Source organism: Streptomyces sp. CB02366, from assembly GCF_001905905.1.
In the GTDB taxonomy this organism is placed as follows: Bacteria; Actinomycetota; Actinomycetes; order Streptomycetales; family Streptomycetaceae; genus Streptomyces.
The window spans coordinates 57672-114465 of the sequence record NZ_LIVT01000014.1 but is presented as its reverse complement, the minus strand read 5'-3'; the positions used below and the strand labels follow the sequence as shown (position 1 = coordinate 114465).

General features: G+C 73.4%; 50 protein-coding genes and 2 pseudogenes (2 of these 52 only partly in view). 16 read left to right on the top strand and 36 right to left on the bottom strand.

Features of this window, described 5'->3' with window-relative positions; genetic code table 11:
• Positions 1-718 carry the 3' portion of a helix-turn-helix transcriptional regulator gene (locus AMK24_RS28155; protein WP_079190661.1) on the top strand. Its footprint begins 290 nt before the window's first position, so the window shows 718 of its 1008 coding nt (coding positions 291-1008); its start codon lies beyond the left edge, outside the window; its stop codon occupies positions 716-718.
• A gap of 44 nt (positions 719-762) precedes the next feature.
• Here AMK24_RS28155 and AMK24_RS28150 read toward each other — a convergent pair whose 3' ends face one another.
• Complete coding sequence (locus AMK24_RS28150; protein ID WP_073771708.1) at positions 763-1035, bottom strand: hypothetical protein; 273 nt, start codon at positions 1033-1035, stop codon at positions 763-765.
• Positions 1032-2453 (bottom strand): amidohydrolase, encoded by a 1422-nt coding sequence (locus AMK24_RS28145; protein ID WP_079190660.1) that lies wholly within the window; start codon positions 2451-2453, stop codon positions 1032-1034. Before AMK24_RS28145 ends, AMK24_RS28150 begins: the two co-directional genes overlap by 4 nt.
• A gap of 184 nt (positions 2454-2637) precedes the next feature.
• On the opposite strand from AMK24_RS28145, the gene AMK24_RS28140 reads away from it, so the two are divergent.
• Complete coding sequence (locus AMK24_RS28140) at positions 2638-2814, top strand: thiazolylpeptide-type bacteriocin (protein WP_018492818.1); 177 nt, start codon at positions 2638-2640, stop codon at positions 2812-2814.
• A 101-nt stretch (positions 2815-2915) separates the two neighbouring features.
• On the opposite strand, the gene AMK24_RS28135 is transcribed toward AMK24_RS28140, so the two are convergent.
• From AMK24_RS28135 to AMK24_RS33425, 12 genes are all read right to left on the bottom strand, one after another.
• On the bottom strand, positions 2916-4919 hold the full coding sequence (locus AMK24_RS28135) for a TOMM precursor leader peptide-binding protein (protein WP_073771707.1): 2004 nt from the start codon (positions 4917-4919) through the stop codon (positions 2916-2918).
• Positions 4916-5671, bottom strand: a complete 756-nt coding sequence (locus AMK24_RS28130; protein WP_073771706.1) for an ABC transporter permease — start codon at positions 5669-5671, stop codon at positions 4916-4918. The genes AMK24_RS28135 and AMK24_RS28130 overlap by 4 nt, the downstream gene beginning before the upstream one ends.
• A gap of 57 nt (positions 5672-5728) precedes the next feature.
• Complete coding sequence (locus tag AMK24_RS28125) at positions 5729-6685, bottom strand: ABC transporter ATP-binding protein (protein ID WP_073771705.1); 957 nt, start codon at positions 6683-6685, stop codon at positions 5729-5731.
• A gap of 43 nt (positions 6686-6728) precedes the next feature.
• Positions 6729-7904 carry a M50 family metallopeptidase gene (locus AMK24_RS28120; protein ID WP_073771704.1) on the bottom strand — a complete coding sequence of 392 codons (1176 nt, stop codon included), beginning with the start codon at positions 7902-7904 and terminating at the stop codon, positions 6729-6731.
• Positions 7901-8953, bottom strand: a complete 1053-nt coding sequence (locus tag AMK24_RS28115; protein WP_073771703.1) for a lantibiotic dehydratase C-terminal domain-containing protein — start codon at positions 8951-8953, stop codon at positions 7901-7903. The genes AMK24_RS28120 and AMK24_RS28115 overlap by 4 nt, the downstream gene beginning before the upstream one ends.
• Positions 8950-11748, bottom strand: coding sequence for a lantibiotic dehydratase (locus AMK24_RS28110; protein WP_073771702.1), 2799 nt, complete (start codon positions 11746-11748; stop codon positions 8950-8952). The genes AMK24_RS28115 and AMK24_RS28110 overlap by 4 nt, the downstream gene beginning before the upstream one ends.
• A 12-nt stretch (positions 11749-11760) precedes the next feature.
• Positions 11761-13350 carry a nitroreductase family protein gene (locus AMK24_RS28105; protein ID WP_073771701.1) on the bottom strand — a complete coding sequence of 530 codons (1590 nt, stop codon included), beginning with the start codon at positions 13348-13350 and terminating at the stop codon, positions 11761-11763.
• 111 nt (positions 13351-13461) lie between these two features.
• Positions 13462-15645 (bottom strand): TOMM precursor leader peptide-binding protein, encoded by a 2184-nt coding sequence (locus tag AMK24_RS28100; RefSeq protein WP_384578554.1) that lies wholly within the window; start codon positions 15643-15645, stop codon positions 13462-13464.
• Positions 15635-18013: a TOMM precursor leader peptide-binding protein gene (locus AMK24_RS28095; RefSeq protein ID WP_073771700.1), complete on the bottom strand. Its 2379-nt coding sequence runs from the start codon at positions 18011-18013 to the stop codon at positions 15635-15637. The genes AMK24_RS28100 and AMK24_RS28095 overlap by 11 nt, the downstream gene beginning before the upstream one ends.
• Positions 18014-18018: 5 nt before the next feature.
• The gene (locus tag AMK24_RS28090; RefSeq protein WP_073771699.1) at positions 18019-20100 is read right to left on the bottom strand and encodes an AfsR/SARP family transcriptional regulator; all 2082 of its coding nucleotides are present in this window, start codon (positions 20098-20100) and stop codon (positions 18019-18021) included.
• Positions 20101-20177: 77 nt separating this feature from the next.
• Positions 20178-20429 (bottom strand): hypothetical protein, encoded by a 252-nt coding sequence (locus tag AMK24_RS28085; protein ID WP_073771698.1) that lies wholly within the window; start codon positions 20427-20429, stop codon positions 20178-20180.
• A 306-nt stretch (positions 20430-20735) separates the two neighbouring features.
• Positions 20736-21032, bottom strand: coding sequence for a hypothetical protein (locus AMK24_RS33425; RefSeq protein ID WP_107427475.1), 297 nt, complete (start codon positions 21030-21032; stop codon positions 20736-20738).
• Between the two features lie 83 nt (positions 21033-21115).
• Between AMK24_RS33425 and AMK24_RS33420 the strand changes: the two are divergent.
• Positions 21116-21241: pseudogene (locus tag AMK24_RS33420) on the top strand (sensor histidine kinase); the annotation flags it as partial.
• A 503-nt stretch (positions 21242-21744) separates the two neighbouring features.
• Here the strand turns inward: AMK24_RS33420 and AMK24_RS34950 are convergent.
• From AMK24_RS34950 to AMK24_RS28040, 6 genes and pseudogenes are all read right to left on the bottom strand, one after another.
• Positions 21745-22330, bottom strand: a pseudogene (locus AMK24_RS34950) (transposase); the annotation flags it as partial.
• 50 nt (positions 22331-22380) lie between these two features.
• Entirely contained in the window at positions 22381-23424 is a 1044-nt protein-coding gene (locus AMK24_RS28060) for a hydroxyacid dehydrogenase (RefSeq protein WP_242435271.1), read from the bottom strand.
• A 38-nt stretch (positions 23425-23462) separates the two neighbouring features.
• Positions 23463-24314: a carbohydrate ABC transporter permease gene (locus AMK24_RS28055; protein WP_073771696.1), complete on the bottom strand. Its 852-nt coding sequence runs from the start codon at positions 24312-24314 to the stop codon at positions 23463-23465.
• Positions 24311-25255: a carbohydrate ABC transporter permease gene (locus AMK24_RS28050; protein WP_073771695.1), complete on the bottom strand. Its 945-nt coding sequence runs from the start codon at positions 25253-25255 to the stop codon at positions 24311-24313. Before AMK24_RS28050 ends, AMK24_RS28055 begins: the two co-directional genes overlap by 4 nt.
• The gene (locus tag AMK24_RS28045) at positions 25252-26592 is read right to left on the bottom strand and encodes an ABC transporter substrate-binding protein (protein WP_073771694.1); all 1341 of its coding nucleotides are present in this window, start codon (positions 26590-26592) and stop codon (positions 25252-25254) included. The genes AMK24_RS28050 and AMK24_RS28045 overlap by 4 nt, the downstream gene beginning before the upstream one ends.
• A gap of 465 nt (positions 26593-27057) precedes the next feature.
• Positions 27058-28128 carry a substrate-binding domain-containing protein gene (locus AMK24_RS28040; RefSeq protein WP_242435270.1) on the bottom strand — a complete coding sequence of 357 codons (1071 nt, stop codon included), beginning with the start codon at positions 28126-28128 and terminating at the stop codon, positions 27058-27060.
• A 282-nt stretch (positions 28129-28410) separates the two neighbouring features.
• On the opposite strand from AMK24_RS28040, the gene AMK24_RS28035 reads away from it, so the two are divergent.
• Entirely contained in the window at positions 28411-29466 is a 1056-nt protein-coding gene (locus AMK24_RS28035) for a substrate-binding domain-containing protein (RefSeq protein ID WP_073771692.1), read from the top strand.
• 325 nt (positions 29467-29791) lie between these two features.
• Entirely contained in the window at positions 29792-31297 is a 1506-nt protein-coding gene (locus tag AMK24_RS28030; protein ID WP_242435269.1) for a right-handed parallel beta-helix repeat-containing protein, read from the top strand.
• A 189-nt stretch (positions 31298-31486) separates the two neighbouring features.
• On the opposite strand, the gene AMK24_RS28025 is transcribed toward AMK24_RS28030, so the two are convergent.
• The gene (locus AMK24_RS28025) at positions 31487-32590 is read right to left on the bottom strand and encodes a M23 family metallopeptidase (RefSeq protein ID WP_073771691.1); all 1104 of its coding nucleotides are present in this window, start codon (positions 32588-32590) and stop codon (positions 31487-31489) included.
• A gap of 303 nt (positions 32591-32893) precedes the next feature.
• Here AMK24_RS28025 and AMK24_RS28020 point away from each other — a divergent pair, with 303 nt between their 5' ends.
• From AMK24_RS28020 to AMK24_RS28015, 3 genes are all read left to right on the top strand, one after another.
• The gene (locus AMK24_RS28020) at positions 32894-33433 is read left to right on the top strand and encodes a GNAT family N-acetyltransferase (RefSeq protein WP_073771690.1); all 540 of its coding nucleotides are present in this window, start codon (positions 32894-32896) and stop codon (positions 33431-33433) included.
• A gap of 116 nt (positions 33434-33549) precedes the next feature.
• On the top strand, positions 33550-33738 hold the full coding sequence (locus AMK24_RS33760; protein WP_143203735.1) for a hypothetical protein: 189 nt from the start codon (positions 33550-33552) through the stop codon (positions 33736-33738).
• 100 nt (positions 33739-33838) lie between these two features.
• Positions 33839-34060 carry a hypothetical protein gene (locus AMK24_RS28015; RefSeq protein ID WP_143203734.1) on the top strand — a complete coding sequence of 74 codons (222 nt, stop codon included), beginning with the start codon at positions 33839-33841 and terminating at the stop codon, positions 34058-34060.
• A gap of 35 nt (positions 34061-34095) precedes the next feature.
• On the opposite strand, the gene AMK24_RS28010 is transcribed toward AMK24_RS28015, so the two are convergent.
• The 3 genes from AMK24_RS28010 to AMK24_RS28000 all read right to left on the bottom strand — a co-directional run bounded on the left by AMK24_RS28010 (position 34096) and on the right by AMK24_RS28000 (position 37131).
• Positions 34096-35568: an FGGY-family carbohydrate kinase gene (locus AMK24_RS28010; RefSeq protein WP_073771688.1), complete on the bottom strand. Its 1473-nt coding sequence runs from the start codon at positions 35566-35568 to the stop codon at positions 34096-34098.
• Between the two features lie 130 nt (positions 35569-35698).
• Complete coding sequence (locus AMK24_RS28005) at positions 35699-36472, bottom strand: DeoR/GlpR family DNA-binding transcription regulator (RefSeq protein WP_073771687.1); 774 nt, start codon at positions 36470-36472, stop codon at positions 35699-35701.
• Positions 36469-37131, bottom strand: coding sequence for a histidine phosphatase family protein (locus AMK24_RS28000; protein ID WP_073771686.1), 663 nt, complete (start codon positions 37129-37131; stop codon positions 36469-36471). The genes AMK24_RS28005 and AMK24_RS28000 overlap by 4 nt, the downstream gene beginning before the upstream one ends.
• Before the next feature lie 187 nt (positions 37132-37318).
• On the opposite strand from AMK24_RS28000, the gene AMK24_RS27995 reads away from it, so the two are divergent.
• Positions 37319-38374 (top strand): 2-hydroxyacid dehydrogenase, encoded by a 1056-nt coding sequence (locus tag AMK24_RS27995; RefSeq protein WP_073771685.1) that lies wholly within the window; start codon positions 37319-37321, stop codon positions 38372-38374.
• Positions 38375-38426: 52 nt separating this feature from the next.
• Entirely contained in the window at positions 38427-39884 is a 1458-nt protein-coding gene (locus tag AMK24_RS27990; protein ID WP_073771684.1) for an FGGY-family carbohydrate kinase, read from the top strand.
• 153 nt (positions 39885-40037) lie between these two features.
• Here the strand turns inward: AMK24_RS27990 and AMK24_RS27985 are convergent, their stop codons facing one another.
• The 6 genes from AMK24_RS27985 to AMK24_RS27960 are packed head-to-tail and all read right to left on the bottom strand — an operon-like array spanning position 40038 to position 44560.
• Positions 40038-40805, bottom strand: a complete 768-nt coding sequence (locus tag AMK24_RS27985; protein ID WP_073771683.1) for an urease accessory protein UreD — start codon at positions 40803-40805, stop codon at positions 40038-40040.
• Positions 40802-41554: an urease accessory protein UreG gene (gene ureG, locus AMK24_RS27980; RefSeq protein WP_073771682.1), complete on the bottom strand. Its 753-nt coding sequence runs from the start codon at positions 41552-41554 to the stop codon at positions 40802-40804. Before ureG ends, AMK24_RS27985 begins: the two co-directional genes overlap by 4 nt.
• A complete protein-coding gene (locus AMK24_RS27975) occupies positions 41547-42212 on the bottom strand; it encodes an urease accessory protein UreF (protein ID WP_073771681.1) in 666 nt (221 codons plus the stop codon). The genes ureG and AMK24_RS27975 overlap by 8 nt, the downstream gene beginning before the upstream one ends.
• The gene (locus AMK24_RS27970; protein ID WP_073771680.1) at positions 42212-43915 is read right to left on the bottom strand and encodes an urease subunit alpha; all 1704 of its coding nucleotides are present in this window, start codon (positions 43913-43915) and stop codon (positions 42212-42214) included. The genes AMK24_RS27975 and AMK24_RS27970 overlap by 1 nt, the downstream gene beginning before the upstream one ends.
• Position 43916: 1 nt before the next feature.
• On the bottom strand, positions 43917-44261 hold the full coding sequence (locus AMK24_RS27965) for an urease subunit beta (RefSeq protein WP_073771679.1): 345 nt from the start codon (positions 44259-44261) through the stop codon (positions 43917-43919).
• Positions 44258-44560: an urease subunit gamma gene (locus AMK24_RS27960; RefSeq protein ID WP_073771678.1), complete on the bottom strand. Its 303-nt coding sequence runs from the start codon at positions 44558-44560 to the stop codon at positions 44258-44260. The genes AMK24_RS27965 and AMK24_RS27960 overlap by 4 nt, the downstream gene beginning before the upstream one ends.
• Before the next feature lie 464 nt (positions 44561-45024).
• On the opposite strand from AMK24_RS27960, the gene AMK24_RS27955 reads away from it, so the two are divergent.
• Positions 45025-48387, top strand: a complete 3363-nt coding sequence (locus AMK24_RS27955) for a S8 family peptidase (protein ID WP_073771677.1) — start codon at positions 45025-45027, stop codon at positions 48385-48387.
• A gap of 137 nt (positions 48388-48524) precedes the next feature.
• Here the strand turns inward: AMK24_RS27955 and AMK24_RS27950 are convergent, their stop codons facing one another.
• The 4 genes from AMK24_RS27950 to AMK24_RS27935 form a co-directional block, all read right to left on the bottom strand.
• On the bottom strand, positions 48525-49106 hold the full coding sequence (locus AMK24_RS27950; protein ID WP_073771676.1) for a hypothetical protein: 582 nt from the start codon (positions 49104-49106) through the stop codon (positions 48525-48527).
• Positions 49103-50593 (bottom strand): sensor histidine kinase, encoded by a 1491-nt coding sequence (locus AMK24_RS27945; RefSeq protein ID WP_073771675.1) that lies wholly within the window; start codon positions 50591-50593, stop codon positions 49103-49105. The genes AMK24_RS27950 and AMK24_RS27945 overlap by 4 nt, the downstream gene beginning before the upstream one ends.
• The gene (locus tag AMK24_RS27940) at positions 50590-51273 is read right to left on the bottom strand and encodes a response regulator transcription factor (protein WP_073771674.1); all 684 of its coding nucleotides are present in this window, start codon (positions 51271-51273) and stop codon (positions 50590-50592) included. Before AMK24_RS27940 ends, AMK24_RS27945 begins: the two co-directional genes overlap by 4 nt.
• A 118-nt stretch (positions 51274-51391) precedes the next feature.
• The gene (locus AMK24_RS27935) at positions 51392-52018 is read right to left on the bottom strand and encodes a class I SAM-dependent methyltransferase (protein WP_073771673.1); all 627 of its coding nucleotides are present in this window, start codon (positions 52016-52018) and stop codon (positions 51392-51394) included.
• 173 nt (positions 52019-52191) lie between these two features.
• On the opposite strand from AMK24_RS27935, the gene AMK24_RS27930 reads away from it, so the two are divergent.
• Positions 52192-52737: an MOSC domain-containing protein gene (locus tag AMK24_RS27930; RefSeq protein ID WP_073771672.1), complete on the top strand. Its 546-nt coding sequence runs from the start codon at positions 52192-52194 to the stop codon at positions 52735-52737.
• A 148-nt stretch (positions 52738-52885) separates the two neighbouring features.
• Here AMK24_RS27930 and AMK24_RS27925 read toward each other — a convergent pair whose 3' ends face one another.
• A complete protein-coding gene (locus AMK24_RS27925; RefSeq protein WP_073771671.1) occupies positions 52886-53398 on the bottom strand; it encodes a hypothetical protein in 513 nt (170 codons plus the stop codon).
• 241 nt (positions 53399-53639) lie between these two features.
• Between AMK24_RS27925 and AMK24_RS27920 the strand changes: the two genes are divergently transcribed.
• The 3 genes from AMK24_RS27920 to AMK24_RS27910 all read left to right on the top strand — a co-directional run bounded on the left by AMK24_RS27920 (position 53640) and on the right by AMK24_RS27910 (position 55750).
• Complete coding sequence (locus AMK24_RS27920) at positions 53640-53996, top strand: hypothetical protein (protein WP_073771670.1); 357 nt, start codon at positions 53640-53642, stop codon at positions 53994-53996.
• 401 nt (positions 53997-54397) lie between these two features.
• Positions 54398-55054, top strand: coding sequence for a DedA family protein (locus tag AMK24_RS27915; RefSeq protein WP_073771669.1), 657 nt, complete (start codon positions 54398-54400; stop codon positions 55052-55054).
• Between the two features lie 144 nt (positions 55055-55198).
• Positions 55199-55750 carry a tellurite resistance TerB family protein gene (locus AMK24_RS27910; RefSeq protein ID WP_199876518.1) on the top strand — a complete coding sequence of 184 codons (552 nt, stop codon included), beginning with the start codon at positions 55199-55201 and terminating at the stop codon, positions 55748-55750.
• Between the two features lie 281 nt (positions 55751-56031).
• Here AMK24_RS27910 and AMK24_RS27905 read toward each other — a convergent pair whose 3' ends face one another.
• Positions 56032-56523: an FBP domain-containing protein gene (locus tag AMK24_RS27905; protein ID WP_073771667.1), complete on the bottom strand. Its 492-nt coding sequence runs from the start codon at positions 56521-56523 to the stop codon at positions 56032-56034.
• Between the two features lie 81 nt (positions 56524-56604).
• Here AMK24_RS27905 and AMK24_RS27900 point away from each other — a divergent pair, with 81 nt between their 5' ends.
• Positions 56605-56794: the start of a TetR/AcrR family transcriptional regulator gene (locus AMK24_RS27900; RefSeq protein WP_073771666.1), read on the top strand. 383 nt of this gene lie beyond the right edge of the window; only the first 190 of its 573 coding nucleotides appear in the window; it begins with the start codon at positions 56605-56607; its stop codon lies off the right edge, out of view.

The window sequence follows — 56794 nt, the reverse complement described above, 5'->3', positions numbered from 1 at the left end:
GCACGTCATTGATGGTCTACGCGCGGAGCAGGGGGCCGGTACGCCGCCGCCGCAGGGCATCGAGCAGTTGGAGGGGCTCGCCCAGATCCGCGACCGGATCGACGACCTCGCCTTCTTCGCCCGGGACGAGATCCTCTCCGTGGAGCCGTACACCCGGCTGTCGGCCGAGAACATCGCCCGGTCCCGCCCGCTGGACCTGCGCTGTCTGCGGCGCGGGGTGCGGATCCGCAACGTCGTCTCCAGCGTGGCGCTCCAGGACCCGCCGACCGCCGCCTATCTGCGGGAGCTGGCCGAGCACGGGGCGGCGATCCGGGTGACGGCGGACACCACGGAGCGGCTGCTCGTCTACGACCGCCGGACGGCGCTCGTCCCGCTGGACCCGCGCGACACCTCGCGGGGCGCGCTCCTCGCCCACCGCAGCGGCCTGGTCTCCAACATCGTCTCGCTGTTCGAACGAATCTGGGACCAGGCGGACGATCTCGCGCGGGCGGGCGGCCCGGCCAGGGGCGGCGAGGAATCCGCGGCCCCCGCGCCCTCCGGGATCGAGCGGCGGGTGCTCGTGTCGATGTGCACGGCGGGCAAGGACGAGGCGGGCGCGCGGGAGCTGGGGGTGTCGGTGCGGACCTACCGGCGGCACGTCGCCGACCTGATGCAGACGCTCGGGGCGGCCAGCCGGGCGCAGGCCGCCCTGCTGGCCCGCGAACGCGGCTGGATCTGAGGCCCCGGGGGGGGCGGGGCCGGCAGGGGCCCACCGGGCACTCCCTACGGGCTCTCCCGGCGCTCCTCAGTCCAGCCGTGCAGGGCCGTGTCCGCCAGGACGCGGGACACCGCCCGCCGGACCGACGGCGCGTCCGTCGCCCCGGTCAACTCGACCCGCAGCACCACCCGGTCCCGGCCCGCCTCGACGTGGCAGACCCATTCCCCGGGGAGGAGCCCCAGCAGCCGTACGACGGTGGTCCAGCCGGTGGGGGCGGCGTGGTCGCGGCGTACGACGACGACGTCGGTCACCGCGGGCACGGCCCGGCCGGGGGTCATGAGCCCGTCCCCCTGCCCCCCGCGGGCCGGGAGGCCAGCACCTGCCGGGCCGCCGCCGCCAGGGCTCCGATCCCGACGGGCAGGGCGGCCCTGACGTCGGGGGCGAAACCGGGGGCATGGTTGGGCGGCACGGGGTCTCCTCCGGCGCGGGCGGTCCGCCAGGGGCCCGCCCCGGTGGTGCCGAGCATCCAGTAGGCCACCGGGACCCCGCCCGCCGCGAAATGCGGGAAGTCCTCGGTGGCCGGCGAGCCGGAGAGGTCCAGCACCCGGCCGGGGCCGAGCAGTTGCTCGTGGGCCCCGCGCACGCGGGCGGTCAGCTCCGGGTCGGGGACCAGGGCGGGCGAGCGGGCGGTGACGGTGAACCCGGGCGCGCGGGGGGCCCCGGAGGCGGCGGCCTCGGCCCGGACGACCCGTTCGGCGGCGGCGGTCAGCCGGTCGAGCGCGCCCTCCGTGAACGCGCGGACGGTGAGGGAGAGTTCGGCGCGGTCCGGGGTGACGTTGCCGCGTTCGCCCGCCCGTACGGAGCCCACGGTGAGCACCGCCTGTTCGGCGGGGGCGGTCGCTTCGGCCGCCGCGGTCCGCAGGCGCAGCACGGTGGCGGCGGCCATCAGGACCGGGTCGACGTTGAGGTGCGGGGTGGCCGCGTGACCGCCCCGGCCGTGGAGGACCGCCTCGACGGCGACGCTCCCCGCCATCAGGGGCGGCCCGCCGGCCGGCGCATGGGCGAGGGCCCCGGCGGGGAGTGGGGCGGCGTGCTGCGCCAGGACCGCGTCGGGGACGCCGAACCGCTCGTACAGGCGGCCCTCCTCCAGCAGGGACCGGGCCCCGTTCAGGGTCTCCTCCTCCGGCTGGCCGACGACGAGGAGCGTGCCGCGCCAGGCGTCCCGGGAGGCGGCGAGGAGCGCGACCGCCCCGGTGAGGGCGGCGATGTGCAGATCGTGGCCGCAGGCGTGCATGACCCCGGGGGCGGTGCTGGCGTACGCGAGCCCGGTCGCCTCGGTCACCGGCAGGGCGTCCAGTTCGGTACGCAGCAGCACGACCGGCCCCGGGCCGTTGTCCAGCACCCCGACGACCCCGTGGCCGCCGCCCACGGAACGGGTGACCGTACATCCCAGCGCGGTGAGCCGGGCGGCGAGGCGGCCGGCGGTGCGGTGCTCGTGGCCGGAGAGTTCGGGGTGGGCGTGCAGGTCGAGGTAGAGCTCGAGGGCGGAGCGGAGGACGGGGCGCGGCAGGGGGCCGTCCGCCCGGCCCGCGCGGGCCGGAGTCGCGCCCGGCCGAGGTGAGTCCGCCGGGGGTGTGCCCTCACGCACCGCGTACGCCGCGGGCCCGTCCGCCCGCGCCGGTGCTCCGCCCTCCGTGTGCCCGTCGTCGTCCGCGTTCCGCGTCGCTCTCGCCGCTGTGACCACCACGCACCTCATCTCTGCTCGACGAGCCTGCTCCGTACGGCTGTCACCTGCCGCTCCGCCCCTCTGCCACCGGGTGTCAGCGAGGTGCCAGCGAAAGAGCGGCGGATCTGACAGCGGCCGCCCCTGCAATGGGTCCAGCACCCGGGCGACGGGCCGGAACCGCCGGCCGGACCCCCACGAGACCAGGGAGATCACCATGGCCCCCAAGACCGAACTCACCACCCTCGCCGACGAGATCCTGGAGCTGGAGTCGGAGACCTTCGAGATCTCGGACTACTCCGACGCGTCGGAGGTCGTCCTCGCCGGCTCGACGTCCTGCTCCTCGACGTCGACCTGCTCCAGCACCACCAGCACCACCTCCTGCAGCGCCTGAGACCGCTGCCCGGCCCGCCCGTGCGCCGGTCCCCTCCGCAGGCCGGAGGGGACCGGCGCACGCGCGGTGCGGCCCCTTGACGGGAAGGAGGACGGGTCCGGTCACGGGAAGGGGTGCGGGGCGGCCCTGGTCTCCGCCTCCGGAAGGTCGTCGGGCCGCCGGCCGGCCGTCCGCAGCGCGGTCCGCATCCGGGGCATGCGCAGGGCCCGCTGCCTGCTCCAGCCGAAGTCCAGCGGCAGCAGTCCGGGGACGACGGCGGAGACGGTGTGCAGGCCCATCCGGTGCTGCTCCGGGGTCGTCTGGTCGACGGCGATGACGTCGTACCCCGCCCCCGTCAGCCGGTCCCGCAGAAAGCGCAGATCGTCCAGCAGGTCGCCCGTGCGGGGGCGCAGCGGCTGCCAGTCGGCGAACACCTCGTCCAGCGGGAGGACGGCGGCCGGCTCCAGGTAGGTCGCGGCGTGCCGGGTCATGGACGGCAGCCCGTAGAGCTGGGCGTGGTCCTTGAGGTGCAGGACCTTGGTGAAGTCCCGCTCCATCGCCTCCAGTTCGGTCCGGCGCTCGGCGACCTGGTAGGGCAAGTGCGGAATGTAGGTGAGGACTTCGGACAGGGCCGACTCCACGGTCTCCACCGGGTCGAATCCGGCCGCCGCGCTGAAGGAGAGGGCGCCGGGGCCGCCGTCCCGGCGGACCGCGAGGGCGGTGACAACGGGAACCGCCAGATCCATGCGCGTGTCGAAGGCGTGCACGTCGTAGCCGTGCAGGGCGGCCCGGTCGAGCATCGAGCGGACGGCGGGGGTGGTGGCCGTGGTGAGGTCGATCGCGGTGAGGCGGGCCCGGCCGTACCAGGCGAGGAGGAAGGCGTCCCGCTCGACGAGTTCGAGCAGTCCGAAGAGGATTGCCTCCTCCGGACTGCCGCCCGTGGCACAGCCGTTGGAGCACTCGAAGACGAAGTTGTCGGCGTCGACGCCGGCGCTGTAGTGGGCGAGCCGGGCCGGGACCAGGACCGGGGCGTCGTCGCGCAGGGAGTGGGCCCAGACCCAGGGGATCGGCCGGTCGGGGTCGAAGGGGCTGACCAGGGGGTCGGTCGCGTACGTCTCGGGGGCGTAGAAACCGCAGTCCGCGGGGTCGAGCGCCTGCCCGGAGAGGTTGGCGTAGGAGTCGACGACCGGGGTGGTGCCGCGTCTCCGGTGGGTGCCCGCGTACCGCTCCAGGCCCTCCAGGTGGGCGAGGGTGCGGCTGGTGGCGTACCGGTTGGCCTGGCCGCTCCAGGTGACGTCGTTGAGGCCCGCGTAGCCGCGGACGAAGTGGGATCCGGCGGCCGGGGCGGTGGTGGTGGAGGCGGGGTTGATCCGGACGTCGGAGCCGAGCGCACCGCAGACCGGGTTGGCGAGGGCGGCGGTGGGCAGCGGGAAGGAGCCCGCGGTGCGGAGCCGGTAGACGCCGGGGGCCGGTTTGGGGGCGGGGCCGAGCGCCATCCGGGCCGCTTCCGCCGTGTCCGGGACCTCCTGGACGCAGGCGGGGCAGAGCGGTTCGGGCAGCAGCGGGAAGGTGGCCGTGGCGAGGGTGACCAGGTCGACCCGGGTGACCTGAGGCAGGGCCCGGTCGGCGGGGGTGGCGGCCGGCTCAGCGTCGGACGCGGGGGCCCTCGCTGCCCGGCCCCGGGCGTCGGCCGCCGGGCCGGGCCGGGTCGGCCCGGCGCCCAGCACCGCACGGTACGCGGCCCACACCGCGTCCACCGCGTACTCCGTGAGCACCGGCCAGTGCGCCGTCCCCTGCGGCGCGTGGCCCAGCTCCAGGGCTTCCCGCTCGGACCGGCTGCGCAGCCGCTGCCAGCGCATCGCGAGGCACTGGCCGCAGGCGGTGGCGCCGGGCCCACCGCCCCACGGGCCGATCAGCACGGCCCGGGAGGTCAGGTGCACGTTGGCGGCGGGCCGGGCGGGGGCGTACGCGTCCGGGCGGCCGAAGCCGAGGACGTCGGCGGCCCCGAGCGGGACGGTGTGCGGGGCGGGCAGGTCGCCGGGTTCCCAGGAGTGGCGGGCGGTCAGCGCGGACTTGAGCCGGGTGCGCGCCGCCTCCAGGGGGGTCGATGCGGTGGCCGTCGTCATGACTTGTCGCTCCAGCGGAAGGTCTTCAGCGCCACCGCTCCGAGGACGAGGGCGAATCCGGTGAGGACGGCGCAGGCGACGCCGATGTCCCGCAGGGGGCCGCCGCCGGTCAGCGCGCCGGAGACCCCGTCGTTGAGGTAGCGCAGGGGGAGGACGCGGGAGAGGGTCTGCATCCAGCCGGGCATGGCGTCCAGCGGGAAGAACGAGCCGGACAGGAACGCCATGGGGATCATCAGGCAGTTGGCGACGGCCGCGACCGCCTCCGGGGTCCTCGCGTAGCTGCCGACGATGACGCCGAGCGCGAGGAACGCGGTGATGCCGAGGACCAGCACCGGGATGACGAGCGGCCAGCGGCCGTCCACCTGGAGCCCGAAGGACGGGAGCATGGCCACGGCCACGAAGAGCGCCGCCTGAACGGCTCCGATGCCGAGGGCCAGGACGTAGCGCGAGGCGAGGACGGCGGAGACGGGGGTGGGCGTCATCCGGATCAGACGGAGGATGTCGTCGCGCCGCCACTGCATGAGGACGAACCCGACGCCGAACACGGCGGCGTTTCCGACGCCCCAGGACAGCACGCCGGGTGCGATGTAGTTGATGTAGGGCTTGCCGCTCTCCTCGACGGTCTGGCCGTGGAAGATCAGCCCGAACACCACCAGGAAGATCAGCGGGAAGGCGAAGGTGAAGAAGAGGGTGGTGCGGTCGCGGGTGTAGGCCCGGTATCCGGCCTGGCTCAGCGCGGTGTAGGCGCTCATCGGGGGTCTCCGTATCGCTGGATCACTGCACGGTGCGGGTGGGGCGGGGCGGGAGGGTCACGGCTGGGAGATGCCGGTGCCGGTCAGGTCCAGGTACACGTCCTCCAGGCTCGCCGTCCTGGTCTGTACGCCCTGGAGGCTCGCGATCGCGTCGACGGCGGCCAGCACCCGGCCCGCCTCGGTCGTCTCCAGGACGAGGGAGCCGCCCTCCTCGGTGACACGGTCGACGCCCTGGACGGCGCGGGCCTGTTCGGGCGTGAGGCGGTCGGCCGGGATCACCAGCCGGGTGGTCGGGCCGGCGGCGGCGATCAGCCGGGCGGGGCTGTCGAGTGCGACGACCTTGCCCGCGACCATGATCGCGACCCGGTCGCAGAGCGCCTCGGCCTCGTCCAGGTGGTGGGTGGTGTAGACGATGGTGCGGCCCTGGCCCTTGAGGTCGCGCAGGACCTGCCAGAGGGAGCGGCGGGCCTGCGGGTCGAGGGCGGCGGTCGGCTCGTCCAGGAAGATCAGTTCGGGGTCGTGGACCAGGGCGGAGGCGATGGCGAGGCGCTGGCGCTGGCCGCCGGAGAGGTCGTCGACCCGGGTGCCGCCCTGCTCGGTGAGACCGACGGTGGCCAGGGCGCGTTCGGCGGCGGCCGCGTCGCACCGGTAGAGGGCGGCCATGGTGGTCAGGTGTTCGCGGGCGGTCAGCCGGACGAAGAACGCCGACGTCTGGGTCTGCACGCCGATCCGGGGCAGCAGGGCGGTGTCGCGCGGCCAAGGGCTCGTTCCCAGGACCGCCACCGTCCCGGAGTCGGCCCGCAGCTGGCCCTCCATGATCTCCACGAGCGTCGTCTTGCCCGCGCCGTTGGGCCCCAGGAGCCCGAAGAACTCGCCGCGTTCGACGGTCAGCGACACTCCGTCGACGGCGCGGGTCGCGCCATAGGTCTTGTGGACCTCCGTCAGGGCGAGGGCGGGACCGGCGGACGGCTGCGCCTGGGGGGCCTGCGGGGTGCGGGGGGCGGTGGACGTCATGGGACTCTCCTTGAGGGGGAACAGCGGGCCCGGGGCGGGCCCTTCAGGCCGTCAGCAGGTGGTGGACGCCCGCGACGGCTGCCGCGAGGGCGCCGGCGAGCACGAGCGCCGTGGCCCCCGCGTAGGCCGGGTAGGCGATGCGGGCGCGGCGCGGGTAGCCGGCCGCTTCCGGGGAGCGGCGCAGGGCGAGCCGCAGGTAGGCGCCGGCCGAGGCGGCGAGGCCGGTGGCCCCGGCGAGCTGGGAGGCGATCCGGTAGCCGTCGAGCGGCGGCAGCGGTACGAGCATCACGAGGGCCTGGACGCTCCCGAGGAGCAGCAGGGCGGCGAACGCCTCGCGCGTCGCGTCGTCGAGCGGCACGAACAGCCACAGGGCGCAGAACGGAAGCAGGAAGATCAGGTTCATCACCGCGCCGGCGGCGGCGGTCGCGATGCGGTGCCGCCGGGTGCCGAGGTAGAGGTAGTCGTCGACCGTGCAGTACATGATGACGGCGGGGAGCCGCCACCGCAGCCCGATCTCGGAAACCCGTCCGCCGTGGTGCCGCGCCACGACGCCGTGCGCCAGTTCGTGGAGGGCGGTGCTCACCCAGAGCAGGACGGCGGTGCCGGTCAGCAGGACGGGGTTCGCGAGCAATCCCCTTACGGCGAGCAGGAGTTCACCAGCGTGCACGAGGACCACCGTCTCCATCGCGAGGGTCAGCGCCAGGAGCGGCGCCAGCACGGCGGGGGCGAGGAGGAAGCCGACGACGCGGTGGAGGCGGGCGGTGGTGGCGTCGGCGTCGGCCACCAGCGGGAGGGATCCGCGCAGGAGGGTGCGCTTCTCCGGGGCGGGCGATGCGGGCGCCGGGGGCTCGGGGGTGGCGGCGGGCCCGGAGGCGGCGGCTCCGGGCGGGGCGGCGGCCGAGGACGCGGGAGAGGCGCCCGGCGCCCCGGCCAGCAGGCCCTTCGCCCCCAGCAGTCCCAGGAGCCGCTTCCAGTGGGCGTCGCCCAGCCGTCGCCCGTACTCCCCCGCGTACTCCTCGCCGATCTCCGCGAGGCTCCGCTCGCCGTCCATGCGGGCGATGAGGAAGTGCTCCTTGGCCCCGACCTTGAAGGAGCTTCCGCTCTCGGCGTCCTTGATCAGGTGGACCGTGGCGGCCCCGTCCAGCAGCGGGTCGCTGAGCAGGACGCGGGGCCGCAGCGCCGGCCGGCAGGAGGCGAGCGCCCCGGGGGCCGCGCTCACGGGGACTCCTTGAGGACCCGGCCCAGGACGTGGCTGAGGTATGCCTCGTCGCGGATGGTGACGTGCAGCCGGTTGTTGGTCATGTGCATGTACGGGGAGAGCAGCAGCGGCAGCGCGGTGGCGGGGTCGGTGACCCGCTCGTCCCGCTCGCCGTCCCAGGATCGGAAGACCAGGTCCCCGTCATCGGCCAGCCTCCGTGCCCGGTCGCGCAGTTCGGCGCAGTGCTCGGCCCAGCCCGCCAGCGACCCGGGCAGCGATCGGGCCCGGCCGGGCGGGGCGGTGGCGGCCCGGACCCGGGCGAACCGGTCCCGCAACCCGTCCGCCGTACGGGCGTAGTTGGTGTCGTACTCGGCGGAACCGATGAACCCCGTGCCGGGGAACGCCCGGTGCCAGAACGTGTAGTAGGCGTCGAGGTACTGCGTCAGCTCCGCCCGGTCCGGCAGGAAGGTGGACGCCATCACCATCATGAACTGGGCCGCGGTGCCCAGCAGTACGGTCCGCAGGTGGAGGTTCTTGGTGGCGAGGGCGTCGATCACCAGGTCGCTGGAGTGGCGGAAGTGCCACTCCGCCAGCTCGATCCCGGCGTGGCCGCCGTACTTCCCGAACTCCGGTTCGTAGGGCTCGCGGTGGCGGGAGTTGTTGGGGCGCAGGTTCATCCGGCCCCGGTCGTCCGTGTAGTGACCGCGCTCGCCGCCGGGGAACTCGATCTCGAAGAGGGTGTTGTAGAAGTCGTTGAGGAAACCGGAGTCGACCTCGTACAGGGCGGGCCGCTCGGTCAGGAACGCGTCCACGGCCTCCTCGGTGCGGCGGGCCACCTCGGGCTCGGCGGCGGGTGAGGACGGCTTCAGCCGCAGCCGTACGTGGGGGCCCTCCAGCCAGTAGTTGATGAAGAAGTAGCCGGCGAGCAGCCCGTCCGCCTCCAGCTCCGCGACCAGCGGGCGGACGCAGGTGAGCAGGAAGGGGCGGGGGTTGGCCGCATAGAAGACGTGGGTGGCCTGCCAGGGTCCGGCGGCGGTCGCAGCCGGGGCGGCGGGGACGGGGGATGTCATGGGGCGTTCCTCCTGCGGGCGGGTGCGGCCGTCTCCACGGCCAGTTCGGCGACGTGGCGGCGGTCGCCGCAGACGGTGGGCAGCGCGTCCTCGTCCGGCAGCATCTCCCGGAACACCACGCGGGCCTCCGGGGACTTGACCAGCGCCTCGAAGGCGGACAGGGAGAGCGGGCTGTCGAAGTCGAGGTACTGCGGTTTGGCCCCGGTCGCGCCCCGGGCTCCGGTGTCCGACACGGTCGCGAAGACCCGGTCGGGCAGGCCGTGGGTGCGCCGGAAGGCGTGCCAGTCCAGGAACCAGCCGTCCTCGGGCGCCCCCGGCCGGTGCGGCGGCAGGACGGTGGCCGGGGCGCTCCAGCTCCGCCGGCTCAGCACGAGCGAGCCGTGCCGCACCCGGGGCCGCCCGGTGACCCCGCCGCGCGGCTCGGCCTCGGGGACGCCCGCCCACACGTTGAGCGGGGCCATCGAGGTCGGGGAGAGGAGGAGCAGGGTGCGGGGCAGCTCGGGGAGGGCGAGCGGGACGAGGTAGCCGAGGTAAACGGGGATCACCTCGCGGTCCAGGCGGACCGAACGCAGGGCGAGCCGGTCGTCCCCGGGGTCGTGCACGAGGTACAGGTCGTCCAGGTCGATCCTGAACTCCGGCTCCAGCGTGCCGCGTTCACCGGGACAGACGATCTCGTACGGAGTGAGCCGGCCGTGCAGGTTGAGGTTGCTGGTGACCGGGCCTCCGGTGACCTCGGCGAGGACCGCCCCCTCGGGCGCCTGCTCCCCGGCGCCCGCGAGGAGCCGTTCACCGAGGCCCTCGAAGAGCTGGGTGAACCGGCTGAACGGGAACGACACCCCGCCGTAGGACCGGTTGAGGACGACGAGAGGGTCGCCAGGCCGGTCGGCGATCTGGACGTGATGGCTCATCGGGGCGAAGCCGCCCGGTGGTACGTCGAGTTCGCCGGCGACCGCGTCCAGGAAGGCGTCGTCGATCCGCACCTCGGCGGCCTCGGGCCCCGCCACCTCCCACAGCCCGGTCATCCGGGCGGTGAAGGCGCGCCGCGCGGTGTCCAGCGCTCGGAGCCGTTCCAGCCCGAGCCAGTTGACCTCGGGGACGTAGGTCCCGTCGGCTTCGTACGGGGTGCGCGAGGCGGTGAACGTCATGTACTGGTCGAAGAAGTCCTCGTGGAAGTCGTGGACCAGCTTCAGCAGGTCGTCGCAGCGCCCGCCGCGTCCGTAGCGCGCCAGGAAGAATCCCTGGAAGGTGATCCGCTGCGGGAGGGTGAGGTCGAAGGCGGGCAGCACCCGCTCCACGGCGGCCAGCGGCCCGGCGGCCAACTCCCGCCAGGCGTCCGGGTCCAGGGTGAGGGCCGCCCCGGAGCCCCGGCCCGGGGCGGCGTCGAGGCCGGGCGGCGCCTGCGCGCCGCCGGGCGCCGGGAACGCGCCCGCCGCCGCGTCCTCGTACAGCAGCGTCTGCGGGACCTTGGCGTGCTCGGCCCCCAGCTCCTCCTCCTGGATCGCCCGCAGCCCCGCCCGTACGGCCGCCAGCAGGGCCCGCCGCTCGTCCGGCGGGGCCTCGGCGAAGCGGGCGGCGTGGGCGGCCGGCTCCTCCAGCCGGTCCGCGAGCCGGTCGGCCCAGGGACGGTCGAGACCGCGCAGCGCGGCCTGGAACGCGCGCAGCGGGTCGGTGTCGTGGACCTCGGTCCGCAGACACGGCACCTGGACCATGCCGACGTCCAGGAGCGCCGCGAGGTACTGCTCGCACTCCTCGCGCGCGGCGCCGCGGTCCCGCTCCAGCCAGGCGGCCACCTCGCCGTAGCGCACGGCGCCGCGCTCCTCGAACAGGCCGAGCAGCCGTTCCAGGGTGCCGCTGCGGCGCAGGAAGAACAGGCGGTCCTTCACCGCGTCGAACGTGACGGCCGCGTCCTCGTCGCCGATGGTGACCCAGCGCCGGACGTACCGCACGCGGTCCTCGTCGCGGCCCCAGCCGGAGGCGGGGGCGAGCGGCAGATCGGCGCGGCGGGCCGGGTCGGCGAGCACCGCGTCGGCCAGCCGCCCCAGCGCCACGACGTTCAGCCTGACCTGCGTCCGCCACTCCTCGCCGACGTGCACGCGCAGTCCGTCCGAGCCGCCGAAGATGCCGGGGGCGACGCCGGTGAAGGTGGAGAACGGGCTGGTCTTGCACGCGGTCCGGTAGACGTAGGAGAGCAGCGACCGTTCGATCTTGCGCTGTTTTCGGTCCGGTCGTGCCCCGGGGCGGGACGCCTTCTCCCGGTAGGCGTCGAGCTGCCCGTCCAGGGTCGGCGAGGCGAGCAGCAGCCCCTTGCGCAGGCGTTCGTGTCCGGCGATCCGGGCCAGCTCGGCGCGGCTGCGGCCGGTCTCGTCGGCCAGCAGGGCGGCCCCGGCGCACCGCAGTTCGTCCAGTGCGCGCCGGCCGGTCAGCCAGTCGATGAGGATGCGGGCGGCGGCCGGGTCGAGGGCGCGGACGCGGGCGAGTGCCTCCTCGGCGGTGGAAGGGCTCGGCAGCCGGTTGTTGAAGACGTCGCGGCGCAGCGCCAGCAGGGCGCGGCGCGACGGTTCGTCGTCGCTGCCGCCGATCAGCCCGTGCAGGTGGTCCCCGGCCTTCCCGGCGAGCCGTGCGAGCTGCTCCGTGGCGTCGAGGACGCCGTCGGCCCAGCGGCGGCTGCCGGGGCAGCGCAGGGCCCGGACCGCGTCGGCCGGGAGCCCGGCCACGCGCAGCATGAACGCGGGCGCTGGGCGGTTGCCGGTCGCGGAGGGGGCGTCGGAGCGGGCATCGGAGGGGGTGGTGGTCATCGTCGGCCCCCGTCAGGCGATCTCGTAGCGGAAGTCGGCGGGGGCGGGGCGTTCGTTGCCGATCATCATGATCAGCAGGGGTGCCTCACCGGTCTCTTCGAGGCCAAGTTCCTCGATGTAGGAGATGTTGTCGAAGCCGAGGGCCACCCCGCAGCCGAGGCCCACGGCCGCCGCCGCCGTGTAGACGGACTGGGCGACGGCCCCGATCGTGGCGTTGACCAGCCGGTATCCCCGGTCGCCCACCGCGTCCAGGACGGCGGTGGTGCGGACCGTCGGCACGAGGACGGCCCCCGCCTGTTCCAGGTTGTAGTTGGCGAGGAAGTAGTTCTTCTGGAGGAACTCCCCCGGCCGCCCCTCCTTCACCCGTCGCAGGGTGTGCCGTTCGGGGTCGTAGGCGTACGAGCCGGGCTCGACGCCCTCGACGTGGTTGACGAAGGCGTACAGCCGCGCCAGCCGTACGTCACCGGTGTCGCCGCCGATCCGCGATCCGGCCGACGCGGCGGCCAGGCAGGCGGCCAACTGGTCCGCGGCGACGGGCTTCTGCGCGTCGAAACGGCCGAAGCTGCTACGGCGGGCACGGAGCGCGGAGCGCACGTCGGCGTCCAGCGGCCGGGGCGGCGGCAGAGCGGTCTCCGGCAGCCGCTCGTCGGCGGGGTGCGCGGCGGCCGGGGCCAGGGCGTCGGGGGCGGGCCGGGCGGCGGCCCCGGTCGCGGTGGCCGCCTGCATCCTGAGCAACGCGTCGAAGGTGAGGACCGTCCGCGAGCGCTCGACGTCGCCGCGCCGCACGGACACGGCGGAAGCGGCGGTCACTCGCCGCGGCGAACTCGGCTTCGCACCAGCCCACTGGAGGGGGACCACGGCGAAGATCCCTTCCCGTGCCGGGTCCACGCCCAGCAGCTCGGCGAGCCGCTCCTCGTCGAACCAGAGGGCCGGCTCGACGGCCAGGCCGCGGGCCGACGCCCACATCCGCCAGGTCTGGACGCAGGCACCGAGGTCCATGGAGACGGCATGGAAGGAGAAGCTGTTGTACTTGAACGAGTTCTGCCAGTACTTGATGCCGAGGACCAGGTACTGATCGGTCCAGGCGCCCGGCGCGCCCTCCCCCAGCGCGTCGCGCACCCGGCCGGAGGCGTCTCCCGTGAGCAGCCGCTGCATGGTGTGGTGCCGGGTGGAGTAGTAGTGCACTCCGGGCGGCACGGGGGCGCTCGGCCCTGACACCCAGTGGATGCTGACCGGGTAGAGTCCGCCGCCCGACGCGGTGCCGCGCGACCAGTTGGCCAGCGGGTAGTGGGGCAGCGCGTTCAGGTCCGTGTTGGCCTGGACCCCGAGGCGGCGGCCGGTCAAACCGTAGGAGTCGCGGAGCATGCCGGAGAGCGTGACGAGGTCGAACTCACCGTACGCGCGGCCCGTTTCGGGGTGCAGCCCCCGGTCGAGCGTCGCCCCGGCCGGATAGGGGGCGTCGGGCAGCGGGAAGCCGTCGGCGCCGGGGTGGTACTTCGCCTTGCGGGGGCCGTCCTGCCAGTTCGGTACGTAGTCGGCGGGTTCCATCGGGATTCGGCCGCGATGCATGATCGCGGCGGCGTATTCATGGGCGTATCCCATGGGGGCTCCTTGGTCGCGGCGGGAGGGGCGGACTCCCGGGAGAAGGCTCGGGGCGGGGCGCGGGGAGAGGCGGGGGGCGGGGCCGTGGGCGCCGGCCAGGTCCGCTCAGGGTCAGGGGAACGGGTGCGGGGCCGGGTTGAGATCGGCGTCGGTGAGGTCCGCCGTCCGCAGCCCCGCCTCGCGCAGGGCGGTGCGCAGCCGGGGCATGCCGAGGGCGCGCTGGCGGGTCCAGCCGAAGTCGATCGGCAGCAGTCCGGGCACGATCACGCTCACCGTCGTGAGCCCGAGGTCGCGCTGTTCGGGCATGGTCTGGTCGACGACCACCACGTCGAACCCGGCGGCGGCGACGGCGTCCACGCACCGCAGCAGGTCCTCGCGCAGATCGTCGGACGCGGGGAGGACCGGCCGGGCGCCGGGCCCTTCCCCGTACAGCTCCGCGAAGGAACGGGCCGGCGGGCGGACGGCGCCGGGTGGGCCGAGCAGGAAGTCCGCGTGGTCGCCCATCTCCGGTATCCCGTACGCCAGCGGGTGGTCGTGCAGCGCCTCGACCTTGGCGAAGTCGGTGGCCATGGCCCGCAGCCGCGCCTCGTCCCGCTCGGTGCGGCCCGGGAGGTTGACGGCGTCGGTGGCGATCTCGCAGAGCGCCCCGGCGAGCGCCGCCTCCGGGTCGAGCCCGGCGCCCGCGCCGAAGCACATCCGGCCGGGCCCGCCGTCGGGACGGACGGCGACGCCGGTGACGACGGGGATCGGGAAGGTGATCCGGGTGTCGAAGAACCGCGCCTCGTACCCGTACATCTCCAGCCGGTCCACCATGTGCCGGACGGCGGGGCGGCGGCTGGTGCGCGCGTCGATCTCGGGGAGCGCGGCCCGCCCGTACCAGGCGAGCAGGAACGCGTCCCGCTCGACGACCTCCATCAGCCCGAAGTAGACGGCCTCCTCCAGCGCGCCGCCGGAGGCGCAGCCGTTGGAGCTCTCCTGCACGAACCGGTTCTCCAGGCCGGGGGCGTGGTAGTACGTGAGCACTTCGGGGACCAGGACGGTGCGGGAGTCGCGGAGCGACCAGCCGCGCACCCAGGGGATCTCCCGGTCCGGGGTGAAGGGCCGCACCCGCGGATCGGCCCGGTGGAAGGCGTCGGAGTACAGGCCGCAGACGCGCGGGTCCACGACTGCCCGGCCCTCCGCGCGCAGGGCGTGCAGACTGGCCCTGACCTGGGCGTGCTTGGACCGGGGCCGCATGCCCGCGTACCGCTCCAGGCCCTCCAGGACCCCGATGCGCATGCTCTCGGCGAAGGTGTCGGCGTGCCCGCCCCAGAACGTCTCGCGCAGGTACGGTCCCGACCTCAGCGAAAAGCATCCGATGGTGGCGGAGGTGGACGTGGAGGAGACGTCCTGGACGACGGAGGGGCCAAGCGCCCCGCAGACGGGGTTGGCATACGGCTGGACGGGCAGTTCGTAGTCCGCGATGTCCCGGACCCGGAAGCCGCCGGGACGCAGCTTGGGCGCGGGCCGCAGGGTGAGCGCGGCGGCCTCGTCGCTGTCGGGCTCGGGCCGCGCGCAGCCGGGGCACTCCGGATCGGGGACGAGCGGGTAGTGGCGTACGGCCAGGGTCTGGAGGTCGACCAGGTGGACGGCCGGGAAGGCCCCGGTCTTCGGCCCGCCCCCGGCCAGCCGGGCGGCGATCACCCCGGCGACGGCTTCGGCCGCGAAGAGGGTCAGGTACGGGGGCGGCCCTGCGGCCCCGGTCCCGGAGCCCAGTTCCAGCGCCTCGCGCACGGCGACGGACCGGACCGCCTGCCAGCGGCGCTCCAGACAGCGGGCGCAGGGGCTGTGGTGGTGCGGGGCGAGCCGGTCGTACGGGACCTCGGGGCCGGGCCGGTCGTGCGGATCGGTACCGGTCCGTACCGGGAAGGGGCCCACGACGGCATGCCGCCCGTAGTGGCGAACAGGTACGGCATCGCCCTCGGACACGGGTTCCTCGGCCGTGAACGCGTCCTGTACGCCGAGGGGTTGAACGTCCAGCGGCACGGCGTTCGCCGTCCCCCCGTGCCGGGCCAGCGCCTTCCCCAGGAGCTCCGCGAACGACCGGGCGCCTTCCCCCAGTACGACGGGCCCGAGCGGGACGGCCGGCGTGGCCGCGTGCGGGGAATCCTGGGCCTGGGGCGCGTCCGGGGGGCCCTGGGGGCCCGGGGTGCGGGGTGCGTCCGGTTCCTGGCGTGCTTCCGGTACGCCAGGCGCTCGGGATGCGTGCGGCGCCGGGGGCGCGTCGGGTGCGTCCCGCGCGGTCTCAACGGGCATCGGTACCGCCCTCGCCGTCCACCGTGAGCAGGACCCGGGCCGTGGCGATGGGCACGGAGGCCAGGTCCGCCGGGGTCGTCGACACGTACAGGGCGTCGCGTCCCGCGGACCGCAGGGCCTCCAGCACCGCGTCGAACGTGGTCTCGGCGCCGTCCGCCGCGACGGACGCCCCGCCCACCGCGATCGCCCCGACTGCCAGGTCGGCCATGAGCGGATCCCCGGGATCGACCGCCGCCCCCGGGTCCTCGGCGGCGAGCTGCACCTGGCCGAGGAGGTCGCGCAGGGCGGCGGCGGTGGCCGCGCGCCGGGACAGTCCGGCACCGACCGCCCAACGCCCCGCCGAGGAAGGGCCGTCCGCCTCCCGGGCCAGCACCACGGACGCCGAGGAGCGGTCCGCCTCGCCCAGGTCGAGGAGGTCCACGGCGATGTCCAGGTTGGCCGCCGATTTCAGCAGGAACACCAGTTCCGGATCGTCGCCGCCGACCGCCACCGGACCGACCCGGGTGGTCCCCCGCACGGCACGGAGCAGGGCGTCGTGGGCGAGCGCGGAGAGCAGCCCGCGCCCTGCCGCCTCCGCCGCGCTGCCGCCCGCCCCGGATCCCGCCGTGGTCGCCAGGTGGGCCCGGTCGTGGTTGTGGGGCCCGAACGGGCGCAGGGCGGCGGCCGGAACGCGTACCGGGTCCTTGCCGATGAGGGAGGTCGCGACCGCCCACGCGGCGGGCACTGCCCCGGTGCCGCCGCCGGTCGTCAGGGCGTCGGGCCCCAGCCTCCGCAGGGCCCGGCCGTCCGCCCGGTCGCCATCCTCGACGTCCGCCGGGGGGACCACGTGCTCCACGTACGCCTCGGCCGCCGCGTACAGCGCCCGCGTCCGCGCGCCGGCCAGGTGGTGCACGTCGAACGCGGCGATGCGCCGGCGCTCGCCGCCCCCGAGCGCCACCTCGACGCGGCTGAGCTTCAACGGGGTCTGGGTCAGCTCCTCGTCGTCGTAGCGGCGGAAGATCCCGGTGTACGGGCGGACCAGCACGGCGCTGATCCGGTTCAGCTCATCGACCAGTTCCTCCGCGTCGCGGGCGGTCTCCACGGTCGCCGTGACGGGCAGCGCGAGCCCTTCGGGCAGGGCGGCGGGGCTCGCCGCGCCGCCTCCGGCCGGGAGCGCGGCGCACCGGGTGCACCGGGGGTGGGGCTGGACCGGCTCGGCCATCACGTCCAGCGATTCCAGGTCCTGGACGAGGACGTGGCCGGCCGTCTCGGCGGGCAGCGCCCCGGTGGCCAGGCGGAAGATCTCGTAGCCGACGAGGTTGCCGACCATGGCGGCGATCGGCCCGGACAGCGGGGCTCGCGTGGTCGGCGCGGCCCCGGCTGCCTCGCTCCACAGTTCGGCCGCCGTTGGGGCGTCGACGTTGCCGCCCAGGCGCAGCAGGGCGCAGTTCCAGCAGCCGGCGGAGCCGGCGGTGGCGAGCGGGCCGACGACCAGACGGCGGCCGAACAGCCAGGCGGGGATGAGCGTCACACCCTCGGGCGCCCCGGCGGCCAGCAGCCGGTGGGTGCGCGCCCCGGCGTCCACGCCGGTGACCACGACGACGTCGTAACCGGCGAGGTCGGCCCAACCCGCTCCCGTTCCGGCGGGGACGGCCTCCACCCGCGCTCCGTTGGCGGCGGCCTCGGCGGCGAGGTCGCCGGGGGTGGGGCCGGGGTCCGGGTCGGAGTCGGCGGCGGCGAGGCCGCGCGGGGCCGTCCTGGCGCCGGGGGCCGCTGACGCGGCGGTGCCGATGGCCGCGCATCCGTTGCGTACGAGACTGAGCGCGCACCAGTGGGCCGTCTCGTCGTCGCCGAGGACGGCGACGCGGGTGGCGCGGTAGCGGGCGAACCGGGCGGGGGCGTCGTCGGTGTAGTGGTCGACGTAGGCGATCTGCGCGGCGAACCGTTCGGCGGTCTTCTCGTCCACGGTCTCCCCGGTGGCCTGCGCCTCGGGGATGTCGCGGGCGAAGCCGCGCGCGTACAGCGTCTTGACCAGTTCGGCGGCCATCGCCCGCTGCGCGGGCCCGAACCCGGCGCAGAGGTCAGCCAGTCGGTGCGCTCCGGTGAGGTGCGGGACGACGAGGGAGGCGAAGCGGTAGGCGGTCCGGCCGGTGAGGTGGAAGCCCCCGTCGGCGTTGTGGAACAGCACCCCGCCGGGGGTCTCGGTGAACAGCACATCGCGCCGGATACGCGGCCGGGTACCGGCGAGCGCATCGAATGTGGTCGTCCCGGGCGCCCCGGGCTCTTTGGCCGTCGCCGAAGGCGCGGCAGACGCCGGAGCCGATGCCGGGGCGGAGGCGGTGGGTGCGGCGGGCGGAGCGGGCGTTGTGGGTGCGGCGCTGTCGGCCATGGGGATCACACCTTCTCTGTGCGGCGGTCGCGGATCCGGGCGGTTCTTCGTACGTGGGCGCGGAGCAGGCCGTGGATGCGGTACGGGCCCGGCGGGCCGTCCTCCAGCAGTCCGGCGTCGGCGAGTTGCTCCCGTACGGCTTCGGGTACGGGTCCTTCGTGCGCGGGCCCCCCGTCGGCCAGGAGCTCCGGCGGCCCCTGGGCGAGGTGGGTGAACGCCTGTGACAACCGGGGGTCGAGCCGGTCGAGCGCCCGGTCGAAGAGGCCAGTGACCGAGTGGCCCGGGGAGTCGGTCAGGGTGAGCCGGGCGAGCGGGTCGTCGCCCAGCCAGTCGACGGCGTCGGCGAGCCGCAGCCCCGGCCGGGTCAGCAGCCGGGCGGTGAGGATGCGCAGCGCGGCGGGGAAGTAGCCGCACACGGCGGTGAGGCGGTGGGCCGCGTCCGGTTCGGCCTCCACCCTCTCGGCGCCCAGGGCGGCCAGCAGCAGTCCGTACGACTCGGACTCCGTGAAAGCGGTCAGGCGCTGCACCCAGCCGCCGTGGGTGGCGATGAGTCCGCCGAGCCCCATCCGGCTGGTGACCACGACGGCGAGGCCGGGCCCGGTCCCGGTCCCGGTCCCGGGTAGGCCATCGGGGGTGAGCAGCGGGCGCACCTGATCGGCGTCCACCACGTCGTCCAGGATGAGCAGCGCGCGCCCGCCGCCCGCCGCGCCGAGGGCGTCGGCGAGCGCGGCGGAGACCTCCCCGGCCGTGCGGGGTTCGCCGTCCGCGCGGGTCATCCGGACGAGTAGCCGGCCTGCGGGGAAGGCTTCCCCGACCTGCCGGGCCACGTGGTGGGCGAGCGCCGACTTACCGATGCCGGGCGCCCCGGAGACCACGACGGTGAGGGCCCGGAGGTCTCCGGGGCCGGTCGGAGGCGGCGCCGTGAGGCGGGCAGCCATCGCCTCGGCCTCGGCGGCGCGACCGGTGAAGTGCGGTACGCCGGGAACGGGCCCGATCCCGGCGTCGGCGGGCGGTGCACAGGTCCCGGCGGTGCTCGGGGCCCCCGTGACCGCGCCGGGCGGGGCGGTGACCGGTGCGGGGGCGAGTTCGGGGGTCTCGGCGTCCGGCTGCGGCACGGTCTCGCCCCGGACGACGCGGGACACCACCACCGCAACGGACGCGGCCGAACCGGAGCCCCCCACCTGCCCGGAGGCCCTCTGCCCGGGCCCCGCGTGACCCGAGCCCGCCGGTCCCGGGCCCGCCTGACCTGGAGCGGCCCCACCGAGGGCAGCCGTAGCGGAAGCCAGCACCGCGGGAACGGACGGACCGGGGGCCGTCGCGCCGGAAGCCGCCTGCCCCACCGGGCCCAGGTCCTCGCCGCGCAGGATGGACAGTTCGAGGCGGCGCAGGGAGGCCGAGGGATCGACGCCCAGCTCCTCCCGCAGGAAATCTTTCACCCTGCGGTACTCGCCGAGCGCCTGCGACTGACGCCCACTGCGGTACAGGGCCTCGATGAGCTGTTCGTGGAAGCGTTCGTGTCCCGGATATACGCGCGTAGCGGTCCACAGGTCGACGAGCGCCTCGCCGCAGCGGCCGAGCCCCAACAGCAGGTCGCAGACCCGCTCGACCACGCGCAGCCGTTCCTCCGCGAGCCGGGGCACCTCGTCGCGGTGCAGAACGGCGGACCGTACGTTGGCGAGCAGCGCGCCCTGCCAGAGCGAGAGGGCGTCCCGGAGCGTGTACAGCTCCGCCTCCGGGTCGTGGTCCATGGCCGTGGCACGGCGCACCTGGTCGCGGAAGGCGAGGAGGTCCAGGGTGGGCGGTCGGGCGACGATCCGGTAGCCGCCGGGGACCGCCTCGATGGCCGTGCCGGTGACTCCGTGCTTGGTGAACAGCCGGCGCAGCCGCAGGACACAGGTCTGGAGGGCGGCCTTGGCGGTGGCGGGCTGTTCCTCGCCCCACACCGCCCGCTGCAAGTACCCGGCGGAAACCGTGGAGTTGGCGTTCAGGAGCAGCGCGGCGAGTAGGTTCGCGGGTTTGGAGGGCTGGAGAACGACGGTGTCGGGGCCGTCCGCGAGGGCAAGCGGCCCGAGGAGCTGGAACCGCACCGCGGCCCGCGCCCCGGAAGGCCGTCCCGCCTCCCCCGTCGCGCCGCCTGTCCCCAGCGGGACCGGTCTCGACACCTCTAGTCCCAGCCGTTGACCAGCTTGCACACCTGTACGGGCGGGGAGTGCGGGGGCAGTTGGCCGAAAACGCCCTCCAACTCCATACAGATCAGCCGGGTGACGTCGTCGACGACGGCGGGCGGCGGGCCCGCCGGTGTGGTGGCCGACGCCGTGCCGGCGGTGAGGGCGAGGGCGGCGATGGCGATACCGGTGACGAGGGCGGCAGCTCTGGCGGTGCGGCGCTGTGTCCGCGCTAGCGGAGACCTGTTCACGTGTTCCCCTTCGGCCGTGGCGTCGGTGCCGGGGGTCCTCCCGACAGGCACGACGATGCCAGCGCGGAACGCGCCACGAGAGATGCCGCGGTGTCAGCATGCTGCACGGCGGCCCGCCGCGGTGTGCAGCAAGCTGACACGCTCCGCCGTGCACAACGGGCCCCAGCGGGGAACGAGTTCGGCTCCGAGACGTTTGGAGGAACGTCCCGGAGCCTGCTGGTCTTCCTACGGTGACACCCGAAGGGTCATCTATGCCGGGCGGCCTCCCGGCTCCCCCGGCGTCCGCCAAGCGGGGCCCCAGGACCCTCACCCGTCCGTCGCGATGGCGTTCAGGACGTTCATCCGGCCCGCCCGGAAGGCCGGGACGAGAGCGGCGGACAGTCCGACGAGCGCCGAGCAGACGAGCACCGTGAGGATCGTCGGCCCCGGGATGTCCAGGGCCAGCAGCTTCTGCGCTGCACTCGCCGCATCGAGCAGTCCCCTCCGCGAGGGGCCTGCACGGCGCGTGGGATGCCGCCACGGGCCGGAGGCTTCACGGGCGACGTCGACGCTGACTTCCAGCACCAGCCCGGGTTCCACCGGCGTCACGTCCAGCTGTGGCATTTCCGGGATCCGCGGTCCCCGAGCGCTTTCCCCGCCCGCCGTCGAGCGTTGCCGGCTCCCGCTCCCAGGACCCGGTGTTCCGCCGTCTGGAGCCGGAGCCCGGTCAACTGGGCGGCCGGGGCCTGATGCTGGTCCACTACGTGGCCGACCTCGTGCGGCTGCACACCGGCGACGACGGCACGACCGTGCGCTTCTACCTCAGCTTGTGACCACCCACGGACGACCACCTGTCAGGGTGGCCGCCCACCCGCCCGGCGCGTCCCGCCAACCTCGGCTGACGGGGGGAAGCGCGGGGTGGTGCGCCGAGTGCTTCGTGATCGGGCCCGCGCCGACCGGATCAGCCGGATGACGGCCTGCTCGTCGTCATCGGCCGGGTCGTCGAACGACATGGGCACAGCGGGTCATCGAGGAATGGCCTCGGCACCGCCACCGGACGACCGTGCTCCGCCAGAGTTTGTGGTTCGCGAGGCCGTGTTCGACGGTGATGTGGTCGCAGGAGTGCCCGTGGCGGTCGCGTTCCCCCTGTTCGACTCTGCCGGGCGATGCTCCGGGGCGGGGTTTTCCGGGCGGTGTGATCGCTTGCCCGCGGTGGTAGCGGCTCAGGCCCAGACAGCCGTCGTCCAGGAGGACCTCGATGTCGCCGCTCCAGGGCTTGTCCCGTAAAGGATCTTCCGGCTGGGGGGCGAGGCCGACTGGTGTTCGCTCCGCGCGCCTATCCCCTGAGGGAGAGATTGGGCAGGTGAGCGACCCCGTTCATCGGGTGGCGGACACCGTCTCCTTTCGATCGGCAGTCGTGAAGGATCTTCCAGGCTTTCATCTGGGCGCAGGCGTGCTCGACGCGGGCACAGACGTGATGGTGGAAGATGTTGTCCTCCGTCCTTTCCAGGCGGACAGTGCGCTCCACCCGCGCTCGCGACGGTGCGGGATGACCAGACCGGTGTCCCGGTAGCCGCCGTCAACAACCACAGGGGTGCGACCGACTACGGCTTCGGTGCCGGACAGCTCCCATGCCTTGCCGTCATTGCGGTTGCCGGGCAGGGGCTGGACGATCACCATGACGAGGCGGATGTCGGCATCGATGGCGACTTGGGAGTCGTGGAGTATCTCCAGTTCTTCGACTGTTCGGCCACCGCGTGGTCGTGTGTGGGGACCAGGGGTGCGTCCACGATCAGCACGGTGTTCTTGCGGAACCGCTTGCGCGTCCTGAGCGCGAGCAAGGGACCGACGTGCCCGATGACGCGATCGGCCGCGAACTTCGGCACCCCGAAGAGCGGAGCAAGTTGCCGCAGCGCCACGTCACCGCCATCCCTCCCGCCGCCCGCAGGTGAAAACGCGCACGGCGTGCGTCTCACGCCGTGCGGGAAATGTCTTCCTCCACCACCGGATGCGCGAAGGGCTCCCCCGCGGACCAGCGGGCGAGTTCGTCCACGGCAGCCGCAGCCAGCCGGTGCAACTCGCTCCCCAAAGAACCGGCGACATGCGGGGTCAGCACGACGTTCTGCAAGTCATAGAGCGGCGAACCCGCCGGCAAGACCTCCGGAACCGTGACGTCGATAACCGCGTTGAGCCGCCCCGAGACCAATTCCGCCGTCAAAGCGTCCTGATCGACAAGAGAGCCCCGCGACGTATTGATCAACGTACTGCCGTCCCGCATCAGCGCAAGCCTCCGGCCGTCGATGAGATGACGAGTCCCCGGAAGTTCAGGAGCGTGCACGCTCACGATGTCGCCGGTCTCGCACAGCTCGTCGAGCGCGACGGAGCGGGCTCCGAGACGCGCGGCTTCGGCCGGTTCCACGTAAGGGTCGTGGAGCAGGAGGTCCAGATCATAGGGACGGAGCAACTCCAGAACACGGCGACCGACAAGAGAAGCCCCCACCACCCCGACCGACCGCCGGTAGTTGCCCGCCTGCGGATAGGCGCCCTGCCAGTCGTACTCCGCACGACGGGCCCGGTAATCCTCCCGAATGCCCAACAAACCCTTATTCGCCAACAGAACGAACGCCACCGTGTACTCGGCCACCGGCAACGCGTTCGCCCAGGCGACGGACGCGACCTCGACGCCCCTCTCCCAACAGGCGTCGGTGATGTGGTGCTTCACCGACCCCGCCGCGTGCACGACCGCCCGCAGACGCGGCGCCGCGGCCAGAACGGCCTCGTCGATCGGTGGGCAGCCCCAGCCCGAGACGATCACCTCCACGTCCGCCAGCGCGGCTCGGGCCCGCGGAGTGGTGAAGTCGTCGAGAACCAGTCCGGGGTCGATATCGGCGAGGGCGACGAGCCGGGCCGTGGTGGGGGCGTCGAAGAGGCGGGCGACCAGGTCCTGGTGCATGGCGAGGACGGCGCGGGGGCGGGACTCGGTCCTGCCGTCGGCGGACGGCCGGGGGTCGGACATGGGCTTCTCCTCGTAGGAGTCGGCGTGGACGGGGGCGCTCACTTGACGCTTCCCGCGGTGAGACCGGCCTTCCAGTGCCGCTGGAGGAGGACGAAGGCGAGGATCAGCGGGACGACGGCGAGCAGCGCCCCGGTGACGACCAGCGGGTAGTACTCGGGGAACGACCTGGTCTGCACGTTCCAGGTGAACAGGCCCAGGCTGACGGGGAAGAGCTTGTTGTCGGAGAGCATCACCAGCGGCAGGAAGAAGTTGTTCCAGATGGCGGTGAACTGGAAGAGGAAGACGGTGACGAAGCCGGGCATGACCATGGGCAGACCGATCGACCAGAAAGTGCGCAGTTCCCCAGCTCCGTCCACGCGTGCGGCCTCCAGCACCTCGCCGGGCACGTAGCCGGCGCAGAACACCCGGGAGAAATAGACCCCGAACGGATTGACCAGCGAGGGCAGGAAGACGGCCCAGAAGCTGTTGACGAGGCCCACTTCGGAGGCGAGCAGGTACATCGGAAGCGCCAGCGCCGTGGTGGGGACCATGACCCCGACCAGGACCAGCCCGAACACCTTCTCCTTGCCGGGGAAGGCGTAGACGTGGAACACGTATCCGGCGGCCACGCAGATCAGGGCGCACAGTGCCGCGCCCAGCCCCGCGTAGAGCAGCGAGTTGGCGTACCAGCGGAAGTAGATGCCGTCGCCGGTGGAGGCCAGGTCGGCGAGGTTCTTGCCCAGGTTGAAATTGCCGGGCCGCAGGGTGTTCCCGCCGAGCAGGTCGGCGGTGTTCTTGGCGGCTGCGGTGAGCAACCAGCCCAGGGGCAGCAGGGTGTAGGCGGTGGCCAGGACCAGCACGCCGTTGACGACCGCCCTGGACAGACTCCAGTGCCGGGGGGAACTGCTCATGCCGCGGCCTCCTTCCGGCGGTCGGACCGGGGCCGGGTCAGCCGGGTGACGGCAAAGGACAGGATCGCGGCGGCGGCCGCGAGCAGTACCGAGGCGGCGGCGGCGAGACCGTAGTCGCTGCGTTCGAAGGCGGCGGTGTAGGCGTACATGTTGGGCGTCCAGGCGGAAGTGACACCGGGGGAGGTGCCGTGGAGGATCATCGGCTCGGTGAAGAGTTGCAGCGACCCGATGACGGTGAACAGCCCGACCATCGCGAGGGAGGCGCGGATCAGCGGGATCTTGATGCTGAACGCGGTGCGCACCGGGCCGGCGCCGTCGACGACCGCGGCTTCCAGCACCTCGCGCGGGATGGCTTGGAGTGCGGCGTAGAAGATGACCACGTTGTAGCCGGTCCACTGCCACAGAGCCATGTTGACCACGGCCGGCAAGGGGTTGCCGAGCGGGTCGGGCCGGGTGCCGAGGGCTTCCAGCACGTCGAGCACCGGGCTGATGCCGGGGGTGTACAGGTACATCCAGATCAACGCGGCGATGATGCCGGGCACCGCGTGCGGGATGAACAGGGCGAGCTGGAAGAACCGCTTGGCCCGTGCCAACGTGGAGTCCACGAGCAGGGCCAGTGCCAGAGCGAGGCCGATCATGACCGGGATGTACATCAGGCAGTACAGGGCGATGTTCGCGAACCCGTCGAGGAACGCCTCGTCCCTCAGTGCCCGGGCATAGTTGCCCCATCCGGTGAAGAGGGTTTCCGTGCCGCCGAACCCGAGGCCGCCGCGCCGCTCGGTGTAGAGGCTGAGGTGGACGGCGTAACCCACCGGTACGAGGGTGCAGGCGGTGAAGAGGAGCAGGAACGGGGCGAGCAGGACCGCGGGAGCGCCGTACCGCCCGCGCCGCCCGGAGGTGGCGGCGCGGCGGGGTTCGGCCCGGGTGGTGCGTGTGGTCACGGGGCGACCTTCAGCCCGCGGTTCTCGAACTCGTCCAGGGTGGCCTGCTGGGCGGTGGTGAGAGCGTCGCCGATGGTGCCGGTCCTGCCGGCGACCTTGCCGAAGGAGTCCTTCAGCGAACCGTTCGTCACGCCCATGGCGGGCCCCCAGGTCCAGCCGGGCTTGATCGACTTGGCGGCCTCCGCGTAGACGCCGTAGATGTCCTGCCCACCGTAGAACGCGGTGTCGAAGGCCTTCTTCGCGACGGGGAGCAGCGCGGTGGCGGCGGGGTAGGAGGACGAGGTGCCCGAGTCGATGCGGGCCTTCATGCCTTCCGGGGTGGTGGTGGCCCAGGTGGCGAACTCGACGGCGGCCTCGGCCTTCTTGCTGTCCTTGGAGACCGCGAAGGTGGTGCCGCCGAGCATCCCGCTGGCGGGTTCCCCGTTCCAGGTGGGCATCGGCGCCACCGCCCAGTTCCCGTCCATGCCGGGAGCCGATCCGAGGTTCGCCTTCAGGACGCCCCCGCCCCACGACGCTCCCAGGTAGCCGGCCGTCTCCCCCTTCTGGAGCGAGGCGGTCCACTGCTGGCTGAACGACGGCTGGACCTGGACGAGGTCGTCGTCGATCAGCTTCTGCCAGTAGTCGGCGGCCTTGCCGGTCTCCGGAGCCGTGAGGTCCACCTTCCAGGCGTCGTCCTCGGCGGTGAACCAGCGGGCGCCGTTCTGCCAGGCCATCGCCTCGAACGTGCTCGGGTCGTCCGGGAAGAACGTGGCGATCCGCGTCTTGGGCTGGGCGGCCTTGAGCTTCTGGGCGGCCTTGCGGAACTCGTCCCAGGTCCGGGGCACCGTTATGTCCGCCTTCCGGAAAAGGTCCTTACGGTAGAAGAAGGCCTGCGGAGCGATGTCCAGGGGCAGAGCCCAGGTCCTGCCGCCGAGCGAGGTCAGCTCGCTCGCCTGCGGCAGGTACGTGCCCCGGAGGCTGTCGTCGACAAGTCCGCTGATGTCCTGGACCGCCCCCTGGCTGACGAAGTCGGGCAGCTGCGGGTACTCGATGTTGAAGACGTCCGGAGCGTTTCCCGCCTTGACCGCGTTGGCGATCTTCGCGTACCCGCCGGCGTTGCCGGAGGGGATCTCTTCGAACTTGATCCGGATGTCCGGGTGACTCGCGTTGAAGTCGGCGACGACTTCCCGGGTGCCCTTGGCCCAGCCCCAGAAGGTCAGGGTGACCGGCTTGCCGTCGGCGCCCGAGGCGTCGTCCTGCTCGCCTCCGCAGGCGGCGAGCAGGGTGCCGCACAAGGCGGCCGCGGTGATCGCGGCGCCGGCGCGGACTCTGCGGCGGGAGAACATCGATGAACGCATGGCACGGCTCCTAAAAGGGAGGGCACGGGGCCCGGACGACCTTGTTCCAGGAAGGCGATCCGAGGGGCGATTGCCAGCCATCCTGAGGATGCGTGTGATCGAAGTCAAGATGTATGGATCGAATGATCGATACGATCAATTGGCGTACCAGGGCTCTTCACCCCGAAAACCCCCTCCGAACTGGCGCTGACACCGGAACCACCGGTCGGGGCCCGAAGATCACGATCATGTCAAGCAGTTCATTTGACCTGACCTTTTGACGAATGATCAGCCAGCTGCCGGGGTTCCGCTCGGAGAGCCCCGCCCCGGCGAGACCAGGAGGCAGGGGGTCAGAGGGGCAGGGGGATAGGGGGGCAGGGGGGCAGGGACCACTGAGGCACGGAGGCGACGGCCGTCGCCCGGACCGGTCCCCTCCCGCCGCCCGGGCGGTGGGAGCGATGGGATCCGCAGGCGTACGGAGGCGCGTCAGCCCCCGCAGGACGTGCGGACGCGAAGGGTGGGCAACAGCGACGTACGGCTCACCGGCAGGTCGCGGCCGCCGGTGAGCCGCCGCAGCAGCAGGGCGAACGCCGCTTCGCCGACCGCCCGCTTCGGCGGGGCGACCGCGGTCAGCGGCGGAGCGGCCAGCGCCGCGAACACGTCGTCATAGGCGATCAGGGCGAGGTCGTCCGGCACCGTGAGACCGAGCGCCCGGAGCAGGGGCGGGAGCTGGATGGCGTCCTGATCGTTGTGGACGAGCACCGCCCGGGCGCCGTTCGACGCCGCGTCGGCGATCCGGCGGGCGAGGCCCGTGGGGTCGGGGCCCGCTCCGGCGGGCCGGAGCGTGTCGAGCACCGGCGCCGGCTCCATCCCGAGCAGGCGCGCCCCCTGGACATAGCCCGCCCGTACCTCCTCGGCGGTCCACGAATCGCTCCGAGCGGCCAGCAGCACGCTGTCGTGGCCGAGACGGGCGAAGTGCCGCAGCGCTCTGAACACTCCGTCGCGGTGGTCGGATCCGACGGAATCCAGCTGCGAGCCGGGGCCGTCGAGGGTTGGGGAGCGCCGCTCCACGAGCACGGCGGGAACCGGCAGGGAATCCAGCCACGCGCAGCCTTCGCGGTCCAGGCCGGGGAGCAGCCCGGGGGCGAGCAGGAGCCCCTGCGCTCCCGATTCCAACAGCTGCTCGGCCTGGGTCAGGTCGTCGCCCGCCCCGTACGGCGCGATGCCGAGCACCAGGCGGATCCCGGCCTCCGCGGCAGCGGAACGGACGCCGTCGATGACCTCGTCGAAGTACGAGCCGACGGACGGGACCAGGAGTCCCACGGTCTGTTTCGCGGGGGCCCCGTACCTTCCTGCGGGGTTCTCCGGGGAGGCGTGTTCGAGGGAGACGTAGCCGTGGGAGCGCACGACGCGTCCCGCATCGGCCAGGGCGACCACGTCCCGCCGGACCGTGACGGCGGGGATGTCCAACCGCTCGGCCAGCTCCGACAACCGGACATGCCCGCCCAGTTCACTGATCATCGTCACGATGAGCCTGCGGCGCTCTTCTCCGGACATACGCATCCCGTCCTCCACCCCTCGCATCGCACCATGCCACCAACCCGCCAACGATCGAACCGTATCATTCGATCGACATTTTGATCAGAATGGCCGCTTCCATGGAAGGCTGGTGGCGGGGCGCACGCCACCGTGTTCACCGATGAACCCCCGGAGGGGCTGGGACGTGCGGCGGAAGACCGCCTGTCGGGTGGCGGGCAGGGGCGGCCGGGCGAATGGTAGATTCCCGAGCGACCGGGGCCGCCGTCAGCGCTTCGGCGGGTCACCGGCAGGGGGAATGCCATGTCGATCCCGGCCGACGAACGCCGTGCCCGGATTCTCGCAGAGGTGCAGAGGCTCGGCTCGGTGCGTCTGGTGTCCCTCGCGCAGCGACTCGGCATCCCGGCCGTCACCGTGCGGCGCGACGTGGCCGCCCTCGCCGACGCCGGCGCGGTCCGCAGAACCCACGGATCGGTGTCCGTCGCGGGTGGCGACGGACACCGACCGCCAAACGGTCCGCTTCTGGGCCTGCTCGTGCCGGCGGCCGGCCAGTACTTCGGGGACGTCATCGAGGGAGCCAGGGAGGCCGCCGGCGCCAGGGGCGCCCACCTGGTCCTCGGCATCTCCTCGTACGAGGCCAGCGCCGACAGGGACCAGGTCGAGCAGTTGCTCAGGTCCGGGGTCGACGGGCTCCTCCTCGCCCCCAACTGGACGCCGGCGGACCGGCCTGACACCCATACGTGGGCCGGTGAACTCGATCTGCCCACCGTGCTGGTGGAACGACGCCCCGCCCTGGACAGCCCGGCGGCCGAACTCGACTCGGTCTCCTCCGACCACCGCCACGGCGTCCTCACCGCGCTGCGCCACCTCTCCTCGCTCGAACGCCGACGTGTCGCCCTGGTGGCCCGAGGCGACACCTGGACGGCGCACCAGGTACGCGGCGGTTACCTCGACGGTTGCGAACTCCTCGGCTTGACCGCGGAACCCGTGATCGACAGCGTCGGCCCGCGGGCGGACCCCGAAGCGGTCGCCGACCGGATCCTCCGGGCGCGGGAGGGCGGAGTCGACGCGGTGCTGATCCACAACGACCAGGACGCCCTCCAGCTGCTCCCGATCCTGCGGAGCCGGGGCCTCAGGGTGCCCGAGGACCTGTCCGTGATCAGTTACGACGACGTCTTCGCGGCCCTGGGCGCTCCGCCGCTGACCGCGGTCGCCCCGCCGAAGAAGGGTGTCGGGGCCGAAGCGGTCGACCTGCTGCTGCGCAGGATGGCGGGCCGTGTCTCCGCACCGCCGGTGCGTCACGTGCAGTTGCTGCCCACGCTCACCGTCCGCGCGTCCTGCGGCGGCACGGCCGGCTGACACCGCCGCAACGCGCCGTCGCCGTGCCCCGCCCGCGTGGACGTGCGGGGCGGGCGCCCCGACCGACGGCCCGGCCCCCGGGGCCGGGCGCCGTTCCCGCGTTCGCCCGCCCCGATCGAACGTGCGAGGACGCTCGGCCGTCGCCGCCGCCACCGCCCGGCGGTGGATCCCGCAGGTCCGTGGCCGCCGGTCAGGAGAACGCCGAAGCGCTCATCTCCTTTCTTTGGAAGGTCATTTGATCAATGATCGATTGAATGATGGGAATCTCTTGACCTGATCAAGTGTGACCTCTACTTTCAGGCCACCCACCCCAGGAGGTACTCGCATGGAGATCAGGGTCATCCGAAGGAGCGCGGTCGGCCGGCTGCTCTTCGCCGCTTCCGTCGCCCTCGCCGGCACGGCCGCCCTGCCCGCCCAGCCGGCTCTGGCCGCCGGCTCCACCACCTTCGTCGACTGCTCCCGGCCCACCGCCGGGGCCGGCACCGAGTCCGACCCCTTCAACAGCATCGCCCAGGCCAACAGCAGGACCTACGGGCCGGGCGACACGCTGGCCTTCGCATCCGGGACCGTCTGCACGGGTGCGCTCGCCCCGAAAGGCAGCGGCACCTCGGACGAGCCCATCACCCTCACCCGCTACGGAACGGGCGCGCTGCCGGTCCTGAACGGCAACGGCGCCTCGAACACCGTCTCGTTCACCAACCAGGACCACTGGAGGATCAGCCACCTCAGGATCACCAACCCGGCCGCCTCTCTCGCCCGGCGCACCGGTCTGCGGGTCTCCGCCACCGACGGCAGGGAACACACCGGATTCGACATCGGCAACCTGGTGATCGACCGCGTCGCCGGCCAGACCGACAAGACCGGTTCCGTCACCGAGGACTACGTCCAGTCCGGAGGCGTCGTCACCGGGGCCACCGGGGCGAACACCACGCTCAACGACGTGTACGTGCACCACAACACCGTCAGCAACACCGGAGGCGGCGGCCTGAAGATCCGTACCGGTTCCCTGGCCCGCAAGGGCGGCGGCGTCCTCGTCGAACACAACACCGTCAAGGACGTCGGCGGCGACGGCATCATCGTCAGCTACGCGGACTCCCCGATGATCCAGTACAACGACGCCTCCGGGGTGGGCAACGGCGTATACCCCTTCTCCGGCGGCAACTTCGCCGGAATCTGGGTCCTCGGCGACCACAACCCGACCATCCAGAAGAACGCGGTGTACGACATCACCAAGATGTCCGTCGCCGACAGCCAGGCGTTCGACTGCGACTGGGGCAACACCGGCACCTGCCTCATCCAGTACAACTACAGCCGTGACAACATCGGCGGCTTCTTCCTCGACTGCGACGGCTGCGGCACCATCGGCGGCGCTCAGCAGATCATCCGCTACAACATCTCCGAGAACGACTGCCGGATGAGCAGCAACGGCGCCGGCCGGTCGGCGCTGCACCTGTACAACAACGTCTTCTACTGCGTGGACAAGAAGTTCGACGTCAAGCTCCCCACCCGGAGCGTGGTGGAGAACAACATCTTCGTCGGCACGTCCGACTCCCGGCTGCCCACGGGGTCCGGGATCGCCTGGAAGTGGAACGTCTTCCAGGGCGTCCCCAGGCCCACGGCCAACGGCATCGTCGGCGACCCCGGGTTCGTCGCTCCCGGCACCGGCGGCAGTTCGATCCACGAGGTGGACGGCTACCGGCTGAAGTCCACGTCGCCCGCGCTCGGCAACGGCGCGGTCATCGCGGACAACGGTGGCCGTGACTACTGGGCCAATCCGGTCTCCGCGACCGCCAAGCCCAACCGCGGCGCCTACCAGGGCCCGGGGCTCTGACCGCCCCCGGGCCCGCCGTCGCCGTGAATCACGATGGCGGGCCCGGGGTTTCCCGGGCCGCCTCCAGGGAGCCTTGGTCCGGTCGGCGGGGGGGCGCGATGCCGCCGGTCTCGGCCCCGCCCTCGACCTCACCCGCCCGCCGACTGCGGCCCGGACGTGCGGTCCGGGCCGGAGTCGGCGGTCGGCGGGTCAGCTGGTGCGGTTGTAGATCGCCGTACCGGGGCAGGCGGTGACGCCCAGGCGGGTGGCGCACCCGGCGTACTGGCTGGACCCGTTCGACCAGAGCCAGCCGCCGATCGTACGGCCGCTGAGCCAGGTGTACTGGCCGTTGTAGTTCGCGTCGTACGTGCGCAGACTCCAGTGCACGTGGGCTCCGGTCGCGGACCCGCCGGCGCAGGTGTCCGTACCGATGGTGCCCAGCAGGGCACTACGGCCGATCGACGTTCCGTTGTAGTACGTGGTGTTGAACATGTGGTAGTAGTCCGTCGAGAAGCCGCCGGGGTGGATGACTCGGGTCCAGCCTCCCCCGGCGCCGCACATGGAGGTCGCCGTGCCCTCGCGCGACGAACGGACCCGCCCGCTGGCGTTGCCTCCGGCGAAGTCGAGGCTGCTCCAGTAGCCGGTCGAGCCGGTGTGGGAGTGCGCCCCGCCGGTGAGGGTCATGTAGTAGTCGGGCATCCAGGGCAGCAGGAGCCCGTTGGTGTTGGCGGCCGTCGTCCCCACGGAGGACTCCTGCCGCGGTGTGGCCTTGCGCTGCGCGTACGCCGTCATGGTGCGTCGCTCCGCCTCGCCGACCAGCGGGGACCGGGCGACGTGGTCGGCGAACTCGCGGTCGCCTTCGAGGCCCGCGACCCACTGTCCGTCCTTGCGGTGGGCGATGTAGAGCCAGCCCTCCGGATCGCCGTGGTGCGTGCGGGGCGCTTCGACGTAGGCGACTCCGCGGGCCCAGTTCTTGGAGACGGTGCGGACGTCGACGACCACCTTGCGGCCCTCGTCGGCGAACTTGCCGACGGCGGCTTTCGCGGAGAGGCCCTGGGCGTCGTCGGACCGGGCCAGGACATCTGCGGAGACGGCGTCCACCAGTGCCTGCCGAGCGGTGCCGAGACCGTTGGCGGCGGCGGACGACATCTTCACGGTGACCCCGGAGGAGGGCGACGGGACGGCGTTCGCCGATGCCCCGGCGGACGGCTCGGCGGAGTCGCGGAGGGCGGCCGTCGCCTGGGGGGCGGTGACGAGCAGCCCGGCGACGGCGAGGGCGGCGACGGTGGTTCTCACGGACAGCTTGGAGAGCACGGGTGACGTCCCTTCTGAACATGAGGGCCTGCCGGTCCGGCAGGAGTGAAGGCATGGCGGGGGTGACCATGCCGGACGAAGGGCAAGGACAGGAGAATGTCATGCCTTCATCAAGTTCTATGCGCATAGACTAACGCGAAGGCGCGCTGCGGCGACAGACCAAGTAGCTATCAATACAAGGGCGTTGGAGAGCTACGAGGGGGCGGGACCGGTAGCGTTCGAGAGGGGCGACACGGTCGCCGCGGTGACGGGTGCTCCCGCTCGGCCGGTTCGGAAGGGGGGCCTCCGTGCGAGGATCACGCCGTGAACGATCTACGTTTCCGCCTCGCCTCCGACACCGATCTCCCCGCTGTCGTACGCCTGCGCGACCATGCCGCCCGTTGGATGCTGGCGCGGGGCGTCACCGGTCAGTGGCGGCCCGGTGAGCTGGATGCGGAGCCCTTCCGAAAGATCATGGAGAGCGGCGAGCTGTGGCTCGCGGAGAAGGCCGACGCCATCGTCGGGGCCTGGGAGTTGTGGTGGGAGGACGAGGACGCCTGGGGGCCGCGGTCCTCTTCCGCCGGGTATGTGCACCGGCTGATGGTGGACCACGCGGAAGTCCCGCCCGGGACCGGGCGGCGGCTTCTGCGGGCCGCGGAACGACGCGTGGCCGGGACCGGGCGAGAGCTGGTGCGGCTGGACTGCCTGGCCGCCAACGCCCGTCTGAACGCGTACTACCTCGCCGTCGGCTACCGGGCTGTCGGCGTCAAGGAGGGCAAGCCCCAGCCGGACGGCTCGTCCAAGTCGTTCACCCTTCTCGAGAAATCCGTACGGGCCGGCGGGGAGACCGCCTCCTTCCGCTGAGGGTCCGTCAACGACCGCCGCACGCGCGGCCGGTGGTCCGGATCTGCTTGTGCGGACTCCGACCGGCCGCTCATCATGGGTGCACGGGCGGGCAACGCGAGCGGCGGGGTGGATGGATGAACAGCGGTCGTCACGCGCTTCTGGTGAGGGTGCCGGAGCAGACCGGTTCCGGGTTCCCCCTCCCGTCCATCGGCGACCCCGTCCGGGAGGACCTGCGCCTGATGCGGGAGGCGCTGGAAGCCGGCGGATACCTCTGCGGCTCGCCGTGCGGGCCGGCCACGGGCGCCGTACCGAGGACATCGTGACCAACGGCGCCGTTCTGGAGGAGTGGACGGAGCAGGAGACCGAGGACTCCCAGCGCGCTCTGTCCCGGGCCGTCGGCTGCTTCGTGGCCGGGTGCTGCTCGTGGCGTCCTCCGTGGGGGTCGCGTGGACGACGTTCCAGAGCCCGGCCCGGCCCGCCGGCCAGAGCGTCCAGGTCACCACGGTCGGCGGGGCTGTGTGCGGGAGGCTCACGGCGTCCGGGGGCAGGACGCTGCGGCTGGTCACCGGCGACGCGGGGAAGCAGCGGGTGCGGGCCGTCGCCATGACCGATGTGCTCGCGGTGGCTCCGGTGACGGCCTGCTGAGCGAGCGCCCGGCCCCGGCGGGGCGGGCGTGCTCCTCAGCCGTCGTCGAGCCAGCCCCGGGCACGCAGCTCCTCGACGAAACGGCCGAACGCGTCGTCCAGCGCCGGGCGTTCGGCCGCCACCGGTTCGACGAGGGCGCCACCGCTCACCATGGCGGCGGCGCTCGCCGCGAGGTTCTCGTGGAGGGTGCCGGTCGCGGCGAGGAGAGCCGCGCCGAACGCCGTCCCGGCGCGCTCGACGACCCGGACCGGGCGGTCCAGGGCGGTGGCCCGGATCGCCGTCCACACGGCGCTGCGACTGCCCCCGCCGGCGGCGTGCAGGGGGCCCAGCACCGGGACTCCCAGGCGCTCGACCCGTTCCAGCGCCAGGCGCTCGACGAACGCGACTCCTTCCATCGCGGCCCGGTGGGCGTCGGCCTCGTCGCGGGGACCGCCCAGTCGGAACCCCCGTGCCGCGCCGGAGACGAAGGGGAACCGTTCGCCGTCGCGGCGCAGCGGGTAGCGCACGTACGACGCCGGGCCCCGGGCCGCCGCGGCGGCGTCCAGCGCGGGCAGGCGGCCCGGGGCGGTGTCGGCCAGGCACTCCCCTCCGGTGTTGGACGCCCCGCCGGGCAGCCACCAGCCGTCGGGGTGGCGGTGGCTGTAGAAGGCTCCGCTCGCGTCGCGGACCAACTCCTCGGAGACCCCTTTGAGGACGTACGTGGTGCCGAGCACGCCCACGAACCGGCCGGGCTCGACCGCCCCGGTGGCGAGCTGGCCCGCACACCCGTCCGTCATCCCGAGGCGTACGGAGCACCCTTCGGGCAGTCCCGTGGCCTCGGCCGCCCCGGGGCCGACGGTTCCGGCCTCGGCGCCGGGGGCCCGTACCTCGGGCAGCAGCGCGAGCGGGAGTCCGAGGGCGTCGAAGACCTCGTGCGGCCACTCCGAGGCGCGGGCGTCGTAGCCGGTCTTGAGGGCGTGGCTCCAGTCCGTCGGCACGGGGTGGCCGGTCAGTTCGCGGCCGATGGCCTCGGGGGTGTGCAGGACGTGGCGCAGGGCTGAGCCGTACGTCCGCAGGCACCACACGGCTCTGCCGAGCGCGGCGGTGGGTCCCACCGACAGGCCGAGCGCGTCCCAGCGGGCGCTGCCCGCCCGCTGGGCCTCGGCGTTGAGGGCGGCGGCCCGCCGGTCGTCGTACATCAGGGCGGGGCCGAGCGGTTCGCCGCGGATCCCGGCGGGCACGATGGTTCCGGATGTGGCGGCCACGGCGACGGCGACCACCTCACGGCCGCCCCGGGGCAGTGCCGCCGTGGTGCGGCGCAGGGCCGAGCGCACGGCGGGCCACCACGACCGGGCGTCCTGCTCGCTCGTCCCCGCGGCGGTGCGCACGGGGGGCGGCAGGTCGTTCCGCGCCTCGGCGAGGACCCGGCCCCGTCCGTCCACGCACGCCACGCGGACGGACGCGGTCGCCACGTCGACGCCGATCACGGCCGGGGAGCGGACGGGGGTGCGGCGGGGCTCGCTGCTCATGGCGAGATGCGTCCTTCCCGGCGGGGCGGGCCCCACATGTCCGGGGATCACATGGCGGTCCGCCGCAATGGATGCGTACGTGTGAAATTAACACGCGTTCCATCACGGGGAGGTGGAGCCGCCCGGGGGTTCAGGACGTGGCGGCCACCGTCACCCGGGTCCGTTCGCGGAGCCCGGCGAGCAGGCCGGGGTCGGCCCCGTCGTCCACGACGAGGTGGTCCAGGTCGCCGAGGGGCCCCACCCGGTGCAGGGCGGTCCGGGCGAGCTTGGTGTGGTCCATGAGCATCACCTTCGTCGCCGCCGACGTGAGCATCGCCCGCTTGACCAGCACCACGTCCTGCTCCTGGTGGTAGGCCGCCCTGGCGTCCAGGGCCGAGGCGGAGACCGCCACGAGGTCCACGGAGAGCGCTTGGACCGCCTCGACGCACGGCATCCCGAGGAAGGAGTCGTGGGTGCGCGAGTACTCGCCGCCCAGGGCGATCAGGCGGATGTCCTCGCACCCGATGAAAACGTCGAGCACCCGGCGGGCGTTGGTGACCACGGTGAGCGGGCCGCGGCCGACCAGCAGGCCGGCCATGGCCAGCACCGTGGTGGAGTCGTCGAGCATCACCGACATACCGGGCTCCACCAGGGCGGCGGCGGCCCGCGCGACGGCGTTCTTCTCCGCCGCCTGAACGCCGAGGCGGTAGTCGAGACTCGACTCGAACACCGTGGACGGCAGGGCGGAGGCTCCGCCGCGGAAGCGTCGCAGCACCCCTTGCCGCGCGAGGTCGTCGAGGTCGCGGTGGACGGTCATCAGGCTGACGCCCGTGAGCCCGGCGAGTTCGGCGCCCGTGACCGTGCCCCGCTCCATGACGTGGTCGGCGATGAGCCGTCGGCGTTCTTCGGCGGATCTCTTGGTCATGGGGGCCAGTCTCCCGCAGGGGCCGGGCCGGACGCGGGGGCGGGGGGCGCCGGGGCGGTGGGCACGTTGAGCGAGCGCAGCGCCGTCCCCGTACCGCGGATCTCGATCTCCGTGACGGCCCCGTTGTCCAGGCGCGGGAAGACGTGCCGGTAGCGGCCCAGGGGCAGTCCGAGCAGATCGCACAGGGCGATGCGCAGCAGGGTGTTGTGCGCGACGACGAGCACCGTGCCCCCCTGGTGGCGGAGGGCGAGGTCGCGGAGGGCGGCGGTGGCCCGGGCCGCGGCGGCGGCGACGGGCTCCGAACCGGGGAAGGCGCCGGAGTCGGCGTTCTCGCGGAACCTGCGTACGGCTTCGGGGTCCTCCTCGGCCATCTCCTCGACGGTCCGGCCCTCGCCCCAGCCGAAGTCGACCTCCCGCAGCCCTTCCCGGACGTCCACGGCCAGGTGCAGCGCGGCGGCCGCGGGCGCGGCCGTCAACCGGGCGCGGCTGAGGGGCGAGCTGGCGACCGCGTCCACGCGGCGGCGGGCGGCCCAGGCACCGAGGCCGGCTCCCTGGGCGAGGCCCCGGGGCGTCAGGGCGACGTCGGTGACACCGGCGTACCGGTTCTCCGCGTGCCACTCGGTCTCGCCGTGCCGTACCAGCAGGAGACGAGAGGTCATGGGGCGGGCCCTTCCGGGAGCGGGGGCGGGAGGCGGCCCGTGTCGGCCGTACGCGCCGAGCACATTGCCGGTCCCCGTGAGCGCTGTTAAATTTAACAGAAATTTCACACCCTCGGCCCGGCCCGGGCGGCTCCGACCTGCTCGGCACGCTGCTCGACGGCTCTCCTCGCGGAAGGATTCCGACGTCATGCGCATCCTCGCCGCAGGCGACCATTTCGTCCGTCCCGCGCTGATCCGCGAGGCGGTGGGCCGGGAGCTGGCCCGCACGGGCCGGGAGGCGCCCGAGTTCGGTGAGCTGACCCTGCCCTGGCCCCACGAGCCCTTCGGGCCGGTCGGCGCGGTCCGCGAGGCGAGCGGCACGGAGGACGGGCTCGTCGAGGCCCTGGAGGGGGCGGCCGTCTGTGTGACGCAGATGGCCCCGTTCACCGAGCGGGTGTTCGCCGCCTCGCCGGAGTTGCGGTTCGTCGCCGTGTCGCGGGGCGGCCCGGTGAACGTGGACCTGGCCGCCGCCACCCGCCACGGCGTCCGGGTCAGCTTCGCCCCCGGCCGCAACGCCCCGGCCGCGGCGGAGTTCGCCGTGGGGTTGATGCTGGCCGCTTCACGGCGGATCAGCGCGGCGGACGCGGAGCTGAAGCGGGGCGTGTGGCGCGGCGATCTGTACGCGTACGAGGAGAGCGGCGGCGAGCTCGGCGGGTCCACGGTCGGGCTCGTCGGCTACGGCGCGATCGGCCGCATCGTGGCGCGGGTGATGCGCGCCTTCGGGGCCCGTGTGCTCGCGGCCGATCCGTACGCCGACCCCGTGGCCGTCGAGGCCGACGGCGTCGAGCCGGTCGAGCTCGACGACCTTCTGATCCGTAGTCAGATGGTGAGCCTGCACGCCCGGTTGACCGAGGAGACCCGTCATCTGCTGGACGCGCGCCGTCTGGGGCTGCTGCCTCGCGGCGCGGTCCTGGTGAACTCCGCGCGCGGGGGGCTCCTCGACCACGCGCCGCTGCCGGAGATGCTGCGCGGCGGACGTCTCGGAGCGCTCGCCCTCGACGTGTACGACCTCGAACCGATCCCCGCCGACTGGCCGCTGCACGGCGTGCCGAACGTGATCACCACCCCCCACCTCGCGGGGGCGACCCGGCAGACGGCGCACCGCGCCGCGGCCATCACCGCCGCGGAGGTGGGCCGTTTCCTGCGTGGGGAGGAGTTGTCCCACCTCGCGAACCCGGACGTCCTGGCGGCCGGCCGGCCCTGACGGCCGCCGCCGGCGGCCGGGAACCCTTCGGCTCATACGGGAGGCACCAGGCGTGAGCACCATCATCGGTGTGGACATCGGGACGTCGGTCACCAAGGCCGTGGCGTTCGACGGGGCGGGCCGCGCCCGGGCCGCCGCCGTCCGGCGCTCGCACGTGGAGATGCTGCCGGGCGGGCGGGTGGAGCAGGATCTCGACGACGTCGTGGCCGGGGTCGGCGAGGTGGTGCGCGAGGTCGCCCACGCGCTCGGCGGGCCGCCGGACGCCGTGGCGCTCACCGGGCAGGGGGACGGCCTGTGGCTGCGGGACGCCGGGGGCCGTCCGGTGCGGCCCGCCATCTCCTGGATGGACGCGCGGGCTTCGGAGCTGGTGACCCGGTGGCTGGCGGACGGCACGATCGGCGCCGCTTACGCGCACACGGGCTCGGGCATGTTCCCGGGGTGCCACGGCCCCCTGCTCCACTGGCTCCAGCAGTACGAGCCGCAGGCGCTGGACCGGGCGGCCGTCGCCGGGTACTGCGTGGACGCGGTGGCCCAGCACCTCACCGGCCGGGTGTGTCTGGACGCCTCCGACGCCACCCTGCCCTTCCTCGACCCGCGCACCCGCCGCTACGCGCCCGAGGCCCTGGCGGCGTGCGGCGTCGAGGGGCTCGCGGATCTGCTGCCGGCTCCCGCCGCCCCCGGCACGGTCCTCGGACTGGACGGCCGGGGCGCCCGCCTCCTGGGGCTGGCGGAAGGGCTGCCCGTGGTGGCGGGGCCGTACGACCTGCCGGCCTGCGCGATCGGCAGCGGGGTGCGCGCGGTGGGCGACGGGGTGCTCATCCTCGGCACGACCCTCGCGAGCCAGGTGCTGACCGACCGGGTGGACCTCGATCCGCGCGCCGAACCCGCCGGTATGTGGCTGTGCACGCCCGACCCCGGGCGGTGGTTGCGCGCCATGCCCGCGATGGTGGGGACGGCGGCGCTGGAGTGGGTGCTCGCTCTGGTGGGCGCGACCACGGCCGACGTGGACGCCCTGCTCACGGAGAGCCCGCCCGGCGCGCGGGGGGTCCACGCGTTCCCGTTCCTCTCCGAGGCGGGCGAGAGGGCCCCCTTCGTCGAACCGTCGGCGCAGGGCAGGCTCGACGGGCTCAGTCTGGCGTCCGGCCGGGCGGACGCCGTGCGCGCCGTCTGCGAGGCCATCGGCTACGCGGCCCGGCACTGTCTGGAGGCGGCGGGGCTGAGCGGGGTCCTCGCCCTGTGCGGGGGTGGCACGCGATCGGTGATGTGGGCCCGGCTGATGGCGGACGTGCTCGGCCGACCGGTCCGTATTCCGCTGGAGGAGCAGGTCGGGGCGCTCGGCGTGGTGTCCGTCGCCAGGGCCTCGCTGTCCCCCGGGTACGAGGCGCCGCCGGGACGCCACCGGGTGGTGGAGCCGCGCGAGGACGTACGGGCGCTGTACGAGGACGGATACGGGCGGTACCGGGCCGGGTTGGCGACGGCACGGGCCGGGTGGGGCGGCCGGGCACGGTAGCCGCCCCACCCCGGTGGTACACCGCCTCGGGACCGCCGGGGCCGAGGGAGTGGCCGGGCCGCCGGAGACGGGGACGACGCCGAACCCGGCGGCGGTGTCGCTGGACACGCGGTGGCCGGGGCGCCGCCCGGGCCGCCTGCCGGTGCGGGGGCGTCAGCCGGGTCCGGTCTCCGTCCGCCACCGCTCGTACAGGGCCGACAGCTCCGCTTCCATCGCGGGCGCCTCCGTGTCCACCAGCCGGACCTGGGCTCCGGGGCCGGAGAGGTCCGCCCGGTAGGGGTGGGACGGGCCGGGCGGGCGGGCTCCGAGGGCGGTGACCGAGCCGATGACCCGGTTCGGGCCGAGGATGCCGGGCAGTTCGCGTAGTTCGCGGTCGGTGAGGTCCAGATCCTCGACCAGCAGTTCCCGGCCCTCGTGCACGGCCCTCGTCGTCGCCCGGAGCCGACCGCCGCGTTCGCCGGAACGGCCCAGGACGAGGGTGTCGCGCCAGAGCATCCGGGCGCCGGGGGCGAGCGTCACCTCCATCGCGCGCTCGACCCGGGCCCCGTCCGCGACCACGAACGGCTGTCCGTCCCAGTCCAGCCGCCCGCCCGCCGCGATGTCGACCGTGGCCCGCCAGGACGAGGCGCCGCCCCGGTGGTCGTACGCCACCAGGCCGGAGGGCTCCACCAGTTCGAGGCGGGCGTCCGGGCCGACCGTGATGCGCAGTCGCAGGTCGTCACCGGCCAGCAGGCCCGCCCGGGTGCCGACGAGGGCGATCCGCAGGCGGTCCGTGCCGGGCAGCAGGGGCCGGGGGGCGAGGAAGGCTCCGGGGGTCAGCTCGCGGGCGAGGTGCCGGCCCGAGGCGTCCCGCTCCACGGTGACGACGGTGGGGTCGTGGGGCTCGCCCCTGTGCCCGGCGGGCGGGGTGGGGCCGGTCACCGGGGGTCGTGGCGGTGGCTGTGGGGCGCCATGGGCCCCGGGTCGGTGGGGACGTGGGCGCCGGAGCGGTGGCGTACCAGCACCGACCTCACCCAGTCGGCCAGCCGTGCGATCGACTCCGGGTCGTGCTTGGACAGTGCGAGGACGGGCAGCCCGCCGCGGGCGTGTTCGGCGTCGGCGACCATCGCGGCCACGTCGACCTCCACATGGGGCGCCAGGTCGGTCTTGTTGATGACCAGGAGGTCCGCGCCGGTGATGCCCGGCCCGCCCTTGCGGGCGACGTCGCCGCCGCCCGCGACGTCGATGCTGAAGAGCTGGGCGTCGGCGAGGGCGGGGCTGAAGGTGGCGGTGAGGTTGTCGCCGCCGCTCTCGATGAGGACCAGGTCCAGCGGCCCGTACGCCTCTTCCAGGTCCTCGACGGCGTCGAGGTTGGCGCTCACGTCGTCGCGGATCGCGGTGTGGGGGCAGGCGCCCGTCTCGACGGCCCGGATGCGTTCGGTGGGCAGGACTCCGGCGGAGCGGAGGAAGCGGGCGTCCTCGTCGGTGTAGATGTCGTTGGTGACGACGGCCATGGAGAGTTCGCCGGCCAGCTCCCGGCAGAGGGTGGCGAGGATGGAGCTCTTGCCGGTGCCGACGGGGCCGGCGACGCCGATGCGCAGGGCGCGCGGCTGGTTGAGCGGCTGGTGGTAGTGCTCGTTGGGGCCCGGGGCGGGAGCTGCCGGGTGCTGGGTGGATGCGGTGTCAGGCAAGGAAGAGTCTCCGTTCGCGTCGGTCGTGTTCGAGTGCCCACAGTTCGGTGAGCGGCGGGGTACGGGCGGGCAGGTCGGCGGGGTTGCGTACGGCCAGCGCTTCGGTGACGACGGCCTCGGCCTCCGGTTCGGCGGCGACGATCCACGCGACCGAGTCGAGCGGGTCGCCGGGCAGCAGCTTGAGCGCGGCGGAGGCGATGGTCTGGAGTTCGTCGTAGACGACGCCGTGGGCGAGCTCCTCCTCCCCCACGTCCAGTACGGCGGCGAGCGCCCCGAGGGCGATCGGCCTCAGGGGGCGCGGCCGGAGTCCGGCCAGGGCGGTGACGGCCGGATGGTCGGGGGCGAGGCGGCGGGCGAGGCGGTGCACGCCCCGGCCCAGGGCGGCGGACGCCTCGCGCAGGGGTGCGACCGGTGTCCGGGCGGCGAGCGCCCGCTGTACGGGGTCGTAGTCCACCGGGTCGTGGAGGGCGGCCCGCAGGGCGAGTACGGCGGCCGCCGCTTCGGTGACGGCGCCGGTGTGCAGCCGGGCCCTGAGCAGGGCGGGCACCCGAGCACGGGTGAGCCCCGCGGCGACGGCCGGTTCGAGGCCCGCGCTGTAGGTGTGGGCGCCGACGGGGAGGCGTCCGTCGGTGAGGAGGAAGGGGGCGAGGGACGCCATCAGAACATGCTGTACCGCTGGGCGAGCGGCAGTTCGGCGGCGGGGGCGGGCTCGACCGGCTCCCCGTCGATGCGGATGGCGAAGGTCTCCGGGTCCACGTCGATGGCCGGGAGCGCGGTGTTGTTCGGCAGGTCCGCCTTGGTGAGGTGGCGGGTCGGCCGTACGGCGACCAGTTCCCTCACGAGGCCGAGCCGTTCGGCCAGTCCGTTCTCCAGTGCCAAGGGGGAGACGAAGCTGACCGACAGGTGCGGTGCGGCCCCGGCGGCGGCGGTGGGGCGCAGCAGGACCGGCTGGGTGGTGGGGATCGCCGCTCCCGCGTCGCCCAGGGGCGCGTACACGGCCATGCCGCCCTTGATGACGGCGGCGGGCCGGATGCCGAAGAAGGCGGGATCCCAGAGGACCAGGTCGGCGAGTTTGCCGGGTTCCACGGAGCCGACGACGTGGTCGATGCCGTGGGCGACGGCGGGGCAGATCGTGTACTTGGCGACGTACCTGCGGGCTCGTTCGTTGTCGGCGGGCAGGGCGCTGCCGCGGTCTCCGAAGCGCTGTTTCATGACGTGGGCGACCTGCCAGGTGCGGCAGACGACCTCGCCGATGCGGCCCATGGCCTGGGCGTCGGAGGAGGTGATGGAGAGGGCGCCGATGTCGTGCAGCACGTCCTCGGCGGCGATGGTGGTGGCGCGGATGCGGGACTCGGCGAACGCGAGGTCCTCGGGGACGCGGGGGTTGAGGTGGTGGCACACCATCAGCATGTCGAGGTGTTCGGCGACGGTGTTGACGGTGTGCGGGAGCGTCGGGTTGGTGGACGCCGGGAGGATGTTGGGGTGGGAGGCGACGGTGATGATGTCGGGGGCGTGGCCGCCGCCCGCGCCCTCCGCGTGGAAGACGTGGATGGAGCGCCCGGCGATCGCGCCCAGGGTGCCTTCGACGTAGCCGACCTCGTTGAGGCTGTCGGCGTGCAGGGCCACTTGGAGTCCGTAGGCGTCGGCCGCCCGGAGCGCGGCGTCGATCGCGGCGGGGGTGGCGCCCCAGTCCTCGTGGACCTTGTAGCCGCCGGCGCCGTCGAGGGCGGCCTCGCGCAGGGCGTCCTCCCCGACGGTGGAGCCCTTGGCGAACAGCATGACGTTGAGCGGGACGCGGTCCAGGGACCGGTGCATCATGGCGAGATTGAACGCGCCGGGCGTGACGGTGGTGGCCTTGGAGCCCTCGGTGGCTCCGGTGCCGCCGCCGATGACGGTGGTGGTGCCGGTGGCGAGCGCCTCGTGGAGGGTCTCGGGCATCAGGAAGTGGACGTGGGTGTCCACGGCCCCGGCGGTGAGGATGCGGCCTTCGCCGGAGATGACGTCGGTGCCCGGCCCGATCACCAGGCCGGGGTGGACGCCGTCGCTGATGTCGGGGTTGCCGGAGCGGCCCAGGGCCACGATCCGGCCGTCGCGGACGCCGACATCGGTCTTGACGACGCCCCAGTGGTCCAGGACGACCGCGTTGGTGATGACGAGGTCGGGTGCGCCGTCGGCGCGGGAGGCGGTGGACTGGGCCATCGACTCGCGGATGGACTTGCCGCCCCCGAAGACGGCCTCGTCGCCGCCGAAGCAGCGGTCCTCCTCGACCTCGATCCACAGATCGGTGTCGGCGAGGCGGATGCGGTCCCCCGTGGTGGGTCCGTAGAGCGAGGCGTAGGCGGCGCGGGTCAACTGGGCCATGTCACAGGTCCTCCGTCCTGGGTGCGGTGGGGTCGGCGGGGTCGGCGGTCCGGGTGCCGGGCGGCACGATGCCGGGAACCCGGCGGCGGCCCCGCAGTTCCACGAGGGTGACGTCGACGCCGACCCCCGGTTCGAAGCGCAGGGAGGTACCGGAGGGGATATCGAGTCGAAATCCCCGGGACGCGGCACGGTCGAAAGAAAGTGCTGGATTCGCGTCGAAGAAATGCAGATGAGATCCGACCTGAATGGGCCGGTCGCCGTCGTTCACGACGGTGATCGACACCATCGCCTTTTCGGCGTTGATGTGCAGCACCCCGGAACCGGTCCGGATGTCGCCCGGGATCACGGTATCGGCGAGGTGATCGTGACAAGCTTGCGCCCGTCCGGGAAGGTCGCTTCGACCTGTACGTCGTGGAGCATCTCGGGAACGCCTTCCAGCACGTCAGCCCGGGTGAGCACGGTCCTCCCCGCCGTCATCAGCTCACTGACGGAAGCCCCGTCGCGGGCCCGCTCCATGGCCCAGCAGGCGAGCAGCGCGACGGCTTCCGGGTAGTTGAGGCGGACACCGCGCGCCCGCCGGTCGCGGGCGACCATTCCGGCGACGCTCAGCAGCAATTTCTCCGTGTCGGACGGAGTGAGAAACATGGGAAACCTCCATGGCGGCCTCCCCGGAATTCCCGGCGGCGCCTGATCCACATGCCTCTTATAGCTCTTTCTTCGGACGGGTGGCAAATTTTTCCGCACGGCAAAAAATCCCTTTTTGTGGTTACGACCCACTACATACGGGCAAAGCGTGCAAAATTTGCCCCCGGGCGGCCGGGGCGAGACCACCCGGAAGGGCCGCCCGGTGGCTCCGGCCGAGACCCGGGGCCGATCCGGCTCCACCGGGCGCGGCGGCGTTCCGTCACAGGGGCCGGCCCGGTCCGTCCGAGCCGGTCGGGGGCGCTCCGCGAACAGGCCGGATCGTGATGGTCCGCTGTTACACAACGATCATTGAGTGCGTCTCAACGGCCTCGGCATACTCGGGAATCCGGGGCCGAACGCGTATCCGAACGCACCCCGGGCGGCTGGGCTTTCGCCCGCCGAACCACTCCTGAGCAGGGACCATCTTGCGAAAACGATCAACGAGGACGTATGCCCTCGTCGCTGCGGCCGCGGTCGCCCTCACGGCGGGCATGACCGGCCCGGCGACGGCGAAGACCGGCGGCCCGGGCACGGCACTCCCGGACACGGCGTTCCCGGGCGAGGCCAAGGGCGCCAAGCCGGGAGACCGGTCCGGTGAGACCGTCACCCTGATCACCGGCGACCGGGTATTCGTGGACTCCCGCGGTCGCGCCGGCGGGATCCAGCGGGCGAAGGGCCGCGAGGACATGCCCTTCTTCACCGAGACCCGGGACGGCCGCACCTATGTGGTGCCGCGAGACGCCCGGCGGCTGATCGCCGACGGAACGCTGGACCGGCGGCTGTTCGACGTCACCGAACTCGCCACGGCACAGAGCCGCAAGGCCCACCGCGCCGGGCTCAAGGTGATCGTCGGCTACCGGGGCGCCGGAGCCCGGACAGCCCGCGCCGAGGTGCGCTCCTCGGAGGGCACCACGCTCCGCCGGACCCTCTCGGTCCTCGACGCCGACGCCGTCACCGGCGCCGACAGCGCCGCCGGGAGCACGGGTGCGCTGTGGGACGCCCTGACCCGGCCGCGTGCGGACGGGTCGGCGGCCGTGTCGTCCGGCATCGCACGGATCTGGCTGGACGGCGTGCGGAAGGCGACGCTCGACCGCAGCACGGCTCGGATCGGCGCTCCGGCCGCCTGGGCCCGGTCGTACGACGGCAGCGGTGTGAAGATCGCCGTCGTGGACACCGGGATCGACGCCACCCACCCCGATCTCGCGGGCAAGGTGGTGGCCGAGCGCAACTTCAGCGGCTCCTCCGACGCCAAGGACCGCAACGGGCACGGCACGCACGTGGCCTCCACCGCGGCCGGTACGGGGGCGAAGGACGCCCGGTTCAAGGGCGTGGCGCCCGGGGCGCAGCTGATCAACGCCAAGGTGCTCGACGACCACGGCGTGGGCGACGACTCCGGCATCATCGCCGGCGTGGACTGGGCCGTCGCCCAGGGCGCGGACGTCATCAACATGAGCCTGGGCAGCACCGACACCGACGGGATCGACCCGATGGAGGCCCAGGTGAACAGGGTCTCCGCCGAGAAGGGCGTCCTGTTCGCGGTGGCCTCCGGCAACAACGGGCCGGCGCGGGGGACGGTCGCCTCCCCGGGCAGCGCCGACGCGGCGCTGACGGTCGGGGCGGTGGACGACGACGATGCGATCGCGGACTTCTCCAGCGCCGGTCCCCGGGTCGGGGACGGTGCGGTCAAGCCGGACCTGACAGCACCGGGCGTGGCGATCACGGCGGCGGCCGCGGCGGGCACGGGCGATCAGAACCCTCCCGGCTACACCACCATGGACGGCACCTCGATGGCGACCCCGCACGTGGCGGGCGCGGCCGCGATCCTCAAGCAGAAGAACCCCGCCTGGACCGGAGCGCAGCTCAAGGCCGCCCTGACGGGTTCGGCGGAGGGCGGCTCCCCCACCGTGTTCCAGCAGGGCGCGGGCCGCCTCGCCGTGGGCAGGGCGATCGACCAGACCGTCGTCTCCGAGCCGGTCTCCGTCAACCTGGGCGCCCAGGCGTGGCCCCACACCGACGACGCCCCCGTCACCCGGCAGGTGACGTACCGCAACAGCGGCTCCGCCGACGTGACGCTGGACCTGGAGCTCGCGGCGCCCACCGGCGGCGACGGGCGGCCGGCGCCGGCCGGGTTCTTCGCCCTCGGCGCGCAGCGGGTCACGGTCCCGGCGGGCGGCGCCGCCGAGGTGAGCCTGACGGCGGACACCCGCCTCGGCGGCACGGTCGACGGTTCGTACGCGGTCACGGTCGTCGCGACCGGCGGCGGTCAGACGGTGCGCACCCCGGCCGCGGTGGACCGGGAGAGCGAGTCGTACGACGTCACGTTCAAGACCCTCGACCGCGACGGCGCGGTCGGCTCCAACTGGCAGGCCGACCTGAAGGGTTACCGCGACTCCGCCGCGGGCCTGCGGTTCCTTCCCGACCTGTCGTCGGGCACCGCCACGGTCCGCCTTCCGCGCGGCACCTACAGCCTCGCGGCCGACATGCTGGTCGACCCGGCGGCCCCGAGGAAGGGCGCCGACCTGATCAGTGTTCCCGAGCTCTCGGTGACCGGCCCCACCACCGTCACCCTGGACGCCCGCACCACCCGGCCCGTGAACGTCAAGGTGCCGGACCCGGACGCGCGTTCCACCCGTGCGGGGATGATGTACACGGTGAGCACGCCCGAGACGTTCATCATGGAGGGCGCCGAGTTCAGCGGCTTCGACAACCTCCGCACCGCCTACCAGGGCGGGGAGATGGCCGAGGGCGTCCTCGCCCAGCAGTGGTCCGCGCACTGGGAGCGCAACGGCACCGAGTACAACGTCCTCACCGGCGGCCCGGTCCGTGAGCTGGCCACCGGCTTCGACAAGACCTACGCGGTCAAGGACATGGCCCTGGTGAAGGCGAGCATCGGGTCGTCCGCGCCGGGCGCCGACGGCGCTCTCGCGGCGCACGGCCTGCTCGACTACGGAGGCGGCGTCGACGCCCTCTACACGGTGCGTCCCGCTCCGGAGACGCGCAAGGTGTACCTGTCCACGGAGGGCGGGGCCGCCTGGAACATCGTCGCGGGCGTCCTGGGCGCCGCGGACGCGGACGGCAACCGCTCCTTCGACTCGGCCTTCGAACTCGGCGGGCACAAGCGGTTCGCGGCGGGCAGGACCTACACCGAGACCTTCAACGTCGGTGTGCTGGGGCCGCGGATGGGTGCGGACGAGAGGATCGTGCGCGACGGCGACGACATCTACGGTGCGTTCCCGATGATCAGCGACGGGGCGGGCCACTCCGGGTTCGCCGAGTACACCGAGGCGAGGACCACGATCCACCGCAACGGCGAGCTGTTCCTCCGGAAGGACGCCGCCATCGACCGGGAACTCTTCACGCTGACGCCCGAGTCCGCCGCGTACAAGGTGGCGACCACCGTCCACCGGGATCCGAAGGTCAACCGTACGGGCACGCGGATCGACGCCTCCTGGTCCTTCACCTCGGCCGCCACCGCGAGTCCGACGGCCCTGCCCGTCTCCACGGTCCGCTTCCTGCCGAAGCTCGCCCTGGACTCCACCGTTCCGGCCGGCGGCGTGCACACCTTCCCGGTCCAGGTGCAGGGCGCGGCGGCTGGCGCCAACCTGAAGTCGCTGCGCGTCCTGGTCTCGTACGACGGTGCGACGTGGCAGTCCGTGCCGGTCGTCGCGGGGAACGTCGCGGTGTTCGGTCCGGAGAAGGGCAAGGCGCTCTCGTTGCGGGCCGTCGTCTCCGACAAGAGCGGCAACGAGTCGACGGTCACGGTCCACAACGCCTTCTTCGGCCGGTGAGACCACCCCGGTCGCAGGGCTGAGCCCGCCCTTCGCGGGGCGGGCCCGGCGTGAGCGGGCCTGAGCGGCGGTCCGCCGGAGTCGCCCTCCGGCGGGCCGCCGCTCCGTCATGGCGGGCGGGGAGGGCCGGCCCTCGCTCAGCGGGGCGGGGCCGGGACCGGGCGGACGGGGCAGTCGGCCGGGGGCAGCCGCCCGTCCCGGCCGACGAGGGTGACGGACGGGGCCCCCTGCGGGTGTGCCGCGTACGCGGCCGTGCAGAGGAGTTGGGCGCGGGCGGGTGCGGTGAGCGCCCGCACGTCGGTGTTCAGCCCGACCTCGACGGTGGGGCCGCGCGTCACGACCCGGCCCACCGCGGACGCCGCGCGCGGCAGCGAGGAGGCGTTGCGGAGGCCGGCCCGGCGTTCCTCCTTGTTCGGCCCGGCGAGCTGGGCGGTGACGGCGGCGCGGGGCGAGAGCGCCGGGTCCTCCTCCTCGCCGTCCGAGGGCGAACCGCCGCTGTGCCACGGGACGTCGACGACGCGGGGGACGGGCAGCAGATCGCCGTCCGGCGCGTGGAAGAACAGCAGCAACCGGGTCTCCCGCGGCGGCAGCAGGTCACCGAACGCCGGGCTCCCGGCCTCGACGACCTCGGTCTCCTGGATACCGCAGCCGGTGAGCGGCCCGTGGGCGAGCACCAGCAGGGCGGCGATCCGCGCCGCCCGGACCGTTCGCCTCCTCACGCGGTGGCCTCCGTCCCGTCCGGGCCGTCCTGCGGGCGCCCCTCGCGGGAGGCCGGCCCGTCGAAGGGCAGCTCCACGGTGAACAGCGCACCGCCGCCGGGCGCGTTCCGCGCACGGACCGTGCCGCCGTGGAGCCGTACGTTCTCCTGGGTGATCGCCAGGCCGAGTCCGCTTCCCGATGAGCGGGAACGTGCGGCGTCCGCCTTGTAGAAGCGGTCGAAGACGTGCGGCAGGGCGGTGTCCGCGATCCCGGGACCGTGGTCCCGCACCTCCACCACCAGGGCGTCCGTGCGCGGCGACAGCCGTACGGTGACCGGTTCGGCGCCGTGGCGCAGGGCGTTGCCGACGAGATTGGCCACGATGACGTCGAAGCGGCGCGGGTCGAGGCGGATGCGGACGCCCTCGGCCAGCTCCGTGCCGACCCGGTCGTTCCACTGCCGCCCGGAGAGGGTTCTGCGCACGGCCTCCGCCGCGTCCACCTCGTCGGTGTTCAGCTCGGCCACGCGGGCGTCGAAGCGGGACATCTCCATCAGGTCCTCCACCAGCAGGGCCAGTTTGCCGGTCTCCGCGCTGATCAGGCGCACCGCCCGCGCGGTGTCCGGGTCGAGCCTCCCGGCGTCCTCGTCCAGGACGTCCGTGACGGCGAGCATCCCGGCGAGCGGGGTGCGCAGTTCGTGCGAGACGTCCGAGGCGAAGCGCCGGGCGCGCGTCCCGGCGTCCTTCAGCTCCTGTACGGAGTGTTCGAGGCGGGCCGCCGAGGCGTTGAACGTCCGGGCGAGGTCGGCCATCTCGTCCCGGCCGCGCACGGCGATCCGGGTGTCGAGCCGTCCGCCGCCCATGGAGTGGGCGGCTCGCCGCAGTTCCCGGACGGGCCGCAGCACGCTGCGCGCCGCGAACAGGGCGGGCACCAGGGCGACGGCGAGCCCCGGCAGCGCGCCGTCGCGGGCGGCGGTCACCAGGGCGTCGATGTCGGTCTCCTCGTTCGCCAGGGGCATCACGGCGTAGAGGACGAGGCCGCTGGGCACCGCGCGGCCGCCCGGGACGGCCCGGGTCATCACCGGCATCGCGATCGTCAGGTACGCGTCGCCGCCCTTGACCACCCGTTGGAAGGCGCCGCGCGGCGAGGTGCGCGCGGAACGGCGCAGTTCGGCGGTCAGGACGCCGGAGGCGGGCCGGTCGCCCGAGGAGACGCGGACCGATCCGTACTCGGCGAACACGATCCACGGGTGGGGTTTGGAGCGTGCCGCGATGTCGTACAGCGCCCACCGGGTCGCCTCCGGGTCCAGGGGCAGGCCGGGGACGAACCGTTCGGCCTCCTCGCGGAACGAGGCGACGGCCGTGTCCTGCGCGCGTTCGAGGACCGCGCTGCGCGCCTCGCGGTAGGTCAGCGCGGCGGTCGTGACCGCGCTGACGGCGGCCACCAGCAGGAACGCGAGCACCAGCCGGGTGCGCACGCCGAACGCGGCGGCCGCTCCGGGTATCTTCACAGCGGGCCGAAGCGGTAGCCGAACCCCCGCTGGGTCTGGATGTACCGGGGACTGTCGGACCGGTCCTCGACCTTGACGCGCAGGCGGCGCACGCAGGCGTCCACCAGGCGTACGTCGCTGTGGTAGCTGTGGTCCCAGACCTCCTCCAGGAGTTGCTGGCGGCTGAAGACGCGGCCCGGTTCGGCGGACAGGAACAGCAGCAGCTTCAGTTCGGACGGCGCCAGGGCGACCGGCTCACCCGCTTTGAGGACGGTGTGCCCGGCACGGTCGACGTCGAGGTCGCCGTGGTGCTCGACGGTGTGCCGCGCCCCGGCGGGGGCCTCGACACTGCGCAGCACGGCACGGATGCGGGCCTCGATGACCTCGGTGCGGGCGGGTTTGACGACGTAGTCGTCCGCTCCCGCCTCCAGGCCGACGACGATGTCCACGTCGTCGCCGCGCGCGGTGAGCATGATGATCGGTAACTGGCTGGTGGCGCGCACCCGGCGGCACACCTCGACGCCGTCCATCTCGGGGAGCATCAGGTCGAGCAGGAGGAGGTCGGGGCGGAACGTGGCCAGTGCCTCCAGCCCGGCCTCCCCGGTCGCGGTGGCGAGGATCTCGTGGCCGCGTCGCCGCAGCCCCATCTCGACGCCGTCCCGCACGGAGGGGTCGTCTTCGACCAGGACGACGCGTGGCATGCCGTATCTCCAGACACGGGGAGGGAGAGGGGAAAGAAAGGAAAGAAGGGGGAGGAGGGCCCGGGGCCGCGGCGGAGTGGCGGCGGCGCGCCGGCCCGGCCCCCGGTGCGGAGCGGGTTCACCCCGCGGCGGCGGTGTGCACGCTGACCGCGTAGCCGCCGCCCTCGTGGTAGGGGTCGCCGCTCCAGGTCGCGTACCGCTGCCGCAGGACCAGCCCGGCCCGGTCGCACCATTCGTCGAACTCGGTGAGGGTCACCGGCGCTTCCGTCAGAGGCAGATGGGCGGCGTCCAGTCCCATGCCGGTGACCAGCAGGCCGCCGGGGCGCAGTGCGGCGGCGAGGTGTCCGACGACGGTTTCCCCGGTGCCGGGGGCCAGGAGGGGGATGACGTTCCCGGCGGCGAGCACCAGGTCGAAGTCCGTGTCCAGGCCGAGGGCGTCCAGCTGGGCCAGGTCGCCGAGGAGCCACTCCTGCTCGGGCGCTTCCCGGCGGGCGACGGCCAGCATCGAGGAGTCGACGTCCACACCGGTGCAGTGGTGGCCCAGTTCGGCGAGGCGGATGGCGATGCGGCCGGTTCCGCAGCCCGCGTCGAGCACCTTGGCGGCGGGCGGCGCCAAGGTGGCGCAGAAGGTCGCCTCGCCGTGGACGTCATGGCCGGACGCGGCGAGCCGGGCGAAGCGCTGCGCGTACTCCTCCCCCGCCTGTCCCCCGGTCAGTTCCGCCCAGCGGTCGCGCTGCCCAGTCATGCTTTCCCGTTTCCTCCGGTCGGCTCCCCCGGCGGCAGCATAATCGAGCGTGCCGTACGGAGGCCCGATCGGGCGGCTCCGGCCGCGGGGCGGGCCGCCGTCCCGACCCGTCCGCCGAGGGAGGCGGCTTCGGGGTACCGTCCCGGTACGGCGGACGACACACGGAGGACATGATGGGCGGTCAGGTAACGGCGGTGTGCCGCAGCGAGCGGTACGCGTTCAGCAAGCCCACCCGCCCCTCCGTCACCCTCCTCGCCGGGCTCGGCGTGGAGGGCGACGTGCACGCGGGCAGGACGATCCGGCACCAGTTCCGTATGACGTACGAGCCCGATCTGCCCAACCTGCGCCAGGTCCACCTGATGCACGAGGAACTCTTCGCGGAGCTGGCGCTCAAGGGGTACGACGTATCGGCGGGCCGACTGGGCGAGAACATCACCACCGCGGGGGTGGACCTCCTCGGCCTTCCCACCGGCGCCCTGCTGCGCCTGGGAGCGGAAGCGGTGCTGGAGGTGACCGGGCTGCGCAACCCGTGCGCGAAGATCAACGACTTCCGCGAGGGGCTGCTGGGCGAGGTCTTCTCCCTGGATCCCGTGTCGGGCGGGTTCACGTTCAAGGCGGGCGTCATGGCTGTGGTGCTGAACGGGGGGACGGTCCGCCCCGGGGACCCCGTCGAGATCGAACTGCCGCCTCTCCCCCACCGGCCCCTGGAGCGCGTGTAGGGGGGCCTTCGCCCCCGGAGCCCGGGGCGGGGGGGGCGCCCCCGGCCCCGGCCCCGGTCCCGGGAGACGACGGCATCGGATTCCGTCGGCGGGACGGCCTCGCGGCGAGCGGGCACGCGGGCGCCGGAGGCCGCGGGCCCGTCCGGCCTCAGTCCTGCCGCTCCAGGGTGTCCGCGAAGGCGCGCAGCGCGTCGGCCAGGTCCTTCTTCGTCGGCAGCTCGTCGACCTTCTTCTCCAGTTCGCCGAGGCGCTCGGCCACCTCCGCCAGGTCGGCCGGAGCCGTGGGCGAAGGGGTGGGCCCGCCGGTGGGAGGCGGTCCGCTGGGGCTGGGCTCGGATCCCCCGGAGGATCCGGAGTCGCCGCCCTGCGAGCCGCCGGACCCGCTCACGCTCCCGCCGCTGTCGGAGCCCTCCGAACCGCCCTCGCTCCCTCCTCCGTCGGTCCCCCCGGAACCGCTCACGCTCCCGCCGTCGACTCCGGTCGAGGCCTCGCCGCCGCCGCTCGACTGCGGAGGCACGCTCTCGACCGGCACCGGGTCGGCAGGCCCGTCGCCCGCCGTCCCCACCGCCAGCGCACCGCCGACGCCGAACACCACCGCGGCGGCGGCTCCGACCAGTGCGGCCGTCATGCGTCTCGCCCGTATCTTTCCCGTGGTCGCCATGGTGCGGAGCCTAACCACCGCGCCGGGCGGAAGGACCGGTTCCCGCAGACCCGTGCGAACGATCGGCGGGAGCGCCCCCGGTCGGGCGGTGCGGGGTGGGAACGCCCCGGGGACCGGCGGAAATGGGCTTCAGGTTCGCTTCAGTTCGGGCTGTTAGAGTGCAGTCCTGCGGCGGCAATTCGCCGAGCGGCTTTGACATTTCGTTCTACGAGCCGAAACAACCGGGACAGGGAGCGTAGGAATGCGCTGCAGGGAGACGTCGGCCTTCCAGGCCGTCCTCTCCGTGCTCCTGATGGTGTCCGCGCTCGCTCTCGGCTCCTTCGCTCAGACTCCGCAGCCCGCCGGCGCGACGGCTCATCCCCCGGCCGTTTCCGTGTTCGACACGTCCGGGCCGAGTATGCCGCTGGAAGGCGTGGACGGTGACGCCACGCTCCAGCAGCGCCACAAGGCGGGGAACACGACGGCCTCCTCCCCCGTTCAGGCGGGCGCTCCCTCCTCGTCTCCGGAGCTGCACGACTGCGCGTCGGACGTCGTCCGGCAGCACGCGTCGCCCCCGGGGTCGCGAAGCCCTGTCCAGGTCCGGATCCTCCGCTGCTGAGTGAGCGCACCCGGGGTCGGGTGCCGTCCGCCTGACCGCTGACCGCTGACCGCTGACCGCTGACCGCTGACCGCTGACCGCTGGAGACCGTACGACGGTTCGGCCTTCGGTGCGGCACGTCGTACCGTGCCCGGCCCGGCGGTGAGCAGACCCGTGCCGTTCGGACTTCCGCCGTCCACCGTCCACCGGCGAATGTGCGCCGTCGCCCCGCCTTTCCCGCGCCCCGTATTCCGTGGTTCGCCTCTCCTGTCCGTATCCGCGTCCCGTGGCCCGCACCCCGGAGAAATACGTCGCCATTCGGACGGCACGGATTCCCGGCGCATTCCTTGACCCGCCCCTTACGAAGCCGAATCGACCGGCACTCCGGCCCCGGCCCCGCATCAGTTCTGGAGCAGACGCATATGCATCACATTCCCCTCGCATCGGAGCCGACGGGCGGCATCGCCGGGTGGGCGACCGGCCTCGTCGACACCCTGGGCGGCCCGGGGGCCGGGTTGGCGATCGCCCTGGAGAACCTTTTTCCTCCGCTGCCGAGCGAAGTCATCCTGCCGCTGACGGGCTTCGCCGCGGGGCAGGGGGTGATCAGCCTGTTCTCCGCCCTGTTCTGGACGACTCTGGGGTCGGTGGTGGGCGCTGTCGCCCTGTACTGGATCGGCGCCCTCTTCGGCCGGGACCGCATGTACGCCCTGTGGGAGCGGCTTCCCCTGGTGAAGGTCTCCGACCTGGAGAAGACCGAGAAGTGGTTCCAGAAGCACGGCATGAAGGCCATCTTCTTCGGCCGGATGATTCCGATCTTCCGCAGTCTGATCAGCGTCCCGGCGGGCGTCGAGCGGATGCCGATGCCGACCTTCGTGCTCTTCACCGCTCTCGGCAGCTTCCTGTGGAACACCGTCCTCGTCATGGCGGGTTATCTGCTGGGCGACCAGTGGGACCTCGTGGAGCGTTACGTCGGGGTGCTCTCCAAGGCGGTGCTCGTGCTGGTCGTCGCGGCGCTGGTCGTGGCGGTCGTCCGCAGGGTGCGTGCCCGTCGGGGGGAGCGGCGGAAGGACCACGCGTGACCGTTCCGGCGAACCGTCCGGGGCCCGGCGCCGCGGGCGGCTCCCCGCTCACCCGGCGAGGACCGCCGGGCGGTCCACGAACACCCGTTACGGGAAGCCGCGTACGGTGCGCGGACCATCGATCCGATCGACAAGGTGGCAGACATGGCTATGTGGGACCGCATCAAGGAACAGGCGAAGGGACTGCAGCAGCAGTCGCAGGGAACCGGCGGCGGGGCCGGCGGCCGACAGCCGGGGGCAGGGGCGGGGGGCGGCTCGAAGGAGAAACTGGTCGGGCTTCTCAAGTCCCAGCTGGGCTCGATCAAGACGGAGTTGAAGAGCGGTGCGTACCGGGACGCCAGCATGGCGATGTGCGCGCTGGTCGCGGCCGCCGACGGCTCCGTCGACCCCGCCGAGCGGCAGCATGTGGAGTCGCTGATCCTGCGGAACGACGTCCTGCAGAACTTCCCGCCCGAGCAGCTGCGGCAGAGGTTCAACAAGCACGTCGACCAGCTGATGTCCAACTTCCCGCAGGGCAGGGCGGACGCCATGCAGGAGATCGCGAAGGCGGCGAAGAAGCCGGTGGAGGCCAAGGCGGTCGTCCAGACCGGCTTCGTGATCGCCGGTGCGGACGGGTACATCGCCCCGGCCGAGGCCCAGGTGCTGCGCGAGGCGTGCACGGCGCTCGGGGTCTCGCCGCAGGAGTTCGGCCTCTGAGACCCGGTCGTGCCCACCCGGCGTTGTGCGGGCCCCGGTGGGCTTCCCTCCCGCCTTCCTGAACGGGCTGCCGGGGCGGGATGGGCGCGGGCGGCGGAGCGCCGCGGGTCCGGCCGGGAGACGGCGGGTCCGCGGCGGGCGGGGCGGCGGCCCGCGGGGAGGCCTGATCCGTTCTCGGAGGCCGTCCGGAACGGAGTCGTGCCGTCCGCGACGTGCCGCCACGTCCAGCCGCCCCGCCTCCTCCCGCGGGCCCGGATCGGGGCCCGCGGGAGGAGAGGCGGTCAGGCGGTCACCTTGGCGATGAACGCGGCGAGGTTCCCCACGGTCCGTTCGATCTGCTGCTCCAGGGGAAGGGACTCGCGCAGCCGCCCGCCCATGCCCGCGTCCTTCTTCCCTCGTACGTAGAGGGAGCAGGCGAGGTCGCTGCACATGTACGTACCGACCGAGTTTCCCTGCTGGCCCGCCTTGCCCGACCTGGGCGCCACCAGCAGCGAGACTCCCCCGGTGTGAACGGTCAGGCAGATCGGGCACATGCTGCGGCGGGTCTGCCAGGAACCCGCGTCGGAGGAGCGGAGCTGGATGGCGACCGGCCCTTCCCCGGTCGGCAGCACCAGGTAGGCGCGGTCGGGGGCCTGCGGATCGCGCCAGCCCAGGAAGTCGAGATCGTCCCAGGGCCGGTCGGCCAGGTCGCGCGGGACGGACAGGCGCTTGGCCTCGCCCTTGGTGCAGTTCACGAAGGCGGTGCGGATCTCTTGCTCGGTCAGGGGCTTCATACGAACCACGCTAAGTTGCCTAAAAGCGTTAGGCAAACGTATATTTTCTTAGGTCATCAGCGATAAGCATTCGGGAGCGGCATGGCGCGAGCAGGGCTGGGCACGGAGAGCGTGGCACGGGCGGGGGCCGAACTGGCGGACGAGATCGGCTTCGAGCACGTGACCCCCTCGGAGCTCGCCCGGAAGCTGGGCGTGCGGACCGCGAGCCTGTACTCGCACGTCAAGAACGCCCACGACCTCAGGACGAGGATCGCGCTGCTGGCCCTGGAAG

Bases quoted from the DNA above. Each gene is read 5' to 3' on its own strand.
- AMK24_RS28150 (WP_073771708.1), bottom strand. From the start codon at position 1,035: ATGACCCCCGGCCGGGCCGTGCCCGCGGTGACCGACGTCGTCGTCGTA.
- AMK24_RS28145 (WP_079190660.1), bottom strand. From the start codon at position 2,453: ATGAGGTGCGTGGTGGTCACAGCGGCGAGAGCGACGCGGAACGCGGAC.
- AMK24_RS28140 (WP_018492818.1), top strand. From the start codon at position 2,638: ATGGCCCCCAAGACCGAACTCACCACCCTCGCCGACGAGATCCTGGAG.
- AMK24_RS28135 (WP_073771707.1), bottom strand. From the start codon at position 4,919: ATGACGACGGCCACCGCATCGACCCCCCTGGAGGCGGCGCGCACCCGG.
- AMK24_RS28130 (WP_073771706.1), bottom strand. From the start codon at position 5,671: ATGAGCGCCTACACCGCGCTGAGCCAGGCCGGATACCGGGCCTACACC.
- AMK24_RS28125 (WP_073771705.1), bottom strand. From the start codon at position 6,685: ATGACGTCCACCGCCCCCCGCACCCCGCAGGCCCCCCAGGCGCAGCCG.
- AMK24_RS28115 (WP_073771703.1), bottom strand. From the start codon at position 8,953: ATGACATCCCCCGTCCCCGCCGCCCCGGCTGCGACCGCCGCCGGACCC.
- AMK24_RS28110 (WP_073771702.1), bottom strand. From the start codon at position 11,748: ATGACCACCACCCCCTCCGATGCCCGCTCCGACGCCCCCTCCGCGACC.
- AMK24_RS28105 (WP_073771701.1), bottom strand. From the start codon at position 13,350: ATGGGATACGCCCATGAATACGCCGCCGCGATCATGCATCGCGGCCGA.
- AMK24_RS28100 (WP_384578554.1), bottom strand. From the start codon at position 15,645: ATGCCCGTTGAGACCGCGCGGGACGCACCCGACGCGCCCCCGGCGCCG.
- AMK24_RS28095 (WP_073771700.1), bottom strand. From the start codon at position 18,013: ATGGCCGACAGCGCCGCACCCACAACGCCCGCTCCGCCCGCCGCACCC.
- AMK24_RS33425 (WP_107427475.1), bottom strand. From the start codon at position 21,032: ATGCCACAGCTGGACGTGACGCCGGTGGAACCCGGGCTGGTGCTGGAA.
- AMK24_RS28060 (WP_242435271.1), bottom strand. From the start codon at position 23,424: ATGTCCGACCCCCGGCCGTCCGCCGACGGCAGGACCGAGTCCCGCCCC.
- AMK24_RS28055 (WP_073771696.1), bottom strand. From the start codon at position 24,314: ATGAGCAGTTCCCCCCGGCACTGGAGTCTGTCCAGGGCGGTCGTCAAC.
- AMK24_RS28045 (WP_073771694.1), bottom strand. From the start codon at position 26,592: ATGCGTTCATCGATGTTCTCCCGCCGCAGAGTCCGCGCCGGCGCCGCG.
- AMK24_RS28040 (WP_242435270.1), bottom strand. From the start codon at position 28,128: ATGTCCGGAGAAGAGCGCCGCAGGCTCATCGTGACGATGATCAGTGAA.
- AMK24_RS28035 (WP_073771692.1), top strand. From the start codon at position 28,411: ATGTCGATCCCGGCCGACGAACGCCGTGCCCGGATTCTCGCAGAGGTG.
- AMK24_RS28030 (WP_242435269.1), top strand. From the start codon at position 29,792: ATGGAGATCAGGGTCATCCGAAGGAGCGCGGTCGGCCGGCTGCTCTTC.
- AMK24_RS33760 (WP_143203735.1), top strand. From the start codon at position 33,550: ATGAACAGCGGTCGTCACGCGCTTCTGGTGAGGGTGCCGGAGCAGACC.
- AMK24_RS28010 (WP_073771688.1), bottom strand. From the start codon at position 35,568: ATGAGCAGCGAGCCCCGCCGCACCCCCGTCCGCTCCCCGGCCGTGATC.
- AMK24_RS28005 (WP_073771687.1), bottom strand. From the start codon at position 36,472: ATGACCAAGAGATCCGCCGAAGAACGCCGACGGCTCATCGCCGACCAC.
- AMK24_RS28000 (WP_073771686.1), bottom strand. From the start codon at position 37,131: ATGACCTCTCGTCTCCTGCTGGTACGGCACGGCGAGACCGAGTGGCAC.
- AMK24_RS27995 (WP_073771685.1), top strand. From the start codon at position 37,319: ATGCGCATCCTCGCCGCAGGCGACCATTTCGTCCGTCCCGCGCTGATC.
- AMK24_RS27975 (WP_073771681.1), bottom strand. From the start codon at position 42,212: ATGGCGTCCCTCGCCCCCTTCCTCCTCACCGACGGACGCCTCCCCGTC.
- AMK24_RS27970 (WP_073771680.1), bottom strand. From the start codon at position 43,915: ATGGCCCAGTTGACCCGCGCCGCCTACGCCTCGCTCTACGGACCCACC.
- AMK24_RS27960 (WP_073771678.1), bottom strand. From the start codon at position 44,560: ATGTTTCTCACTCCGTCCGACACGGAGAAATTGCTGCTGAGCGTCGCC.
- AMK24_RS27940 (WP_073771674.1), bottom strand. From the start codon at position 51,273: ATGCCACGCGTCGTCCTGGTCGAAGACGACCCCTCCGTGCGGGACGGC.
- AMK24_RS27935 (WP_073771673.1), bottom strand. From the start codon at position 52,018: ATGACTGGGCAGCGCGACCGCTGGGCGGAACTGACCGGGGGACAGGCG.
- AMK24_RS27930 (WP_073771672.1), top strand. From the start codon at position 52,192: ATGGGCGGTCAGGTAACGGCGGTGTGCCGCAGCGAGCGGTACGCGTTC.
- AMK24_RS27925 (WP_073771671.1), bottom strand. From the start codon at position 53,398: ATGGCGACCACGGGAAAGATACGGGCGAGACGCATGACGGCCGCACTG.
- AMK24_RS27920 (WP_073771670.1), top strand. From the start codon at position 53,640: ATGCGCTGCAGGGAGACGTCGGCCTTCCAGGCCGTCCTCTCCGTGCTC.
- AMK24_RS27915 (WP_073771669.1), top strand. From the start codon at position 54,398: ATGCATCACATTCCCCTCGCATCGGAGCCGACGGGCGGCATCGCCGGG.
- AMK24_RS27910 (WP_199876518.1), top strand. From the start codon at position 55,199: ATGGCTATGTGGGACCGCATCAAGGAACAGGCGAAGGGACTGCAGCAG.
- AMK24_RS27905 (WP_073771667.1), bottom strand. From the start codon at position 56,523: ATGAAGCCCCTGACCGAGCAAGAGATCCGCACCGCCTTCGTGAACTGC.